Annotated in this window: 57 protein-coding genes, 3 pseudogenes and 1 riboswitch (1 of these 61 only partly in view); of the genes and pseudogenes, 49 read left to right on the top strand and 11 right to left on the bottom strand. The window is 40.1% G+C overall.

Annotated features, from left to right (window positions below):
- Positions 1-2,919: the 3' portion of a serum opacification factor gene (locus tag ODU45_RS04925; protein WP_398580867.1), read on the top strand. Its footprint begins 180 nt before the window's first position; 2,919 of the gene's 3,099 nt are visible here — the last part of the coding sequence; the start codon falls outside the window, past its left edge; its stop codon occupies positions 2,917-2,919.
- 465 nt (positions 2,920-3,384) lie between these two features.
- Here the strand turns inward: ODU45_RS04925 and ODU45_RS04920 are convergent, their stop codons facing one another.
- On the bottom strand, positions 3,385-4,086 hold the full coding sequence (locus ODU45_RS04920; protein WP_105139539.1) for a CPBP family intramembrane glutamic endopeptidase: 702 nt from the start codon (positions 4,084-4,086) through the stop codon (positions 3,385-3,387).
- 231 nt (positions 4,087-4,317) lie between these two features.
- Between ODU45_RS04920 and ODU45_RS04915 the strand changes: the two genes are divergently transcribed.
- From ODU45_RS04915 to ODU45_RS04905, 3 genes are all read left to right on the top strand, one after another.
- Positions 4,318-4,968 carry a response regulator transcription factor gene (locus tag ODU45_RS04915; protein WP_044679156.1) on the top strand — a complete coding sequence of 217 codons (651 nt, stop codon included), beginning with the start codon at positions 4,318-4,320 and terminating at the stop codon, positions 4,966-4,968.
- A gap of 1 nt (position 4,969) precedes the next feature.
- Entirely contained in the window at positions 4,970-6,358 is a 1,389-nt protein-coding gene (locus ODU45_RS04910) for a HAMP domain-containing sensor histidine kinase (RefSeq protein ID WP_044679157.1), read from the top strand.
- Positions 6,359-6,529: 171 nt separating this feature from the next.
- The gene (locus ODU45_RS04905) at positions 6,530-7,081 is read left to right on the top strand and encodes an isoprenylcysteine carboxyl methyltransferase family protein (RefSeq protein WP_024400287.1); all 552 of its coding nucleotides are present in this window, start codon (positions 6,530-6,532) and stop codon (positions 7,079-7,081) included.
- Between the two features lie 208 nt (positions 7,082-7,289).
- Here the strand turns inward: ODU45_RS04905 and ODU45_RS04900 are convergent, their stop codons facing one another.
- Complete coding sequence (locus tag ODU45_RS04900; RefSeq protein WP_398580866.1) at positions 7,290-8,198, bottom strand: neutral zinc metallopeptidase; 909 nt, start codon at positions 8,196-8,198, stop codon at positions 7,290-7,292.
- Positions 8,199-8,422: 224 nt separating this feature from the next.
- Between ODU45_RS04900 and xseA the strand changes: the two genes are divergently transcribed.
- The 11 genes from xseA to ODU45_RS04845 all read left to right on the top strand — a co-directional run bounded on the left by xseA (position 8,423) and on the right by ODU45_RS04845 (position 17,382).
- Positions 8,423-9,766, top strand: coding sequence for an exodeoxyribonuclease VII large subunit (gene xseA / locus ODU45_RS04895; protein WP_398580865.1), 1,344 nt, complete (start codon positions 8,423-8,425; stop codon positions 9,764-9,766).
- Complete coding sequence (locus ODU45_RS04890) at positions 9,741-9,956, top strand: exodeoxyribonuclease VII small subunit (protein ID WP_002936269.1); 216 nt, start codon at positions 9,741-9,743, stop codon at positions 9,954-9,956. Before xseA ends, ODU45_RS04890 begins: the two co-directional genes overlap by 26 nt.
- Positions 9,956-10,825, top strand: a complete 870-nt coding sequence (locus ODU45_RS04885; protein WP_398580864.1) for a polyprenyl synthetase family protein — start codon at positions 9,956-9,958, stop codon at positions 10,823-10,825. The genes ODU45_RS04890 and ODU45_RS04885 overlap by 1 nt, the downstream gene beginning before the upstream one ends.
- Positions 10,818-11,639, top strand: a complete 822-nt coding sequence (locus ODU45_RS04880) for a TlyA family RNA methyltransferase (RefSeq protein ID WP_044758511.1) — start codon at positions 10,818-10,820, stop codon at positions 11,637-11,639. Before ODU45_RS04885 ends, ODU45_RS04880 begins: the two co-directional genes overlap by 8 nt.
- Entirely contained in the window at positions 11,632-12,057 is a 426-nt protein-coding gene (locus ODU45_RS04875) for an arginine repressor (RefSeq protein ID WP_002936261.1), read from the top strand. The genes ODU45_RS04880 and ODU45_RS04875 overlap by 8 nt, the downstream gene beginning before the upstream one ends.
- A gap of 2 nt (positions 12,058-12,059) precedes the next feature.
- Positions 12,060-13,721, top strand: coding sequence for a DNA repair protein RecN (gene recN, locus ODU45_RS04870; protein WP_398580863.1), 1,662 nt, complete (start codon positions 12,060-12,062; stop codon positions 13,719-13,721).
- Between the two features lie 93 nt (positions 13,722-13,814).
- Positions 13,815-14,648, top strand: coding sequence for a DegV family protein (locus ODU45_RS04865; RefSeq protein WP_398580862.1), 834 nt, complete (start codon positions 13,815-13,817; stop codon positions 14,646-14,648).
- Positions 14,641-15,474, top strand: coding sequence for an SGNH/GDSL hydrolase family protein (locus ODU45_RS04860; RefSeq protein WP_398580861.1), 834 nt, complete (start codon positions 14,641-14,643; stop codon positions 15,472-15,474). The genes ODU45_RS04865 and ODU45_RS04860 overlap by 8 nt, the downstream gene beginning before the upstream one ends.
- Positions 15,446-16,042 (top strand): YpmS family protein, encoded by a 597-nt coding sequence (locus ODU45_RS04855; protein WP_398580860.1) that lies wholly within the window; start codon positions 15,446-15,448, stop codon positions 16,040-16,042. The genes ODU45_RS04860 and ODU45_RS04855 overlap by 29 nt, the downstream gene beginning before the upstream one ends.
- A gap of 89 nt (positions 16,043-16,131) precedes the next feature.
- On the top strand, positions 16,132-16,407 hold the full coding sequence (locus ODU45_RS04850) for an HU family DNA-binding protein (RefSeq protein WP_002936247.1): 276 nt from the start codon (positions 16,132-16,134) through the stop codon (positions 16,405-16,407).
- Between the two features lie 507 nt (positions 16,408-16,914).
- Positions 16,915-17,382 carry a GNAT family N-acetyltransferase gene (locus ODU45_RS04845; protein WP_398580859.1) on the top strand — a complete coding sequence of 156 codons (468 nt, stop codon included), beginning with the start codon at positions 16,915-16,917 and terminating at the stop codon, positions 17,380-17,382.
- A gap of 20 nt (positions 17,383-17,402) precedes the next feature.
- On the opposite strand, the gene ODU45_RS04840 is transcribed toward ODU45_RS04845, so the two are convergent.
- From ODU45_RS04840 to ODU45_RS04830, 3 genes are all read right to left on the bottom strand, one after another.
- Positions 17,403-18,662, bottom strand: coding sequence for a hydroxymethylglutaryl-CoA reductase, degradative (locus ODU45_RS04840; protein WP_398580858.1), 1,260 nt, complete (start codon positions 18,660-18,662; stop codon positions 17,403-17,405).
- Between the two features lie 61 nt (positions 18,663-18,723).
- Positions 18,724-19,878, bottom strand: a complete 1,155-nt coding sequence (locus tag ODU45_RS04835) for a hydroxymethylglutaryl-CoA synthase (RefSeq protein ID WP_398580857.1) — start codon at positions 19,876-19,878, stop codon at positions 18,724-18,726.
- A gap of 28 nt (positions 19,879-19,906) precedes the next feature.
- Positions 19,907-21,091: an acetyl-CoA C-acetyltransferase gene (locus tag ODU45_RS04830; protein WP_174853425.1), complete on the bottom strand. Its 1,185-nt coding sequence runs from the start codon at positions 21,089-21,091 to the stop codon at positions 19,907-19,909.
- A gap of 225 nt (positions 21,092-21,316) precedes the next feature.
- Between ODU45_RS04830 and ODU45_RS04825 the strand changes: the two genes are divergently transcribed.
- From ODU45_RS04825 to ODU45_RS04815, 3 genes are all read left to right on the top strand, one after another.
- A complete protein-coding gene (locus ODU45_RS04825; RefSeq protein ID WP_002936226.1) occupies positions 21,317-22,009 on the top strand; it encodes a phosphoglycerate mutase in 693 nt (230 codons plus the stop codon).
- Positions 22,010-22,114: 105 nt separating this feature from the next.
- Complete coding sequence (locus tag ODU45_RS04820) at positions 22,115-22,498, top strand: VOC family protein (protein ID WP_398580856.1); 384 nt, start codon at positions 22,115-22,117, stop codon at positions 22,496-22,498.
- A gap of 292 nt (positions 22,499-22,790) precedes the next feature.
- Positions 22,791-24,188, top strand: coding sequence for a polysaccharide deacetylase family protein (locus ODU45_RS04815; protein ID WP_398580855.1), 1,398 nt, complete (start codon positions 22,791-22,793; stop codon positions 24,186-24,188).
- A gap of 66 nt (positions 24,189-24,254) precedes the next feature.
- Here ODU45_RS04815 and ODU45_RS04810 read toward each other — a convergent pair whose 3' ends face one another.
- The gene (locus ODU45_RS04810; RefSeq protein ID WP_205014932.1) at positions 24,255-25,337 is read right to left on the bottom strand and encodes a DEAD/DEAH box helicase; all 1,083 of its coding nucleotides are present in this window, start codon (positions 25,335-25,337) and stop codon (positions 24,255-24,257) included.
- On the bottom strand, positions 25,327-26,313 hold the full coding sequence (locus ODU45_RS04805) for a Gfo/Idh/MocA family protein (RefSeq protein ID WP_398580854.1): 987 nt from the start codon (positions 26,311-26,313) through the stop codon (positions 25,327-25,329). The genes ODU45_RS04810 and ODU45_RS04805 overlap by 11 nt, the downstream gene beginning before the upstream one ends.
- Positions 26,314-26,395: 82 nt before the next feature.
- Here ODU45_RS04805 and udk point away from each other — a divergent pair, with 82 nt between their 5' ends.
- The 6 genes from udk (at position 26,396) to ODU45_RS04775 (ending at position 30,537) form a co-directional block, all read left to right on the top strand.
- Complete coding sequence (gene udk / locus ODU45_RS04800; protein WP_002936217.1) at positions 26,396-27,025, top strand: uridine kinase; 630 nt, start codon at positions 26,396-26,398, stop codon at positions 27,023-27,025.
- A gap of 1 nt (position 27,026) precedes the next feature.
- Entirely contained in the window at positions 27,027-27,566 is a 540-nt protein-coding gene (locus ODU45_RS04795) for a PadR family transcriptional regulator (protein WP_024400271.1), read from the top strand.
- Positions 27,567-27,653: 87 nt separating this feature from the next.
- Positions 27,654-27,923, top strand: coding sequence for a DUF1294 domain-containing protein (locus ODU45_RS04790; protein WP_002940218.1), 270 nt, complete (start codon positions 27,654-27,656; stop codon positions 27,921-27,923).
- A 63-nt stretch (positions 27,924-27,986) separates the two neighbouring features.
- Complete coding sequence (locus tag ODU45_RS04785) at positions 27,987-28,484, top strand: GAF domain-containing protein (RefSeq protein WP_044667986.1); 498 nt, start codon at positions 27,987-27,989, stop codon at positions 28,482-28,484.
- Positions 28,484-30,151 (top strand): DNA polymerase III subunit gamma/tau, encoded by a 1,668-nt coding sequence (dnaX, locus tag ODU45_RS04780; RefSeq protein ID WP_398580853.1) that lies wholly within the window; start codon positions 28,484-28,486, stop codon positions 30,149-30,151. The genes ODU45_RS04785 and dnaX overlap by 1 nt, the downstream gene beginning before the upstream one ends.
- 197 nt (positions 30,152-30,348) lie before the next feature.
- Positions 30,349-30,537 (top strand): DUF3272 domain-containing protein, encoded by a 189-nt coding sequence (locus ODU45_RS04775; protein WP_002936839.1) that lies wholly within the window; start codon positions 30,349-30,351, stop codon positions 30,535-30,537.
- Here ODU45_RS04775 and birA read toward each other — a convergent pair.
- A complete protein-coding gene (gene birA / locus ODU45_RS04770) occupies positions 30,503-31,459 on the bottom strand; it encodes a bifunctional biotin--[acetyl-CoA-carboxylase] ligase/biotin operon repressor BirA (RefSeq protein WP_398580852.1) in 957 nt (318 codons plus the stop codon). The two genes, ODU45_RS04775 and birA, sit on opposite strands and share 35 nt — an antisense overlap.
- A gap of 64 nt (positions 31,460-31,523) precedes the next feature.
- On the opposite strand from birA, the gene ODU45_RS04765 reads away from it, so the two are divergent.
- The 11 genes and pseudogenes from ODU45_RS04765 to ODU45_RS04715 all read left to right on the top strand — a co-directional run bounded on the left by ODU45_RS04765 (position 31,524) and on the right by ODU45_RS04715 (position 43,420).
- Entirely contained in the window at positions 31,524-32,558 is a 1,035-nt protein-coding gene (locus ODU45_RS04765; protein ID WP_172030387.1) for a M20/M25/M40 family metallo-hydrolase, read from the top strand.
- A 1-nt stretch (position 32,559) separates the two neighbouring features.
- Positions 32,560-33,297, top strand: a complete 738-nt coding sequence (locus tag ODU45_RS04760; RefSeq protein ID WP_161943512.1) for a hypothetical protein — start codon at positions 32,560-32,562, stop codon at positions 33,295-33,297.
- Between the two features lie 199 nt (positions 33,298-33,496).
- Positions 33,497-34,309 (top strand): hypothetical protein, encoded by an 813-nt coding sequence (locus ODU45_RS04755; RefSeq protein ID WP_228475725.1) that lies wholly within the window; start codon positions 33,497-33,499, stop codon positions 34,307-34,309.
- Positions 34,302-36,842 (top strand): DEAD/DEAH box helicase, encoded by a 2,541-nt coding sequence (locus ODU45_RS04750; protein ID WP_398580851.1) that lies wholly within the window; start codon positions 34,302-34,304, stop codon positions 36,840-36,842. The genes ODU45_RS04755 and ODU45_RS04750 overlap by 8 nt, the downstream gene beginning before the upstream one ends.
- 92 nt (positions 36,843-36,934) lie before the next feature.
- Entirely contained in the window at positions 36,935-37,402 is a 468-nt protein-coding gene (locus tag ODU45_RS04745; RefSeq protein WP_044754313.1) for a cytidine/deoxycytidylate deaminase family protein, read from the top strand.
- A 668-nt stretch (positions 37,403-38,070) separates the two neighbouring features.
- On the top strand, positions 38,071-39,261 hold the full coding sequence (gene metK, locus ODU45_RS04740; RefSeq protein ID WP_044672032.1) for a methionine adenosyltransferase: 1,191 nt from the start codon (positions 38,071-38,073) through the stop codon (positions 39,259-39,261).
- Positions 39,262-39,340: 79 nt separating this feature from the next.
- Positions 39,341-39,511: pseudogene (locus ODU45_RS04735) on the top strand (flavodoxin family protein); the annotation flags it as partial.
- A 147-nt stretch (positions 39,512-39,658) separates the two neighbouring features.
- A complete protein-coding gene (locus ODU45_RS04730) occupies positions 39,659-40,918 on the top strand; it encodes a UDP-N-acetylglucosamine 1-carboxyvinyltransferase (RefSeq protein ID WP_398580850.1) in 1,260 nt (419 codons plus the stop codon).
- 95 nt (positions 40,919-41,013) lie between these two features.
- Positions 41,014-41,586 (top strand): GNAT family N-acetyltransferase, encoded by a 573-nt coding sequence (locus tag ODU45_RS04725; RefSeq protein ID WP_136628117.1) that lies wholly within the window; start codon positions 41,014-41,016, stop codon positions 41,584-41,586.
- Positions 41,583-42,443, top strand: a complete 861-nt coding sequence (locus tag ODU45_RS04720; protein WP_024384998.1) for a methionyl aminopeptidase — start codon at positions 41,583-41,585, stop codon at positions 42,441-42,443. Before ODU45_RS04725 ends, ODU45_RS04720 begins: the two co-directional genes overlap by 4 nt.
- 47 nt (positions 42,444-42,490) lie before the next feature.
- A complete protein-coding gene (locus tag ODU45_RS04715; RefSeq protein WP_398578339.1) occupies positions 42,491-43,420 on the top strand; it encodes a YihY/virulence factor BrkB family protein in 930 nt (309 codons plus the stop codon).
- A 158-nt stretch (positions 43,421-43,578) separates the two neighbouring features.
- Here the strand turns inward: ODU45_RS04715 and ODU45_RS04710 are convergent, their stop codons facing one another.
- Positions 43,579-44,016 carry a GtrA family protein gene (locus ODU45_RS04710; RefSeq protein ID WP_024384996.1) on the bottom strand — a complete coding sequence of 146 codons (438 nt, stop codon included), beginning with the start codon at positions 44,014-44,016 and terminating at the stop codon, positions 43,579-43,581.
- Positions 44,017-44,044: 28 nt separating this feature from the next.
- Positions 44,045-44,147, top strand: a riboswitch (PreQ1 riboswitch).
- Here ODU45_RS04710 and ODU45_RS04705 point away from each other — a divergent pair.
- The 4 genes from ODU45_RS04705 to ODU45_RS04690 all read left to right on the top strand — a co-directional run bounded on the left by ODU45_RS04705 (position 44,145) and on the right by ODU45_RS04690 (position 48,276).
- Entirely contained in the window at positions 44,145-44,660 is a 516-nt protein-coding gene (locus ODU45_RS04705; RefSeq protein WP_012027540.1) for a QueT transporter family protein, read from the top strand. It overlaps the preceding riboswitch by 3 nt.
- A 115-nt stretch (positions 44,661-44,775) precedes the next feature.
- The gene (locus ODU45_RS04700) at positions 44,776-45,618 is read left to right on the top strand and encodes an aldo/keto reductase (RefSeq protein WP_105257036.1); all 843 of its coding nucleotides are present in this window, start codon (positions 44,776-44,778) and stop codon (positions 45,616-45,618) included.
- 80 nt (positions 45,619-45,698) lie between these two features.
- Positions 45,699-47,855 (top strand): Tex family protein, encoded by a 2,157-nt coding sequence (locus ODU45_RS04695; protein ID WP_105257035.1) that lies wholly within the window; start codon positions 45,699-45,701, stop codon positions 47,853-47,855.
- Entirely contained in the window at positions 47,842-48,276 is a 435-nt protein-coding gene (locus tag ODU45_RS04690) for a SprT family protein (protein WP_105159228.1), read from the top strand. Before ODU45_RS04695 ends, ODU45_RS04690 begins: the two co-directional genes overlap by 14 nt.
- 258 nt (positions 48,277-48,534) lie before the next feature.
- Here the strand turns inward: ODU45_RS04690 and ODU45_RS04685 are convergent, their stop codons facing one another.
- Complete coding sequence (locus tag ODU45_RS04685; protein WP_105257034.1) at positions 48,535-49,353, bottom strand: DUF6261 family protein; 819 nt, start codon at positions 49,351-49,353, stop codon at positions 48,535-48,537.
- A 488-nt stretch (positions 49,354-49,841) separates the two neighbouring features.
- Here ODU45_RS04685 and ODU45_RS04680 point away from each other — a divergent pair, with 488 nt between their 5' ends.
- The 6 genes and pseudogenes from ODU45_RS04680 (at position 49,842) to ODU45_RS04655 (ending at position 53,285) form a co-directional block, all read left to right on the top strand.
- Complete coding sequence (locus tag ODU45_RS04680; protein WP_105257033.1) at positions 49,842-50,636, top strand: N-6 DNA methylase; 795 nt, start codon at positions 49,842-49,844, stop codon at positions 50,634-50,636.
- A 73-nt stretch (positions 50,637-50,709) separates the two neighbouring features.
- Positions 50,710-50,983, top strand: a pseudogene (locus tag ODU45_RS04675) (CD1845 family protein).
- Between the two features lie 33 nt (positions 50,984-51,016).
- Positions 51,017-51,634 carry a DNA alkylation repair protein gene (locus ODU45_RS04670; RefSeq protein ID WP_105257032.1) on the top strand — a complete coding sequence of 206 codons (618 nt, stop codon included), beginning with the start codon at positions 51,017-51,019 and terminating at the stop codon, positions 51,632-51,634.
- A gap of 26 nt (positions 51,635-51,660) precedes the next feature.
- A pseudogene (locus ODU45_RS04665) lies at positions 51,661-51,966 on the top strand (VOC family protein); the annotation flags it as partial.
- A 295-nt stretch (positions 51,967-52,261) separates the two neighbouring features.
- On the top strand, positions 52,262-53,023 hold the full coding sequence (locus ODU45_RS04660) for a hypothetical protein (protein WP_024384992.1): 762 nt from the start codon (positions 52,262-52,264) through the stop codon (positions 53,021-53,023).
- A complete protein-coding gene (locus tag ODU45_RS04655; RefSeq protein WP_256767587.1) occupies positions 53,013-53,285 on the top strand; it encodes a PspC domain-containing protein in 273 nt (90 codons plus the stop codon). The genes ODU45_RS04660 and ODU45_RS04655 overlap by 11 nt, the downstream gene beginning before the upstream one ends.
- Positions 53,286-53,326: 41 nt before the next feature.
- On the opposite strand, the gene manA is transcribed toward ODU45_RS04655, so the two are convergent.
- Complete coding sequence (gene manA, locus ODU45_RS04650; RefSeq protein ID WP_398578338.1) at positions 53,327-54,268, bottom strand: mannose-6-phosphate isomerase, class I; 942 nt, start codon at positions 54,266-54,268, stop codon at positions 53,327-53,329.
- Between the two features lie 217 nt (positions 54,269-54,485).
- On the opposite strand from manA, the gene hprK reads away from it, so the two are divergent.
- From hprK to ODU45_RS04630, 4 genes are read left to right on the top strand one after another with little or no spacing between them, the layout of a single operon-like run.
- Positions 54,486-55,418, top strand: a complete 933-nt coding sequence (gene hprK / locus ODU45_RS04645) for an HPr(Ser) kinase/phosphatase (RefSeq protein ID WP_002936769.1) — start codon at positions 54,486-54,488, stop codon at positions 55,416-55,418.
- Between the two features lies 1 nt (position 55,419).
- The gene (gene lgt / locus ODU45_RS04640; RefSeq protein WP_398580849.1) at positions 55,420-56,196 is read left to right on the top strand and encodes a prolipoprotein diacylglyceryl transferase; all 777 of its coding nucleotides are present in this window, start codon (positions 55,420-55,422) and stop codon (positions 56,194-56,196) included.
- A gap of 10 nt (positions 56,197-56,206) precedes the next feature.
- Positions 56,207-56,620: a DUF948 domain-containing protein gene (locus ODU45_RS04635; protein ID WP_074389146.1), complete on the top strand. Its 414-nt coding sequence runs from the start codon at positions 56,207-56,209 to the stop codon at positions 56,618-56,620.
- Positions 56,604-57,137, top strand: a complete 534-nt coding sequence (locus tag ODU45_RS04630) for a YtxH domain-containing protein (RefSeq protein WP_053867182.1) — start codon at positions 56,604-56,606, stop codon at positions 57,135-57,137. The genes ODU45_RS04635 and ODU45_RS04630 overlap by 17 nt, the downstream gene beginning before the upstream one ends.
- The last annotated feature ends 148 nt before the right edge of the window (positions 57,138-57,285 follow it).

The following is a 57,285-nucleotide window of genomic DNA, read 5'->3' as shown; positions in this document are numbered from 1 at the left end:
GTTGAAGACCCTAAATTTGCCCAAGCTAATGAAAACAAGGAAGTAGAGGTGGCTGACTCCTCTTCTACTTCGGACTTACCAAAATCGAATGAAGAAACTACTTCTCCTGAGACATTAACGAATAAAAACGCTTCAGAATCAGAAGTGAAAGTTGCTGAAAACACTAGTTCTTCTGAAGAAAAAGCAACAGAAAAAGAAGAACCAGCCGTTCGGTATGAGGAGAAGGAAGTAGATGACTATTCTACTAATGTTGAAAAACCAACTGAAACAGTATCTAGTACAGTGGACAAAACTCCCAAAGAGCTTTTTACAGTTTCTCGAACAGCAGAAGTGAATCAAGATGGAGTTGTCACAGTAACAACTCAAATTGTGCCGAAAGAAATTGATAAGGGTGCAGAAATAGTTGTCTTGGTGGATACATCTAAAAAAATGGATGAAGAGGCTAAAAAAACAGCTAAAGATAACATTGTGAAGCTTGTCAAAGAAATGACTGCCCCAACCAATGATTATAATTCTCGTAACTCTGTGCGTGTAATCGGTTTCAATCGCAAGTTATCTGAAGCTCAAGAGGTTAACAGTACTAATGTAGAAACTACGGTTGAGAAACTTTTCACTGATGCTGAACAAAATTACAATTGGGGCGTAGATATGCAGGGAGCAATCCATGAAGCACGTCGTATTTTAGAAAGCGAGAAATCAGGGAAACGCAAACATATTGTACTTCTGTCACAAGGGGAGTCTACATTTAGTTACGATCTATCGGACGATGTGAAGTCAAAGCCTACATATAAAAATATAAAGGAAGATAAAGTGGTGCACACCAATCCACTCTTGCCTTGGCCATTTACATTTGATGTGACAGTCCGCAGAGCAAATTTGTTGGATGATGCACAGAGTTTAATAAAATTCTTGGATAAGATTGGTATTACCCGGTTTAATAAGGCCTTAGAGGGAGTATCCACTGTAGCAGGATTAACTAAAATTCTTGGAGCATTTGTAAAAAATCCGTTAGACTATATTGACTTAGCTGATATTGATAGTTCCAAATTAGAAGAACAAAAATTCAATTATGAGAAACAAATTGGTGAGGGATACCATTTCCGTAGCTTTTATGAACGTAAACTTGATCCATTGCCATTTAAAGACGCTATTGTAAAGAAAATAAAGGATAATTTAAAAACAGAATTAGATAAGGCTGCATTGCCTACAAATACTCTCAGTTATATCGGTAAAAAGCTTGGTTTGACAAATACCTCTGAAAAAGCAATTGACTTGTTTGCAAATTCCCTCGTTGATTACATTTTCTACGGTCGAAAAAATGTCTTTTACAATCATAACCTCTCTGCTCAGGCAGAAGCAAAGATTGCTACTGAGAAAGGGATTCATTTCTACGCTGTTGATGTAACAAAGAATGATGAACAAAAGAATAAATTTGATGACTACTTGAAAAAAATGTCTGGGGATAAGGGCGAGTTTTTAAGTGTTGATGAGAATGTTGCAGAAAAATTTAAAGATGTATTGACTAAAGTGACATTGGTAGATACTCTTGAAGATGATGTTGAAATTGTTAAAGAACCTCAAGACCCTAAAGTAAATATTAAAAAGAATTCTTCACCGTCCTGGCTATCATGGTTCTCTAGCTCGAAAACAACTATTACCTTGGATCTTAATAAAGCTGATTTAATCAAGGCTTATCAAACTAACGAACCAATTTCTTTAACTTATCAGTTACAATATAAAGGTAAGAAAAACAGAAATTCTCAAAAACTTGTAAGTACAGAAATTAGTCATACCATTAATGATAAAAACAAAGAGAAAAAGTATTCTTCCAAAATAACTCTTAACCATGAAACTAAGAAAGTTTCGGTTCCTGTTCCTATTGAGCCGAAAGCCACAGATAAGGTAGTAGACAAGTCAACAGTATCAAAAGTAGAAAATGTGACGCCTATGGTGACACCTGAAATACCTAGACAGACAGAACCAAATGTTCCAGAAGCAACTCAACCGATGAAACCAATTGAAAATGATGGTATAGACAAACCAGAGTTGGTTATTCCAAAAGCAACGGACAATATTATTACTCCAGACTCAGCTCTTCCAATGCAACCAGAATCACCTAAAGAGACCGGAAAACCAGGCAATAATGTTGAGCTAGAATCACCTAAGCCTATCGAAGACTCAACCGATGATTCAGCAAATAAACCAGACTCAACAACTCCGAAAACAACGGACAATATTATTATTCCAAATCCCACTCTTCCAATGAAGCCAGAAACAGCTGAAGAGACCGAAAAAACGGAAATTAATGTTGAGCCAGAATCACCTAAGCCTATCGAAAAACCAACCGATGATTCAGCAAATAAACCAGAATTGGCAACTCCGAAAACAACTGATAATATTATTATTCCAAATTCCACTTTTCCAATGAAGCCAGAGTCAACTGAAGAAATTGGTGAAACAGAAAACAATGTTAAACCAGAATTGTCTAAGCCTATCGAAGATACAGACAGTTCAGCAGGTACACAAAAATTGGATATTCCAAAAGTAATGGATACCCCAGATTTGTCTCGCCCAATGAAACCAGAGTCAACTGAAGAGATTGGTAAAGCAGAAAATAGTGATATTCCAGATTCTTCTAAGACTATTAAAGATTCAGATAACTCTGCTCCAATTTCTACTATCAAGGATAAAGTGAATGCCGAAACGGTGGCAAATCAGGTAGAGCTTGCTATGAATCAGAAATCACGTCCTTCTGAAAATATGGAGAAAGTATCTAGTGTGAATCGTTCAAACGAGAAGTCAAACTCGCTTCCATCTACTGGACAAGCTGATTCTCCAATCTATACGTTAACTGCCCTCTCTCTTCTTGTAGGAGCTCAGGTACTTTATCGTACAAAACGTAAGCAAGAATCGAAGTAAATGTTGGTCGTGTAATTTCTACTTGTATATACATATGGTTAATAGAGTAGAGATTATGCCTATAATAGTGATTGAATTGTTTTACCCTCCGTACAGATCCAAGTTTTAGGAAATCTTTGGAGATTGAATATAAAACGAGCCATTCGCAATAGCTGCAGAGGCTGAACTGGGAATGTAGAATAAATCTGTCAATCTATACTAGGCTGAGATGAGATATGGTTATTGATTCTGAGAAGTATAGTTGGGTATAAACATAAATTTCAATAAAAATATTGAGATAAGTCATATAATAAAACGCATAAAATCAACGTTCTTAGCAACACGATTTTATGCGTTTTTTGGCACTCTTTTCTCTAAATTACACAAAATAAACCACCCGTTTTCACGGGTGGTCATGACTAGTAGGGATCCACTCAGTCTTTGGTGATATGAGGATAGCTTGTGTTCAAATTATCTGTTAGATAACTAGTATAGAATATATGATAGAATAGTTAAACCGATAACATCAGCCACAGCATGTGCTAGGAAAAATGGTAATAAATTTTTAGGTTTTATTTTTTGATAAAGTAGATAGAAAATAGTTCCTAGAATTAAGCCTAAACCGAGTGCACTAATTAAACCTTGATAGGTATGGAAACTGCATCGAATAATTAACGAATATAAAAATGCCCATTTTGCATATTTAGGGTTAACCAGTAAGCACAGGTTAAGGAAGAAAATTTCTTCATAAAATCCGTTCAACAATGAGTACAAAATCAGTGATAAATCAATGTTAGGAAATAGTTGAAACATGGATGGAGTATTGGAAGCTAGAAACTGATAGGATACTAGATGATAGATATCCAAGCATAATGCAGAGAAAATAAATAAAGCAACAGCTTGTAATGGAACCCAAGGAGTAATAAAAATATGTTTTTTCCAAATTGAGAAATCAAAATTTCGGAGTAATAGATAGAAGATGGCTATTGTGAGCCAAACTAACTGTAGAGCCAAAGCCTTATAATTGTCCATTGGTGAAAATGTCAAATTTTCTTGAAGAGTTGTAGTTTGATTTTGTAAGGCTATGTATTGGAGAGTAGAGTTGATGATCCCATCTCCAAATAAAATAATTGTTAGAATGAGAATATCAAACCATTTTAATACGGTTAATTTTTTTGAACTCCACATAATGGGATAGCTCCTTTCATTTTTGTTTAGTTCAGTTTATCAAACTAACCTATATATGTCCTTGGTTTTATCTGTTTTTTATCTGTTTTAAACAAAAGAAGTCCAAAGAAAGCTGAAATAGCAGAACATGGTGCTCTATTTATCTATGATAGAGTTGCACCATTGTACGAATCGGTATATAATTGAAGTATAATAATATTTTATAATAGAACTTTACGAGGAGGTATAAAAATGTCAAGGATCTTGGTTGTCGAGGATGACATAGTTATTAGTCAAGTTGTTTGCGAGTTTTTAAAAGAACATGGTTATCAGGTAGAATCTGTTTTTGATGGAAAGGTTGCTTTAGAAAGGTTTCAAGAAGAACAATTCGATTTAATTGTTTTAGATATCATGATTCCGTCTATGACAGGTTTGGAAGTACTGAAGGAAATTCGCAAAACTTCTCAGGTTCCAATTTTGATGCTGACAGCCATGGGTGACGAATATACACAGCTTATCAGTTTCAATCAGATTATAAGTGATTATGTTGTTAAGCCTTTTTCACCAACTATATTGGTAAAACGGATTGAGAATATTTTAAGAGGAAAAGGAGATACAGATACCATCGAAATAGGAACAATTCTTATTCAACCAACTAGCGGAGCAGTTTATATGGAAGAAGAAGAAGTTCAATTGACGAAAAAAGAATATGAAGTTTTACTATATTTAGCTAAGCGACGTGGGAAAATTGTTAGTCGTGATAACTTGATGATGGGGATATGGGGATATACGGAATTGGATAGCCGTGTCTTAGATAATCATATCAAAAATATACGTAAGAAATTGCCGTCACTTCCTTTGAAGACAGTAGTTGGTCGTGGTTATCAAATAGAGGATACTTGATATGGGGATTGCTAGAAAAAATTTCCTAGTTGTTGCTGTGATGATTTCTTTCATCTCTGTAACATTGTTAGGGTTATTGTATTATGCCATGCCTATATATTATAATCAGGTTAAGAAACAGGAATTGAGACGCGATTATATGACTGTGGCTAAACAATTGGATGGGATGCCAGAAGCTAAGATTATATCTGAGATTGATGATTTCGACAGAAAAACTCCGAATATTATTATTAGTCTTTTTTCGAGTGATAGAGAAATTATTTATCCAGATCCCAATGATGAAATGGCTAAAAAGCATGAGAACGAGTATTTAGAAAATGGGGATTTTGATGAAATTGGTTCTTGGGGAGCCGAGATAACATCTGCAGAAGGAGTTACATATTATCTGTTATTTAATTATGGATTCCACTCATTATCTGATGTCAGTCAAACATTGGTAACTTTTTATCCATTCATATTGCTGTTGATTATTGTTCTGGCAGTTTCGGTAGCTTTTGTTTACAGTAGGTTATCCACTCGTAGAATAGCAAGAATTTCAGAAACAACAAGACGAATGCAATCGTTAGAGTCTGGAATCAGTTGTGCTGTTGTAGGAACTGATGAAATAACAACATTGGCTCAGGATATTAACAGCCTGTATAGCAAGTTATTGTCAAGTATCGATGAATTAAGAACGGAAAATGAACGTGCTATGGCACGTGAGAAGGAGAAGTCTGATTTCCTTCGTATCACATCACACGAATTAAAAACTCCAATAGCTAGTATGTTGGGGTTAGTTGAAGGCATGATTTATAATGTGGGGCCATTTAAGGACCATGATACATATTTAAAAAAATGCAAGGAAATCTTGCAGGAACAATCTGAGTTAGTTCATTCTATTTTAGAAGCGACAAATCTTGATATGGCTTTAAAGGAAAGCAGAGAACAAATCCGATTAGATCAGTTGATTGATTCCTCTTTAACAAGTTATCAGAGTTTGGCAGAGGTTAAGGGCTATCAATTTGAAGTAGAGCTATCACCGGTTCTTATTGAAGGAAATCCTGTTTATTTCTTAAAGGCTATTAAGAATATTTTAGATAATGCCTTTCGGTACTCATGTAAAGAGGCTATTATTCGTGTAGTACTACGCCAAAATCAATTAATAATCGAAAATCAGGTTGAACGTGTTTTAAGTGACGAGGAATTGGATCAAGTTTTTCGTCCATTCTATCGTCCAGACTACAGCCGTGATAAGAAAGATGGTGGCACAGGGATTGGTTTGTTTATTGTGCAGAAAATATTAGAAAAACACGGCTTTCCGTACACTTTTTATGCTTCTGATACACAAACTATGCGTTTTATGATTCATTTGCAATCACAAATTACAGCGAATAGCAATGAATTGATATAGGTAAAATTACAATAAAAGAGACATGATTTCATGCATTTTTGAAAACAGGTCTCTTTTATTGTGGTCTCAAATGGAAAATAGGAAAAAAACAGGAGAGGAATAGAATGGCGACAGTCTAACTTTGTATAATAAATGTGTTTGATAAAATCTGTTAAAATACAGGAGGGATTTATGATTGTTTTTTTGGTTATTTGTATTTTTTTAGTGAGAATCTATTTTTTGAAGATTTCAATTAAAAACGAAAAACGGATTTTGAAAAACGGCGGTTCAGAATTTGGTGTTCAAAATACTAAATTATTAACAGTTGTACATATTCTATTTTATTTATCATGTTTGATTGAAGCAGTAGTGCGACACACCAAGTTTGATACGCTTAGTAGCTTAGGTTTGATATTCTTGCTGTTTTCAATGGGAATGTTATTTTGGGTAACACGATTGTTAGGTGATATTTGGACAGTTAAGCTCATGTTGGTAAAGGATCATCGTTTTGTTGATCATTGGTTGTTTCGTGTTGTAAAGCATCCTAACTATTTCCTAAATATTATACCAGAATTAATCGGTTTAGCTTTATTGTGTCATGCAACATATAGTTTTCTCATCTTATTCCCAGTCTACATGGTTATCTTATACAGACGTATTCACGAGGAAAATAACTTGTTGAAAACAGTGATTATTCCAAACGGAACTGTGCAGTCTGCATCAGAGATAACTGGAAGTAATTAAAGTTTGCTAAATAATAATAGTGATATTGTTTGAAACTAGGATACCGCTCTAATTAGAGTTGATGAGTAAGTTTACATGATTCAGTTTTCATATTTAAAAGTGGTACCATATGTATAAATTGGCTTCTGTCAGTTGTATATTATAAAGAAACTCTTGCAAAAGTGTATGTTGCAAGAGTTTCTTTATTGCTACGAGAGGCTATGGATGTTTACGGTTTCTCTACGGAGAATGTATCGGCGTGAGCAAGGTCACCATAGGTATAACCGAGATTAAACCATTTTTTCCTTTGCTCAGAAGTACCGTGGGTAAAACTGTCTGGAACAGTACGGCCGTAGGCTTCCTGTTGAAGAGTATCGTCACCAACTGCATGGGCAGCATTCATAGCTTCGTCAATATCACCAGCATCCAGGATGCCTTGTCCATCAACATATTTGGCCCAGGCTCCTGCATAATAGTCAGCTTGCAATTCTAGGCGAACATTTAGCGCATTGCCTTCCTTATCGGATAGTTGAGCCCGTTTTTGATGGTAAGTCCCAAGAACTTCTAATTCATTTTGAACATGGTGACCAACTTCATGAGCGATGACATAAGCCATGGCAAAGTCACCAGCAGCCTTATATTTGCTAGATAATTCTTGATAGAAAGAAGTATCAATATAAATCTTGCGGTCAGCAGAGCAATAGAATGGACCGGCTTGGGCGGAACCAACTCCACATCCGGTTTGGGTCTGGTTAGTATAGAAAACCATAGTCGGTGCATTGTAGGTTAAACCATTGGCTTTAAATTCTTGGGCCCAAAAATCTTCTGTCGATCCTAAAACCTTACTCATGAATTCAGCATCTGCATCAGACACGTCTGTACCAGTCGTTGTGACTTGACTCGATTGGTAAGGATTAGTCCCTGTTGATGGGGAAAGCAGCCCACCAAGGTTTGACATGCCTCCGAAGGCTAATAAAAGGACAAGAACAAGTAGTTTTCCTTTCCAACCAAGTCGTGAAAAGAGTAGTTCCAATAGGACATTTCCGCCAGATGAACCAGATGAAAAAGATGAGTTAGAACTGGATTGTCCCCTGCGGTCCTCAATATTAGAACTTTTTCGTAAATCATCAATTTTCATATAAATCTCCTGAGAATCTGCATAATGATTCTTAGAACCCGTATTCACAAGTAAAGTGTTTTTACGCATTAGACTGTGAATCCAGGTTCTTATATTCTTACAAACTATTATATAGCAAATTGTTGAAAAAAACACAGGAAAGCTATCGGAAATAGTAGGCCTAGTTCTGTATAAAAGTGCAAAATTTGGTATAATAGTAGGGATACAATATAGAAGGAGTGGACATGGTTGAATATTTATCGGTTAGTCATCTAACTAAGTATTTAAAATTAAAGTTTGACCGCGATCCGTATTTGGAGAAGGTGTATTTGACAGGTCAAGTGTCCAACTTCCGTAAACGCCCTAGCCATCAATATTTTTCGCTTAAGGATGACAAGGCTGTCATCCAAGCGACCATGTGGGCAGGCGTCTATAAGAATCTGGGCTTTGAACTTGAAGAGGGAATGAAAATCAATGTCATCGGGCGCATTCAGCTCTATGAACCAAATGGTTCTTATTCCATTGTCATTGAAAAAGCTGAGCCAGATGGTATTGGAGCCTTGGCTATCAAGTTTGAACAGCTCAAACAAGCTCTGACACAGGAAGGTTTATTTAAAGAAGAATTCAAACAGACCCTCCCTCGGTTTACCAAGAAAATCGGTGTCATTACCAGTCCGAGTGGAGCTGTTATTCAGGATATTATTACAACCGTTAGCCGACGTTTTCCAGGCGTAGAGATTGTTCTCTATCCGACCAAGGTGCAAGGAGATGGTGCTGCTCAGGAGGTTGTTGCCAATATAAAAAGAGCCAATGAACGGGATGATTTGGATGTTCTGATTGTTGGTCGTGGTGGTGGTTCTATCGAAGACCTTTGGGCATTCAATGAGGAAATTGTGGTTCGGGCAATTTTTGAATCCCGTATTCCTATCATTTCCAGCGTAGGCCATGAAACCGATACAACTCTGGCTGACTTTGTGGCAGATAAACGAGCTGCTACCCCAACAGCTGCCGCAGAATTAGCAACACCTGTGACCAAGGCAGACTTACTGGGCTACCTCAATCAGCAGGAAAATAGAGCCTATCAGGCCATGACCAATCGTTTGAAATTCCTGAGAGGTCAGCTTGAAAAAATTAGCCAGTCAGTCATGTTCCGCCAGCCTGAACGCTTGTATGATGGTTATTTACAAAAATTAGACCGCTTGACCAATCAGTTGCAGATACGGATAAAAGAAATTTATGGTCAGCAGAAACAGGCTAGTCTCTTACTTGAACAACGCCTACATGGCTTACAACTAGTCCGTAGGGTAGAGAGTTTCCAAGAGAGAATTATCCAGCAGAAACGACTCTTGAAGAGCAATATGGCCAATATCTATGATAATAAGATGGCCAAGGCGGATAAGCTGATTGAGGCCTTGACTATGCTGGATACCAGTCGCATCGTGGCCCGTGGCTACGCCATGATTCGTCAAGATGGTCGGGTGATTGATAGTGTAGAAAATGTACAGATGGGTGAAAACCTAACCATCCAGATGAAGGATGGTCAACTTGATGTGGAGGTAAAACATGTCCAAACAGACGAAAACATTTGAAGAAAACTTAGCTGAATTAGAAGGAATCGTAACCAAATTGGAGCGAGGCGATGTGGCCCTGGAAGAAGCACTTGCTGAGTTTCAAAAAGGAATGGTCCTATCGAAAGACCTACAAAAGACACTAGCAGAAGCTGAAAAGACCTTGGTCAAGGTCATGCAGGCGGATGGCAGTGAAGCGGAGATGGACTAATGGTTGCCAGTAAATTGCAGCGACTTGAGGAAGCCATGGCAGACTTTTACCAACCTCAGGTAGCAGAACGCCTCAACCAATCGGTTCTTTATTCGCTACAGGCTGGCGGGAAACGAATCCGTCCCTTGCTTTTATTGACCATCTTAGAGTCCTTTGGAATGGAATTAAAACAAGCTCATTACCAAGTGGCAGCATGTGTCGAGTTGATCCATACGGGAAGTTTGATTCACGATGACCTGCCTGCTATGGATAATGATGATTACCGTCGTGGTCGCTTGACCAACCACAAGGTTTACGATGAAGCAACAGCTATTTTAGCAGGGGACAGTCTCTTTCTAGATCCATTTGGTTTCCTAGCCCAAGTTGATTTACCAGCTGAGACCATCCTTGCTCTCGTGAGAGAGCTTTCCCAGGCATCAGGGACCTTTGGAATGGTTGCTGGTCAAGTATTGGATATGGCAGGCGAAGGGAAGGATTTGACCTTAGAGCAATTACAAGCCATTCATGCTAATAAGACAGGGAAATTATTGACCTTTCCCTTTGTAGCAGCAGGTTTGATTGCAGGACAATCGAATGCGGTAATCAACCATTTGCGACAAGCAGGTCAATTAGTTGGTCTAGCCTTTCAAGTTCGGGATGATATTTTGGATGTGACAGCCACTTTTGAGGAAATCGGAAAAACTCCCCAAAAAGATGTAGTGGCTGAGAAGTCTACCTACCCTGCCCTAATGGGCTTGGAAGCCTCAAAAGTATTTCTAGAAGATAGCTTGAATCAAGCAATCAGCGAGCTAGATCAAGTGGCTAAACAAGTCCCATTTTCAACAGAAAAAATCAAAGAAATCATAGAAAGTTTACGAATCAATGGCTAAGGAAAGAGTAGATGTACTAGCTTTTAAACAGGGGCTTTTCGAGACGCGGGAGCAGGCCAAGCGCGGTGTTATGGCGGGACTGGTTGTGTCGGTCATCAATGGCGAACGCTATGATAAACCCGGCGAGAAGATTGATGAGGGAATTGAACTCAAACTCAAGGGGGAAAAACTCAAGTATGTCAGCCGTGGTGGTCTCAAATTGGAGAAAGCCTTGCAGGTTTTCCAATTATCAGTTGAGGGTCAAACGACGATTGATATTGGGGCTTCGACAGGCGGATTTACGGATGTTATGTTGCAGGCTGGTGCCAAGCAGGTCTATGCTGTGGATGTAGGGACCAATCAACTCGCTTGGAAATTACGTCAGGATGAGCGTGTGATCAGCATGGAACAGTACAATTTCCGCTATGCTGAGTTGGGAGATTTCGAACTTGGTCAACCAAGTTTTGCATCCATTGACGTCAGCTTTATCTCATTGAGTCTGATATTACCAGCACTCCATCGTATTTTAGCGGAGGGCGGCCAGGTTGTTGCCCTTGTCAAACCCCAATTCGAGGCTGGACGTGAACAGATTGGGAAAAATGGCATTGTCAAAGATAAATCCGTTCACTTGAAAGTATTGGAAGAAGTGACAAAAATGGCCGTGGAAACAGGCTTCTCAGTCAAAGCCCTTAGCTTTTCCCCTGTTCAAGGCGGTCATGGCAATATCGAATTTTTAGCGCACTTAGAAAAATCAACACAACCAAACCAGATTGATAAAGAGGTCATAACAACTACAGTCTATCAAGCACATGAGGAATTTAAAAAGGATGAATAAACGAGAAAGATTAGAAGTCATTAAAGATTTGGTAGTCCGATTTCCTATTGATACACAGGAAGAAATTGTTGAACGTCTAGAAGCAATGGGTGTCAATGCGACACAAGCAACGGTTTCACGTGACATCAAGGAACTTGGCATTATTAAGGTTCCATCAGCAGATAAGGGATATATTTACGGTTTACCAAAGGCAGGTCTTGTTAAGGTAAAATCGCAGAATGTTTTTGAAGTCTCAGTGATGGATAAAATGATTAATCTCCGTCTGGTACCCGGAAGTTCTGCTGTGGTCAAACGCCAGATTTTGGAACAATTTCAAGAACATGTTTTTTCAGTGATTGCTGATGATGACAGTATTCTGCTCATTGTTACAAACGAAGGTATTATTTCGCAAATCGAACAGACGGTTAGAGGGTGGTAGCCATGTTACTAGAAGTGTCCATTAAAAACTTCGCCATTATTGAGCAGGTATCACTGAATTTTGAAAACGGGATGACCATCCTATCTGGTGAAACAGGTGCAGGTAAATCCATTATCATTGATGCCATGAACCTGATGCTAGGGGCGCGTGCGACGACAGATGTTATCAGACATGGGGCCGCCAAGGCTGAGATTGAAGGGCTTTTTTCCTTTGAAAATAGCAGAGCTCTCGAGCAGATTTTGCTTGAACAGGGGATTGAAGTAGCTGACGAACTCATTATCCGTCGTGAAATCCTACAAAATGGCCGTTCGGTTAGCCGTGTCAATGGACAAATGGTCAATTTATCTGTCTTGAAACAGATTGGGCAATATTTAGTAGATATTCATGGTCAACATGACCAGGAAGAATTGATGAAGTCCCAACACCATATCCGTCTTTTGGACAGTTTCGGAGAAGATGAATTTTGGAGTCTTAAAGACCGTTATCAGACAACCTTTGATGCCTATCGTAGTCTTCGCAAACGAGTTCTTGAAAAGCAAAAAAATGAGCAAGAACACAAGGCGCGGATTGAGATGTTGGAATACCAAATTGCTGAAATCGAAGCAGCAGATTTGAAGTCTGGCGAAGATATTCAACTCAATCAGCAACGCGATAAACTGCTCAACCACAAACAAATTGCAGATACACTGACCAATGCCTATGCACTGTTAGACAATGAAGATTTTTCAAGCTTGAACAACTTGCGGTCAGCTATGAGTGACCTGCAAAGTCTGGAAGAATTTGATCCAGACTACAAACAGCTCTCTTCTAGCCTGACAGAAGCTTATTATGTCGTTGAAGATGTGACCAAGCGTCTCAGTGATGTGGTGGACAATCTAGACTTTGATGGCAATCGTCTCTTGCAATTGGAAAGTCGCCTGGATTTGCTCAATACCATTACGAAGAAATATGGTGGAACTGTTGATGATGTCTTGGACTATTTTAGTAAAATCAGCGAAGAATACAATCTATTGACAGGCAATGATTTATCTGGTGATGATTTGGAAGTTCAGCTTAAGAACTTAGAGAAAGAATTGGTTGAACGAGCAGGTCAGCTCAGCCAATCACGCCATGAATTGGCAGCTGTTTTAGAAGATATTATCCGTCAAGAATTGCAAGACTTGTATATGGAGAAAGCTCGTTTCCAAGTTCGATTTACCAAAGGAAAATTTAATCGAGAAGGAAATGAAACGGTAGAATTTTACATCTCCACCAACCCAGGTGAAGACTTCAAGCCTCTGGTTAAGGTGGCTTCTGGAGGAGAACTGTCTCGTTTGATGTTGGCCATTAAGTCAGCCTTTGCCCGTAAAGAAGGTAAAACATCTATTGTCTTTGATGAGGTGGATACAGGGGTATCTGGACGTGTGGCCCAGGCAATTGCCCAGAAAATTTACAAAATCGGACAATATGGGCAAGTATTGGCGATTTCTCATCTACCACAAGTCATTGCTATTGCAGATTATCAGTTCTTTATTGAGAAAATATCCGACGAACATTCGACCGTTTCTCGTGTCCGTCTCTTGACCAAAGAAGAGCGTATTGAGGAAATTGCCAAGATGTTAGCCGGTGACAAAATCACAGATGCAGCCCGTAATCAAGCAAAAGAATTAGTAGAAAAAGGTTAGGTGACTAGCCTTTTTGCTTATGTCCAAAGTTTATTTTTTAGTCAAAATTTGTTATAATAGATGGCAAAATTGAAGAGAATTGTAGGATGAAATATGTCAAAGATTAAGATTGTTACGGATTCAAGTACGACTATCGAACCCAGTTTGGTCGAAGAATTGAATATAACAGTTGTTCCATTATCTGTAATGGTTGACGGAGTCGTATACTCTGACAACGATTTAAAAGAGGGAGAATTCTTGGAGCTCATGCGTGGGTCAAAAAACTTGCCAAAAACAAGTCAGCCCCCAGTAGGACTCTTTGCGGAAACTTTTGCTGAATTGGCTAAAGACGGCAGTCAGATTATTGCCATTCTCTTGTCGCATGCCTTGTCAGGGACAGTAGAAGCTGCTAGACAAGGTGCAACCCTTTCTGGCGCTGATGTGACAATACTCGATTCAAGCTTTACAGATCAGGCTGAAAAATTCCAAGTTGTAGAAGCAGCACGCATGGCACAAGCTGGTGCCAGCAAAGAAGAAATCCTTGCAGCTATTGAAGCAGTCAAAGAAAAAACGGAATTATACATTGGTGTATCAACCCTAGAAAATCTAGTCAAGGGTGGTCGTATTGGACGTGTTCAAGGGATGTTGAGTAGCCTACTCAATATCCGTGTCATCATGGAAATGAAAGACCATCAGCTGACTCCGATTGTCAAAGGACGAGGCAATAAGACCTTTAAAAAATGGCTGGAAGAGTTCACGGCAACCCTAGCAGATAAAAAAGTAGCCGAGATTGGCATTTCCTATTCAGGAACGGCAGATTTTGCAAATGAAATGAAGAGTCAATTACAAGAGTACGTCTCAAAAGAAATTTCTGTCTTAGAGACAGGCTCCATTATTCAAACTCATACCGGTGAGGATGCCTGGGCTATTTTGATTTGTTATGAATAACAGGAAGTTGATTCAAGGCTTTGTTTTCTTTTTTCTGGCAATTCTAGGGTCGATTTTTCTATTTCATCAACTCATTCCTGTTGCTTCATCTCGTATCTCCAGACAAGAGCTTACCGTATCAGAAAAAATCGGTTTTCGATATGTGGCACTTGGTGATTCTTTGACAGAAGGTGTTGGAGATACAACTGGACAGGGGGGCTTTGTTCCCTTGTTGGCTCAATCTCTAACTAACGATTATGGTTATGAAGTAGATTATAAAAATTTCGGAGTTTCTGGGAATACCAGTAATCAGATTCTTAAGCGAATGAAGGAAGATGGAGAGCTGATAAGCTACTTAAAAACAGCAGATCTGTTAACTCTGACAGTTGGTGGCAACGATTTGCGCAAGGCTATTATTAAAAACATTGCCAATCTCAAAGTTTCAACTTTTGATAAGCCCGCAAAAGATTACGGAAAACGATTGGATACGATTATTAAGACAGCGCGTAAGAATAATTCAAATCTTCCCATCTATGTTGTCGGGATTTACAATCCACTCTACCTCAATTTTCCTGAATTGACAGAGATGCAGACAATTGTTGATAATTGGAATACTATGACAGAACAGATAACTGAAAAATATCAACATGTCTATTTTGTTCCGATCAATGATTTGCTCTATAAAGGATTGGAAGGGGAGGCTGGTATTAGTCAAAATGGTAGCCAAGTTACCAATAATTTACTGTATGAGGAAGACAGTTTCCATCCCAATAATACTGGATATGAGATTATGAAAAAAGCGATATTGGAGAGAATGAATGAGACCACGGAAAGCTGGGAACCTTAATATTTGGAAATGGCTATTTTTAGCCCAGATGGCTTTATTGATTGGTTGCGGAATAGTCCTCTATACACGGATTCAAACAGATAGAGAGGATTTAACAAAGCTTGTTCAGACTAGTACAGAAGATACCAAGGTTGGGACCTTCTCCACTAATAGGGAACAGCTCAACCAAACCCTCACTAACTATCTAAAAGATTATCAGACGGAAGAGTTTTCTTATCAATTATTCGTAACGAATCAGCAAGTTGTTTTTGAAGGCAGCTATCAGATTTTTGGTGTGACTATCCCACTCTATATTTATTTTCAACCTAGCAAAATGGAAGATGGCAGTATTTTGTTACGGATAATAGAAATATCAGCTGGAAGTTTATCCTTGCCGAAAGCAGAGGTATTAGCCTATTTACAAAAAAATTATAAACTACCTGCCTTTGTAAAAATAGACTCAGAACAAGCGCAAGTACAGGTTCAACTGACAGAACTGAATAACAAATTTGGTCTGTATGGAAAGGCGAATACGATTGATTTGTACAACGACCAATTCATTGTTGATATCTACAGAAAAAGACAGTAAAATAGCATTAAAAACTTGACCAAACGCCTAAAATTCGGTACTATATAGAAGTGAGTAATAACTCAGAAAATTATTGGAGGACTTAGCAAATGGCTAATAAACAAGATTTGATTGCAAAAGTTGCAGAAGCAACTTCATTGACTAAAAAAGACTCAGCAGCAGCTGTTGATGCAGTATTCGGAGCAGTAGCAGACTACCTTGCAGCTGGTGAAAAAGTACAATTGATCGGTTTCGGTAACTTTGAAGTTCGTGAGCGTTCAGCACGTACAGGCCGCAACCCTCAAACAGGTGCAGAAATCAAAATCGCAGCATCAAAAGTTCCAGCATTCAAAGCTGGTAAAGCTCTTAAAGACGCGGTAAAATAATTTAACGTGAAAAAGCCTATTGTATCAACGTTTCTGCGTTGTGCAGTAGGCTTTTTTCTGTGTTTTGGGGCTCCCAGAGTCAGGGAAGTGACTCTGGGAGGTTGGAAATGAAGCAAAAACATTTTGCGTCAAAGAGGGAGAAGCTTTATACTCAATGAAAATCAAAAGTAGCCTAGGAAACGAAGCCGAAGATAGAACTCTGTTACTTTCTTATTTCAAGGTAACAGGCTGAAAACCTCCACTGGAGCTTTTCACTCATCAAGGCTCTTGACAACGGATAATTTTGATTTTCGAAGAGTATTAGTAGTTTTCTACAGTACACATTCTCGTTTTAAGACAACAAAAAAACCAGCCTTGGCCAGCTGATTTTTTAGGAGATTTATGAAAAATTTTAGGATACACCTATAGTATACTCGAATTTTCAGATTCTTCATCGGTCTGTAGACCTATTTTGTTAAAAAATAAACATGTGTTATAATAGAAAAAATAAAAAAGGGAAGATTTTTTATGACAATCCGTAAAGCTAGACAATCTGATATTCCAGTTTTAAATGAATTGCTTCAAGATATTTTACAGGTGCATCACCAGGCACGACCAGATATTTTTAAAAGTGCAGGTCAAAAATTTTCTGAGGCTGAATTAGTAGCACTTTTAGAAAATCCAGATAAGCCTATTTTTGTCTTTGAGCTAGAGGGACAAGTGGTTGGGCATCTTTTTTGTGAATTATCTATCGCAACAGGCGATGTTTTAGAACCAGTTAAAACCTTGTTTATTGATGATTTGTGTGTAGCCAATTCGGCGCGTGGTCAAAAAATTGGCGAGCAACTTTATGAATTTGCTCTTTCCTATGCTAAGGAGCAGGGTTGCCACAATCTTACCTTGGATGTATGGGCTGACAATGCAGGAGCTGTCCGTTTTTATGAACGCCAAGGAATGAAACCGCAAAAGTTCCGTATGGAGCAAATAATAAATTAAAAAAGAGGGAGTCCCTCTTTTTAATGTTCTCTCATTTTTGCTAATAAGTTTTGAGCAGTTTCTAGGTTGCTGTGCTTTTCTTTCCGCAGGAGTTGGGCTAGTTGGTCTACTTCATGCTCCTCGGCACCAGCAAGTAGCGCTAGGGATTTTGCGTGAAGCTTCATGTGACCAGCCTGAATCCCTGAAGTAACAAGAGCGCGCAGGGCAGCAAAGTTCTGACAGAGACCGACAGAAGCGATGATAGAAGCTAATTGGCGTGCCTTTGGTTGTTGGAGAAGGTCAAAAGCGACTGCTACCTTTGGATTGAGCCCGATAGAGCCACCGACGGAGGCAATCGGAAGAGGTAGGGTGATGGAGCCGACCAAGTACTCGCCATCAATGGACCAAGTAGAAAGCCCCTTGTATTGCCCATCACAGCTGGCATAAGCATGGGCCCCGGCTTCGACTGCCCGCCAGTCATTTCCTGTAGCGATAACGACAGCATCTATACCATTAAAAATTCCTTTGTTATGTGTCGCAGCACGATAAGGGTCCACTTGCGCCAGTTTGCTTGCCAGGGCTATTTTTTGAGCAGTTTCTTGAGCAATGGCAGAGCTGGTAGCCAGACTAGAGATGGCAATATGGCATTGGGCGGTGACCAGTGACTCCGTTGCATAGTTGGAGAGGATTCCCATCAAAGCCTGTCCCTTGCTGAGCTCTTCTAAGTCATCCTTAACAGCTTCTAACATGTTATTGAGGATATTGGCTCCCATGGCTTCTTGTACATCAACTTGAAGATAGACAATCAAAAACTCATCCTTACTCTCAACAGTCAATTCTCTTGCACCGCCCCCTCGTTTAACAATAGAAGGGTGTGCTTGATTGGCAGTTTCTAAAATACTCTCCTTCTGGTCAAGAATCGCCTGTGTCGCTCTGCTATGGTCCGAAATATCGTAGAGAGCAACTTGTCCAATCATGATACGGTTGTGAATAGTCGTTGTAAAACCGCCAGATTTAGCGATGATTTTGGCTCCGGAAGACGCAGCTGCAACCACAGAAGGTTCTTCAGTAACCATCGGTACAGAATAAGTTTGTCCATCCACTAGAAGTTCTGGAAGTACAGAAAAAGGTAAGGAAAACGTTCCTAGATGATTTTCTGCCATCTTTCCCGCAATTGCTTCTGGCAGGTTTTCGTCTTTGTATAGAACGTCTAAGCTATCTTCGGATAGGGAACGATTCTGACGGAGAATATCAATGCGCTCTTGGCGTGATTTTTTATAAAATCCGGAAAAAGTTGACATAGGTTCCTCTTTCTATAGGAAAGCGCCCCTTGGTGAGAGCCAAAGGGCGCCGTTTTGGCTTCTATTTACGATAGATACGTTTGTGATTGTCCACTTTGATAAGGGCAAAGGGAGTTTGGTCTTCTGGTAGGTCAAGGGATGAACCAGTTTCATCAAGGGTAATTTCTTCAAAGAAGACTTGTTCGTATTCCTTAACGCTGAGTTTTGTACGCTGATTGAGTTGTTCTAAACGATTTTCTTGTAAGTGGTCGCGATAACCTTCAACGAGTTGACCGCTGAAAATTTCACAGACGGCGCCGCTACCATAGCTATAAAAGAGGATTTGATCCCCTGTCTCTAAAGCTCTGCTATTTTCCAAAAGGGAAAGGAGGGAGAGGAAGATAGAGCCAGTGTAGATGTTGCCGACAACCTTATTATAGACGATTGCTTCTTGGAAACGCTCTGTCAAACGTTCCAATGTTTCTTCGTCCTGAGTGATAGCCTGCAATCCTTTAAGACCTTGTTTGGAGAAAGGAATGTGTAAACACATGGCAGCAAAATCGTTGAGGGTTTTGCCTGTTTTTTGTTGATAGTAGTCGAAAGTTGTCGTCAAGCAATCGGTGTACTGTTCAGTTGAAAATTTACCATCAACACGTGGATATTTGTCGTAGTTAGGACGCCAGAAGTCGTAGATGTCACGTGTCTGGCAGACATTATCATTGTTGAGGACCAAAATTCGTGGGTTTGCGGTTACCAACATGGCAACTGCACCAGCACCTTGAGTAGGTTCACCGCCAGAAGCGACTCCATACTTTGCAATATCACTAGCAATGACTAGGACTTTTGATTCTGGGAATTGAGCGATATGGCTTTTGGCAAGACTTAGTCCAGCCGTTGCACCGTAACAGGCCTCCTTCATCTCGATGGAGCGAGCGAAGGGCTGAATACCGAGTAATCCATGAATGGTGACGGCAGCAGCCTTACTTTGATCTACGCTAGATTCTGTGCCGACAATAACCATGTCAATGGTGTGTTTATCTTCTTCTGTCAGAATGGCTTCGGCAGCCTTTGCCCCAAGACTGATAATATCTTGAGTGAGAGGAGCTACAGCCATTTCAGACTGAAGAAGACCAATCTTAAATTTATTTGGGTCCACATTGCGGGCTTGGGCTAAATCAGCCAAATCTAAAACATAATCGGGTGCCGCAAATCCGATTTTATCAATACCGATGTTCATAATATATCCTTTGTGTACAAATGATAGGTTAACTTGTTTGCGCATTGGAAACGATTAGGGAGATACCTTGACCGCCTCCGATACAAAGTGAGCAAAGACCAAGCTCTTTTTCTTGCTTGATTAATTCGTGAATCAGAGTGACTAGGATTCGACTACCACTAGCTCCGATTGGATGTCCAAGGGCGATAGCACCACCATTGACATTGACTTTTGCAGGATTAATGCTGAGTTGTTTGACAACTGGAATTGATTGGGCTGCGAAAGCTTCGTTGAGTTCAAATAAGTCAATATCTTCGACGGATTTGCCGATTTTTTCAAGGGCTTTTTGACTAGCTGTTATAGGACCTAACCCCATATAGGCAGGATCTAAACCGCTTGTTGCATAGGCCTCAATATAGGCGAGTGGCTGGATATTTAGCTCACTGGCTTTTTCATCAGACATGAGTACCAAGACAGCACAGCCGTCGTTGATGCCAGAAGCATTGGCTGCGGTGACGGTTCCATCTTTTTTGAAAGCTGGACGGAGTGTTGCCAATTTTTCAATTGGCGTCAGACGAGGATACTCATCTGTGGCAAAAATAGTTTCGCCTTTCCGATTTTTTAGTCTAATAGGAACAATTTCGTCAACAAATCTTCCCTCAGCAATAGCTTTTGCAGCCTTCTCTTGGCTACTGTATGCAAAAGCATCTTGCTCTGCGCGACTGACTTGATAGCGTTCAGCAACATTTTCTGCAGTAATGCCCATGTGATAGTCGTTGAAGGCATCTGTCAAACCATCTGTTAACATGGAATCTTCCAGACTAATATGCCCTAATTTACTACCAAACCGGCTAGTTTTGGATAGATAAGGTGCCTGGCTCATGATTTCAATGCCTCCAGCCACAACTACATCATTGTCACCGAGAAGGATTGATTGTGTGGCAAGAAGGACTGATTTGAGACCAGAACCACAGACTTTATTGACTGCATAGGCAGAGGCTGTCTGAGGAATGCCTGCACGAATAGCAATTTGACGTGCAATATTTTGTCCTTGTCCTGCTGATAGAACATTTCCGAAGATAACTTCATCAACGCTGTCTGCAGGGATGTTTTTATTAGCTAAGGCTGTTTCGAGGACTTGCGCCCCTAAATCAGCGATTTCAATATCTTTCAGACTACCTCCGAAACTGCCGATGGCAGAACGATAGGCAGACACGATAGCTACTTTTTTCATGATAACTCCTATAGTGGTATCGTTTTGAACTGTCGTGTTCAGCCTTACCATTATACCATTATTTTGTCTTTTTTCTAAGAAGAAAGATAGGTCTAGAGACTGAATTTACATGAAAGAGTAATGAAAGCGTACACAGATTGTGGAAAGGCTGGCATTTTTTTACCTTTTCGTGTAAAATAGAGAAGTATAAGAGGGGAACCTCAAAATTTAAAGGAGAATCCATAAATGGTAAAATTGGTTTTTGCTCGCCATGGTGAGTCTGAATGGAACAAAGCTAACCTTTTCACTGGTTGGGCTGATGTTGATTTGTCTGAAAAAGGTACACAACAAGCAATCGATGCAGGTAAATTGATCAAAGAAGCAGGTATCGAATTTGACCTTGCTTTCACATCTGTATTGAAACGTGCTATCAAGACTACAAACTTGGCTCTTGAAGCTGCAGATCAATTGTGGGTACCAGTTGAAAAATCATGGCGTTTGAACGAACGTCACTACGGTGGTTTGACTGGCTTGAACAAAGCTGAAGCAGCTGCTGAATTTGGTGATGAGCAAGTTCACATCTGGCGTCGTTCTTATGATACTTTACCACCAGAAATGGCTAAAGATCATGAGCATTCAGCACACACTGACCGTCGCTATGCACACCTTGATGATTCAGTTATTCCAGATGCAGAAAACTTGAAAGTAACGCTTGAGCGTGCCCTTCCATTCTGGGAAGATAAAATTGCTCCAGCATTGAAAGACGGTAAAAACGTATTCGTAGGTGCACACGGTAACTCAATCCGTGCCCTTGTAAAACACATCAAACAATTGTCTGATGACGAAATCATGGATGTGGAAATTCCAAACTTCCCACCACTTGTATTCGAATTGGATGAAAACTTGAACATTGTGAAAGAGTACTACTTGGAAGCATAATTCATTTAAGGCCTGAGTTCGCTCAGGCTTTTTTAGTTTTGAATATCGGATTTTTCATAGAGAGTATGGTATACTGGTGGTATTAAAAGGTAGGAGGAGTTTATTATGGCAAGTAAAAAAATGCTACATGCATGTTTGCGTGTTGAGAACTTAGAAGCATCTCAAAAATTTTATGAAGAAGCATTTGGATTTAAGGAAACCCGTCGCAAGGACTATCCAGAGCACAAGTTTACCTTGGTTTACTTAGCACTTGAAGGGGATGACTTTGAGATTGCATTGACCTACAATTATGATCATGGTCCCTATATCGTAGGGGATGGCTTCTCGCATCTAGCTCTTTCTTCGGATGACTTAGAAGGGGACAATGCGAAACATAAAGAATTGGGCTATCCAACGACAGACATCAAGGGCTTGCCAGGAAGTCCAGGTCGTTATTATTTTGTGACAGATCCAGATGGCTACCGTGTAGAGGTTATTCGAGCAGATTAATTTAGAAAAGATTGCCTAGGCAGTCTTTTTCTTTTCAGAAAAAAATCAGAAAATGGCAGAAGGGAGGGCATTAGGAAGTAAATCAATTATTTATACTCAATGAAAATCAAAAGTAGCCTAGGAAACGAAGCCGAAGATAGAACTGGAGTTCATCAAGGCAAGTTGACAACGGATAATTTTGATTTTCGAAGAGTATTGCCTAATCTTTTTATGAGTTTTTATAGAACTGTCTTGACAAGAGCTTTTAAATGATTTAGCATAGTTTATATATGTTTTGAATGGGAGGTTGGAGATGAAAAAAGTTAGTTTTTGGTTGGGAATCAACATCGCCTTGCTCGGAATGATGGTAAGTTTGGCTTTATGGTTATTTGCAGGACTTCAAGAAAGACAAGTTAGTCAGTTTATCGAGGAGAAACAACAAACCATCCTCGCTAAAGGCAAGGGCAAAATTCAAGAGGGGAATATTGATACGACCCATGTTGTGGCTGCCTTACCTACAGATGATGCAGGTCAAGTCTTAGGACCTGTAGAAAGTCGAATGATTTCGTATGTTCAAAGACGCTTTGGTCATAAAAAACCAGCAGGAAAAATTCAAAAATTGGTCTTTGTTTCGTCAATAGAGGGAAAAACTAATTTTAAAAATGTAACAGCTCGTGAAATTCAAGCGGAGCATTATAAAGTAGACAACTTGCAAATTAAAAAGCAGGATAAACTCCCGTCTGAGCGTGTGTTGTTGACGCAAGACAATGAATTGTTTACCCTAGAAGATTTATTACCTAATTTATCCTCTGCAGCAAGTATTATTGTTGATCATCTAAGAGAAGCCTTACTTGCTCAAGGAATGGAAAAGATTGATGTAGAAGCGATTGTCAAAAAGTTTGAAACGCTAGACTTAAATGCTATTTCCTTTAGTTATGGAGATAGCCAATTAACCTTACAATTACCAGATGGTTACGGCATCAACCAGTTGGTTCTACCAATTTCAGATTTGTACCCAGTAGTGAAGAGTGATTACCTAGTAGATGCTGATAAGGTTGGCTATGATGAGTATATGGCTGCACAAGTTGTGGATAAGAAACATTTGAGACAGGTAGCTCTAACCTTTGATGATGGACCAAATCCGAACACAACACCGGTAGTTTTAGATTTACTGAAAAAATATAATGCCAAAGCAACTTTCTTTGTTGTTGGTAAGGCTGTAGCTGGGAATGAAGCTATTCTCCGTAGAATGGTAGCGGAAGGGCACGTCATCGCCAACCATACGTGGAATCATCCTAATCTAGTCACTATTTCTGGGGAGCAAGTACAGAGAGAAATTCAAGATACACAGGCAGCTATTACTGAAGCTACAGGTATTGTACCAACAATGGTTCGCCCTCCGTATGGTTCGGTTAACCAGGCTGTTGTCAATCAGATGGGACTTCCATCGATTTATTGGTCGGTCGATTCTAAAGATTGGAAGAGTCGCAATCCCCAAGCCATTTTGAAAGAAATAAAAGAACAGACTTGTCCAGGAAGTATTATCCTAATGCATGATATTCATCAGTCAACAGTTGATAGCCTCGAGTCTGTATTGCAATACTTAACAGGTGAGGGCTACAATATGGTTACTGTAACAGACTTACTCGCCAGTCCTCTCAATCCTCAATTAATCTATTATTCACAAGAATTATCTGGTCCAGCCCGGTAAGAATGATAAAAGGCTTAGAATCACGTTAGTAGAAACACTGGTTCTAAGCCTTTTGTATATTGTTCATTATATTTTGTAGAGCTCTTGATTCTTGAGAATGACTTCTTGGACGGAGGCATACTTTTTTAATTGTTTTAATTCGCTAGGACTAGATACTAGGGTAATGACAAGTCCCTCCTTGCCCATGCGTCCAGTACGTCCAGAACGATGAGTGTAGGCTTCTTGGTCAAAAGGAACTTCAAAGTTGAGGACACATTCTAAGTTGTCAATATCGATACCACGTGCGACCATATCTGTAGCAAGTAGAAGATTGAGTTCGTGATTTTTGAAACGTTCGATGATGACCTTGCGGAATTTTACGTTGACATCAGAAGCCAATGAAACTGCATTCACTCCATTATAGAGTAGTTTATCTTCGCTTGCACCAAGGTCTGATAGGCTGTTAAAAAATGCAAGAGCACGAAAATCAGGGATATTGGCAAACTTACGTAGAGTTTCCAAACGTTCACGCTTATCTACCATCATATAGCAATGCTGGATATTATCCAATTTCTGCTCAGATAAATCAATGCTTTCAATGTCTTGAGCAATTTTTTGACGGTCAAATTTAGCTGTTGCACTCATGTAGATCAACTGGTGGTCACGAGGTACATAGTTAATAATCTTTTCGACAAACTGATATTGAGAATCGGAGAATAGCTGATCAAATTCATCTAGGATGATGGTGTTAATATTCATCATCTTGATTTTTTTCAATTTAATCAACTCGAAAATACGACCAGGTGTTCCAATCAGGATTTCTGGTCCTTTTTTTAGTCGCTCAATCTGGCGTTTTTGACTGGAACCAGATAAGAATAGTTGAGCAGTCAACCCAATTGTCTCCGACCAAGTCTTACAAACATCAAATATTTGGCCAGCCAGCTCTGTATTTGGTGCGAGAATGAGCAATTGTTGGGCTTTTTTAGGAGTTAGGGCTAATAGGCTAGGCCAGAGGTAGGCAAGGGTTTTTCCTGTGCCTGTTGGGCTGATAGCTAGAAGGGACTTGCCGTTTGCAATAGGCTCAAAGGCCTGGACTTGGATAGGAGTAAAGTCCTCAAAGCCAAGTAGGGTAAGCTGGTCCGTCCAGCTGGAGGGAAATTTAGATTTCATTGTTATCCGCCTTAAAGAGTATTCCTGCGTCTTGACGCATGGTGTAAAGTGTTTGATGGACGCTTTCTGCCACAGCCAACCACTGGTCCACAAGCTCGCGGTTTTGTTGCTTGATTGCCTGTGCAATTTCTAGCGCTTCTTCGAGCATAGGGTGCTGGGCCGCTTGGATTGGTAAAACAATTTGCTCTCCGTCATGTTTTGTGAAAATAGCAGAGCTGATATGCTGGCATGCGTTGAGTGTTAGTGTTCCATCATTTGTATAGATTTCGCTTGCTAGATTGCTCGTAATATTTTTTCCTGCCTGAATGTGGACGATATAGTTGTCATAAATGAGTTGTCCCGAACCATTTAAGTCAATACTAGAAGGTAGCTGTTGTGCTACATAGCGGGCCGTTCTGGGAGTTCCCAAAATACCGATAGCGGCGTAGAGCGTATAGACACCTAGATCCATGAGAGCACCACCGGAAAAATCAGTTGAAAAGATATTTGGTATTTGCCCAGCCAACAATTCAGGCATCTTAGAAGAATACTTGGCATACCCAAATGAACCACCCAAAATCGTTTTATCCATCAAAAATTCACGGATAATGGTTTGAGCCTGTTCGTGATAGTTTCGAGCAGCCTCAAAGAGGAAAACATTATTTTCTTGGGCAACGCGACGCAATTGTCCTAATTCCTGAGGTGTAGAAACCATGGGTTTCTCAACAATAGCATGTTTACCAGCAGCTAGAACCGCTTTTGCCTGTTCAAAGTGCAAGGCATTTGGACTGGCAATATAGACAACATCAATGGGAGCAGAAAGAAATTTTACCCATTCTGTGTATAAATCGACTCCTTCATACTGCTCTGAAAAGGCAGCAGCAGTTTCTAGTTTACGGGAGAAAACAGCCTGTAGCTGATAATGTCCACTTAAATGGGCCGCCTCTATAAAACGATGAGAGATGTCTGAGGTGCCAACAATACCAAAATTAAGCATAAATTCTCATTTCTTTTGTGTTATCCTTTTCATTATACCATGTTTCATGGTAAAATAGTATTGAAAATAGAAGGAGATGATGATGACTCAGAAACCCATTATTATTGGCGTAACCGGCGGATCTGGGGGTGGCAAGACAAGTGTGTCACGTGCCATTCTGGATAATTTCCCAAATGCTCGTATATCTATGATTGAACACGATTCTTATTATAAGAATCAGTCCCACCTGACCTTTGAAGAACGGATACTGACCAATTATGACCATCCACTGGCTTTTGATACGGATTTGATGATTTACCATATCAGTGAGCTATTAGCAGGACGTTCAGTGGATATTCCGATTTATGATTACACTCAGCACACACGTTCAGAGAAGACCTATCGTCAGGAACCACAAGATGTATTTATTGTGGAAGGTATTTTAGTATTGGAAGACAAACGGTTGCGGGATTTAATGGATATTAAGATATTCGTCGATACTGATGACGATATTCGTATCATTCGCCGCATTAAGAGAGACATGGAAGAGCGTGGCCGTAGCTTAGATAGTATCATTGAGCAGTACACCTCGGTGGTGAAACCAATGTATCACCAGTTTATCGAGCCAACCAAGCGCTATGCAGATATCGTCATTCCTGAAGGCGTCAGCAACGTTGTAGCCATCGACTTGATTAACACCAAGGTGGAGAGTATATTAAGAGAGCGTGGTTAAGATGCCCAAGCAAAGAATATTACCTCATATCATATTAGGGATTATGGGTGCTAGCGGTCAGATGGTAACTGGCAAACAGATTACCGACTATGTTCAACGTGATTTAGGCGAATTTTGGCAGGTTGCCCATAGCCAAGTCTATCCAGAATTAAAGCGTATGACCAAGGAAGAATTGATTACTTGTCATGCAGTACCTGGAAATGAAAAGGAAAAGCAGTATGCGATGACGGCTACTGGTCGTCAGATTTTAGACGAATGGCTATCCATTCCAAATGAAGAAACGCCTCAGCAAAAAGACTTGTTTTCAATCAAGATGTTTTTTATCCGTGAAAAGGATGACCCACGGATTCCTGGTTTGTTGCAGAGTCAAATTGAACTAGTCACCAAGCACTTAAAACACCTAGACAGTCGTAAAGTTGAGCTGTTCTCAACCAAGGAAAGTATCCAAGACAATTATGGACACTATTTGATTTTGACACGGGCTATTGAACGCAACCGTGCCCAGCTCAAATGGTTAGAGGATACACTGGCAGAAATGTAACGATTCGGATTTCCGAATCGTTTTTCCTTGTGTCCTGTTTTGGATTATGTTAGAGTAAGAAGAAATGTGACTTAATTGGAGGAATGTATGTCAATCAAACAGATGGTTAGTATGGCGCTAGTAGTTTGGAATTTAGTTGTCTTCATTACCTATGGTATGGATAAAGGAAAGGCAAGAAAGAACGCCTATCGGATTTCAGAAAAGACCTTATTACTCATGTCCTATTTTGGTGGCGGGCTGGGTGCCTGGGCAGGTGGAACCCATTTTCGGCATAAGACACAGAAAAAGTATTTTCAACTAGCCTGGGCTATAGGGGTATTGATTGATGCAGTGATTATGTACTGGATGTGGAAATAGGCGCAAGCCTTTTCTTTATCGCTCGGACTATAAAAGTCGGCTTAACTATGCTATAATGTTCCTATGACAAAACAAGAAAAAATTTCAAATTATCAACTATTATTGGCTCAATTGGAAGCTCTTCTTGATGGTGAAACCAATGCTTTAGCCAATCTATCAAATGCTTCTGCTTTGCTCAATCAAGCTCTACCAAACTCTGTCTTTACAGGATTTTACTTATATGATGGTAGTGAATTGATTTTGGGGCCTTTTCAGGGTGGCGTTTCCTGTGTTCACATTGCACTTGGAAAGGGTGTCTGCGGTGAGGCTGCAGCTAAGCGCCAGACTATTCTCGTAGACGATGTTCGTCTACATGATAACTATATTTCCTGCGATGCGACAGCCCTATCAGAAATCGTTGTGCCAATGGTGAAAAACGACCAGTTGCTGGGCGTTTTGGATTTGGATTCGAGGTTGGTCGCTGATTACGATACCATTGACCAGGAATACCTTGAGCAGTTCGTCGCACTCTTAGTGGAGAAGACGGACTGGAATTTTGCTATGTTTGGAGAAAAACGCTAATGTACCAAGCTTTATATAGGAAGTACCGAAGCCAGACCTTTGGGGAGATGGTGGGGCAGGAGGTGGTTGCAACCACGCTCAAGCAAGCTATTGAGCAGGGGAAAATTAGCCATGCCTACCTCTTTTCAGGTCCTCGTGGTACGGGTAAGACATCGGCAGCTAAGATTTTTGCCAAGGCCATGAATTGCCCCAATCAGGTTGATGGTGAACCTTGTAACGACTGTTATATTTGTCAAGCGATTACGGAAGGTAGTTTGGAAGATGTGATTGAGATTGATGCTGCTTCCAACAATGGTGTGGATGAAATTCGTGATATTCGTGATAAATCGACCTATGCACCTAGTCTTGCGACCTATAAGGTCTATATCATCGACGAGGTCCACATGCTGTCTACTGGTGCCTTCAATGCTCTCTTGAAGACCTTGGAAGAGCCGACGGAAAATGTGGTCTTTATTCTAGCAACGACGGAATTGCACAAGATTCCTGCTACCATTCTGTCAAGGGTGCAACGATTTGAATTTAAGTCCATCAAGGTGACGGACATTCAGGAGCACTTGGCTGCAATTTTGACCAAGGAAGGGCTAATTTTTGACGAGCAGGCTCTGACAATCATTGCGCGTCGGGCAGAAGGGGGGATGCGGGATGCCCTATCCATTTTGGATCAGGCTCTCAGCCTTAGTCAGGACCAGCAAGTGACCTTGGAAATTGCTGAGGAAATTACGGGTTCTATCAGCTTGCGTGCCTTGGATGACTATGTGGCAAGTCTGCGTCAAGGGGATAGTGTCACAGCTCTCCAGCATCTACAAACCTTGTTTGACCAAGGAAAGAGTATGAGCCGTTTTGCGACAGATCTTTTGCACTATTTGAGAGATGTCCTTATCGTGCAGACGGGTGGTGAGGATACGCATTTAACAGCAGGTTTTTCAGAAAATCTAGCTCTTGAGCAGGCACGGATTTTTACCATGATTGAGATGGTGACCAGGGGTTTGGCGGACATCAAGTCCAGTCCTCAACCGAAGATTTACGCTGAAATGATGACCATTCGTTTGGCTGAAGATAGTTCTCCTTCGGGGGCAATGGCGGAGCTGCCAGCTGATTTACTGGGGCAACTAGCCAGTCTGCAACAACAAGTTGCGGATTTACAGAAACAACTAGGTCAATTATCTAGTCAACCAAGTGCTGTTAAGCCAGTTTCACGCAAGCCGCAGGCTCCGAAGAAGTACCGATTGGATACCAGCAAGGTTCATGCTATTTTGCAGGAAGCTATGGAAAATCCAACCTTGGCGCGTGAAAATTTGACTCGCTTGCAGAATGCTTGGGGAGAAATTATTGAGAGTTTATCAGGAGCAGATCGTGCCTTGCTTGTTGGTTCTCAACCAGTCGCTGCAAATGAAAATCATGCGATTTTGGCCTTTGAGTCTCCACTCAATGCTGAACAGACTATGAAACGGGACAATCTCAATACCATGTTTGGTAATATTCTCAGCAAGGCTGCAGGCTTCTCGCCACAGATTTTGGCCATTGCTCAGGAAGATTGGGTAAGTATTCGTGCTGAATTTTCGGCTAAGGCAAAAGGGCAAAAGACACAAGAAACCGAAAAAGAAGCCAGTCCAGTTCCAGAAGAATTTGGCTTTCTAGCGGACTCAGTAGAGATTTTGAATGATTAAAAAATATCAGCCCTAAGACTGATGAATAGTTTTGATAGATATTTTATACTATATTCAATCCTAAATATTTTTCATATCTCCTTAAGAAACACTGACTGATTTAGTTGGTGTTTTCTTGTTTAGAAAAGAATCGAAACCTATCAAGAAAGCATATAAAAATTCAGCCAGTTGACTGAATTTTTGGTATAATCTATTTTATGAAACTTCCACAATTTCTTTTTTTAGCCATTACAACTATTTTAGCTGTTTATTTTATGAATGCATCGATTTTGACAGGAGATTTCTTGATTGCAGGTATCTACGCCTTTATCGCCTATCGGAATCTTCATTTTGCTTACAAGGTGACTAAATTTATTCGTTTGGTGGAGAAGCAGACCAAGAAGTAAGGCTGATTTCTCCGCTGGAGATAATTTTTGCTTTGCCGTTATCTAACTGGATAACCAGGTTTCCTGTATCAGTAACAGCGATGGCAGTACCCTTAAATTCAACTTGATTTTCTACAAAGCTCACTTGTTGGCCAACGACAAGTGATTTTTCTTTGTAAAGGGCAATTAGTTCCTTCTCATCGGTTTCTAAGAAGGCTTTCCAGATGGCAGTAATGAGTTGGTTGCGGGTAAATGGTGGTTGTTCCTCGAAAAGATTTCCTGCTGATTGTTGTAATTCCTTAGGGAAATCGTCTATGCGGACATTGATGCCGATACCGATAATGACATCGGTTACCCGTTGGTTTTCCATAGAAGAGATAGCCTCAGTGAGGATGCCAGCGACCTTTTTGTGTCCGAGATAGATGTCATTGACCCACTTGATTTGGACGTCCAAGTCGCAAAGAGATTGAATGGCCTTCACAACAGCGGCTGCAGCTAAAATGGTGTAGGGCTTGAATTCTAGAAATGGAACATTGGGAGAGAGACGAAGCGACATATAAATGCCACCTGACTTGGAGGCATAAAAGGGTCTCCCAAATCGTCCCTTGGCTTTATTCTGATAGGGAGCTAGATATAGGGCAGGACTAGTATGACCTGATTCAATACCTTGTTTGGCATCTAGCTGGGTGGAGTCGCTATCCGTATTCAGATGGACAGGTAGTTGAAGCTCCTGAGAGATTAATTCGGGTAGGAGTAAATCGCCTTCGGCTAATCTATAGCCACGATTACGGGCAGCCTCAATAGTTAAACCATGTGTTTCTAACTGGCGAATGGCCTTCCAAATGGATGTCCGTGAAATGCCCAATTCCTGTGCCAAATCTTCTCCGCTGACATAATCCTCTCTCTCTTTTAAAAGGAGATATATTTTCTGATAGGTTTTCATACCTTCATTATAGCAAAAAATTTACCTAAAACGTGATATAATAGTTTCAAATAAGGAGGTTTTCATGAAGACACTTGATTACATTGTTAAATTGACCAACACTCCGTCGCCAACTGGTTTTACGACGGATATTATGAATTACATCAAGGCAGAGGTTGAAAGTTTCGGCTATGCTGCTAGTAAGACCGCTAAAGGTGGTGTTTTGGTGACAGTTCCGGGGGAAAATGACCAGGAACACCGCATGGTGACTGCTCACCTGGACACACTGGGGGCCATGGTGCGTGCAGTGAAGCCAGATGGCCGACTCAAAATGGATTTGGTAGGAGGATTTGGATACCCTTCTATTGAGGGAGAAAACTGCTTGATTCATTGTGCCAAGAATGGTAAGACCTTCACAGGTACCATTCTTATGCACCAGACCTCTGTCCATGTCTACCGAGATGCCAGTACCGCTGAGCGCAATCAGACCAATATGGAAATTCGTTTGGACGAAAAAGTGACCAATGCGGACGAGACGCGGGCCTTGGGTGTTGAAGTCGGAGATTTTATATCATTTGATCCTCGGACTGTTGTGACTGAAACTGGCTTTATCAAGAGTCGTCACTTGGATGATAAGGTATCCGCAGCTATCTTGCTTCATCTTTTGAAAGTCTATAAGGAAGAGGGAGCGATCTTGCCTTATACGACACATTTCTATTTTTCAAACAATGAGGAAATCGGCTACGGTGCTAACTCCAGCATTCCTGCTCAGGTGGTTGAATATTTGGCAGTCGATATGGGGGCAATGGGAGATGACCAGCAGACGGATGAGTACACGGTTTCTATCTGTGTCAAGGACGGCTCAGGTCCCTACCATTATGAACTCCGTCAGCACTTGATAGCCTCGGCTGAAAGAGATGGAATTCCTTACAAGCTGGATATTTATCCTTACTATGGTTCCGATGCTTCGGCAGCTATGCGAGCTGGTGCAGATGTCAAGCATGCCCTACTGGGTGCTGGCATTGAATCTAGCCATTCCTACGAGCGGACCCATTTGGATTCTGTAGTTGCGACTGAGCGGATGGTAGATGCCTATTTGAAATCAGCAATGGTAGATTAAGATGAATGAAACCCGTTTTTTAGAGTTATTCAATGACTTGGATAAGGTCTTGCGCAAGGTGTGCGGTGTTGCGGATGGGGAATATGCAGATGTAGGCTCTATGTTGACCAAGGCAAAGGAATTGACGCGACATAATCCCGTTGAGGCGAACTGGGATAAACTCTATGTAGCTCGTCAGTTGCGTAATCTCATGGTTCATGAGAAACGAACAGGTTTGAAGGAAGTAGCCCAACCTTCGCAGGAATTGATCACTGTTTTGGAAAAAGTGATAGCCCAGTACCAAGAACCGGTTACCATTGCCGACTATTTACAAAAGACCCAGAAAATTAAGCCGGTTATTTTTGAAGCCAAGGACAAATTGATAAAGGCTTTAGAAATTGTGGAGCAAGAGCATTTTTCTAAGTTTCCGATTTTTTCTGACAAGGTTTATCAAGGCCTGGTTTCTGACAAGGGATTGACAAATTGGTTGGCCAAGGCAAGTAAGGAAACGGGCTCTATACGTGAAAAATTGGTGGAAGCTAGTCTAGAAGACGTACTAGCTTGTGAGGAAGATAGTATTCAGGTAATTGTTCTGCCAATAACAGCCCATCTTTATCAGGTAATTAATCATTTTGAGGGGCGTAAGCGCACAACCGTCCTAGTCAGTCGTCAGGCGAGCGGGAAGCTTCATTCGCCAGAGGATCTTGTTGGTATTGTCACAGCCCAGGACTTGGCAGAGATTTATGGCATGGTGGATTGAGTGGAGAAAGTTGGAAACCCAGCTTGTTGCACACCTCACGATGCAAAAAATTAGTGAACTGAGGATAAACATATTCAATTGAATATTTATTGAAGCTACTATCGTTTTCTTTAACTGTATCGCAGATGTTAAATAAGTGAGATAAAATTTGACAGAAAGTAGGATGAGCTAGCTGGCAATGAATGAAAAGGAGCTTTAAATGCCATTACTTAATAACCGCTTTGAACCAATTTCACAAGTCACAATTTCTAGCAATCCTGTACTGAGCCTCAGTAAAAATGAAGTTGAGGTTCTTAATGCAGCTATTCCAGACTTAACACAATCAGAGAAAGAATTTATAAAAGAAGCATTGGTTGAAATTGCAAAAGGAAAGAACAGCACTTACCCAGTAGAGATTATAGCAAGAAAGATTTACTTGAATCTTCTTAAAAAAGACAGAGTTGCTTCTACTGTAACTGGCTTTAAGGACCCACGGATAAACTCAGGATTTGCTGCTGAATTCTTTTTGATTTGCATACTGCGAGATAATGGTTTTGAACAGCAATTTTGTTATAAAAATTTGGAAGAAAACTCTCCTAAAAAGGGATTTGACGGTGTTTACACTAGAGGTAGTGAAGTTTGGTTGGTAGAAAGTAAGTCTACACACACTGGGACACACAAAGATACTATTGATAGAGCTTATAAGGGGATTTCTGATCAACTTGAGGGAAGAACATCAAATGATCCATGGGAAAATGCAGCATCTCATGTAAGAGTTGCAACTGCTAATAAATCATTAGTTGCCAAACTAGAGAAGCTTAGTGTGGATTATATGAATCAAAATAATAAAAAATTGTCAGAATGTAATTTAATTATTGGTTCAACTGTTGTAGCTCCCTTACCTTCAAATAATGTATCTAATATTCATAACTACATTGGTGGCCATCAGACTTGGAATGAAAAAATTGTAGTCGTTGATCTGAGTAGTCAGCAAATTTTTATTGATATCATGGAGGAAATTGCTAATGGTTAGTCAATCAGATGGAGGAAAAAGTTTATTAACCAGAATAAAAAATAGCAAGGACTTATCGAAGAATATTATTAATTTACTATATAAGAAAAAGGAAATTTCAAGCAGGGAGGCAGAATTTTTATTTTCAATAGCATTAGTAATAATGGAAGAATATCAAAAAGATATAGATAGGCAGAAAAAGAAAAAGGATTATTTAATAAATGATAAGTACCTTTTGATAGAGTTTGCTTATAAGATTATTGCAATAACATGTTTTAAAATAGAAAATTTTAGAGCTTTATATGATTTTTCGGTTAATTATGGTTATTACCCTATTGCTAGAAAGATATTAGATGATAATTTAATTTCAACACCGACTATGCATCATATAATCTCTAATCTTGATATTGAAGATTTTGTTGATGATGGGAAAGTTAAAACCTTAGAACAAAATAAGGTCTTTAAACAAGTGTTGTCATCTGTTTATTCAGAAATTTCATTTCTTGCTCCCACCTCTTATGGAAAAAGTGAGTTAATTTTTGAACATTTGAAAGCTAATAGTCATTTTCATATTGTAGCAATAATTGTTCCTACAAAAGCCCTAATTGATCAAACTTTTCGAGAAGCAAAGAAAAAAATAATGGATAGAAAAATAATTATCCATGATCAAAACTACAATTTGGAAAAAGATACAAGAGTTTTAGCTATTGTCACTCAAGAACGAGCGTTGAGGTTGATAGAAGAAGGTATGGTTTTTGATGTACTTTATATTGATGAAGCTCATGAGTTACTGAATTTCAATTTTAGAGATGTTTTATCAAATCGTAGTTTACTTCTCGCCAGATTAATAAGAATATCGAAAATTGAAAATCCAAATATAAAATTGATTTATCTATCTCCGACAATTCAAGATATTGCCAACCTAGTTTTAGTTGGTGGAAATCCTATACAATCATATGAGATCACAAATAATTTAAAAATTTTAGATATAAAATACGTCAACAAAGATAAGGTGGAATTTGTTTATGACTTATTTTTAGATTGTTTTATCGAAATTGGAAAAATAGAAAATCAAATGGACCACATATCAAATACTTCTCAAAAGTTTAGTAAAAATTTACATTTTCTATATCGTCCAAAATGGATAGAAAGTTACACAGAACAACTATATAGTTCATTACCTTTAAAGGTGATACCGAAAGATATAAAAAGACTACAAGAGGAATTACAAAAAATTGTTCATCCGAAGTTTAAGCTAATTAAATACCTTTCAAGAGGGATTGTTTATCTACATGGGCGGTTACCTTTGATAATAAGGAATTATTTATTAAAGTATGTGAGAGAGTCACATTTTTTACAAAATTTTGTTGCGAACTCGGTCGTTCTTGCAGGTATGAATCTTCCCATAGATAACTTAATTTATATCACAGGTTTTAAAAGTCCTAGTGATTTAAATAATTTAATCGGAAGGGTGAATCGCTTAAATGATATTTTTAAATCAGGGGAGCGACTATCCAAAATATTAATTCCGGTACACTTTATAGATATGGAAACCTATCCGCAAAACCAAGGTGGAAATTTAGAGAAGAAGATTAAAAGTTTAAGAGGGAGGTCTGTTGACAATGTAAGAAATCCAATGCTTGAACAATTTACTGATACAAAGCAAAAAAATAAAGTAGAGGAGATTAGAAATGTTGAAAATAGAATCATTGAAAAGTATACCACTCCAGATTTTTTCACTCAATTAAACAAGGCGGGAGCCCAACAAGTATTAAATTATACTGATGCTGGAATGCAGAAATTAGAGGATGTGATTAAAAGAACATCAGTGGTTTCTAATGAAGGTGATATTCATCAAAACATACTTAATAAGATGAAGGAAGTTTTTTTTGATACCTTTGTAACTGGTGATAAACAGATTGACCCTATGTTTTTTTCTCCTTCAAATAATGTTAAACGTCTTAGATATGAGGCTACTATTGATTATTATAAAAATTTTGTGGAATTTTCGTTTAATAATCTGCACGATAGGATTGAAAATCTGGTGGGATATTGGAAAAAAGTAATTTCAGGGGAGGAAATATCCAAAAATAAAAACAAAGATATCAATTACTTCGTTTATGTTGGTCCTCAGTTTGGTGAGGTTCCTTACGAAACAGATTCTTATAAAGGTGAAGCAAATGTGTATATTGATTTGCGCAGTCATTCAGAAGACGAAGATTATTTGTATAATATGGCAGTAATCAAGATTCAAATTGATGAGGATTTTATTGGACATGAAATTACCTTACTTCTAAATACTTTAAAAGAATTTAAAATCATTACCGGAGAACAATTCGACTATTTCTTATACAAAACTTTTGATAAAAGGGAAATAGAAGTACTAAGATTAGGCATTAGCAGAAATATATATCAGTTAATGAAGAATGATAATCAAATTCAAAATATTGTTTTCGATAGATTTGGAAATGCAAGAGCCAACGACCAGTTACGACAGTATATAGAAACTAAAAAAGGGATTGAAAAGTTTGAATTAGAACAGTATTTTACATAAAATTTCGGATTGAAGAAAAAGTCTGTTTAGAACACAATTTTTTCAATCTTTTTTCTCGTAAGAAATAGTATAATAAGAAAAAGAGGTGTGCTATGTCAACAAATCGTTTAGCTTGGGATGAGTATTTTGCGGCTCAGGCGCTTTTGATTGCCAATCGGGCAACCTGTAAGAGAGCCAAGGTCGGTGCGGTTTTGGTTAAGGACAATAAGGTTATCGCAACAGGCTACAATGGTTCTGTTTCAGGAACCGAACATTGTTTGGATCAGGAATGCCTTATGATTGATGGTCATTGCGCTAGAACCTTGCATGCGGAAGTCAATGCTATTTTACAAGGAGCGGAACGGGGAATTCCAAAAGGTTTTACTGCCTATGTGACCCATTTCCCATGTCTCAACTGCTCCAAGCAATTGTTACAGGTTGGTTGTAAGCGGGTTGTCTATATCAATCAATACCGCATGGATGACTATGCTCAGTACTTGTATAAAGAAAAGGGCTGTGAGTTGGTTCATTTGCCTCTAGAGGTGGTTAAACAGGCAATTGCAGATGCCGAATTTATCTAATGATTCTGTAGAAGAGTGGTTGTATAGAACAACCCTCTTTATTTTTAAGAAAATGCTAGGATAGTCGGTCAATCTATGCTATACTAGAAACGTTATTAAGTCCCGAAAAGGTAGTTTATAGACTAGTTAATATTTGCAGAAACACTTGAAACACAATTAAAGAAGCTGGTAACATCGAATAGTAAGCGTAAAAACTTTACTACACTTCAGTCACCATTTTCTTTAAATAAGGCTGATTTCATACAGTCTGGTATTGTCTTTCTCGTTATGTATCTGGAAATTTTCCCTTGCTCAAGACAGAAGTCTTTCGCAAATAGGATTTCCCTTTGCTCAAGGCAGGAGTCTTTCGCAAATAGGATTTCCTTTGCTCAAGGCAGGAGTCTTTCGCAAATAGGGTTTCCCTTTGCTCAAGGCAGGAGTCTTTCGCAAATAGGATTTCCCTTTGCTCAAGACAGGAGTCTTTCGCAAATAGGATTTCCCTTTGTTCAAGACAGAAGTCTTTCGCAAATAGGATTTCCCTTGCTCAAGACAGAAGTCTTTCGCAAATAGGATTTTCCTTTGCTCAAGACAGGTGTCTTTCGCAAAGAACTAGTCTTCGACTAGTTCTTTGTAACCTTAGTAACCCGCTAGGTTTCTAGCATATATTCTATTTTAAGGGGGACATGTTTATGTCAGAACGTAAGTTGTTTACGTCTGAATCTGTTTCGGAGGGTCATCCGGATAAGATTGCAGACCAGATTTCAGATGCTATTTTGGACGCTATTTTAGCAGAGGATCCAGATGCGCACGTAGCGGCAGAGACGGCTGTTTATACAGGTAGTGTTCATGTGTTTGGAGAGATTTCAACCACTGCCTATGTAGATATTAACCGTGTGGTACGTGATACGATTGCGGAGATTGGCTATACAAAAGGTGAGTATGGTTTTTCAGCTGAGTCGGTTGGGGTCCATCCGTCACTTGTAGAGCAATCGCCAGATATTGCCCAAGGCGTCAATGAAGCTTTGGAAACTCGTCAAGATGCTAGTCAAGATCCATTGGATTTGATTGGTGCAGGTGACCAGGGGCTCATGTTTGGTTTTGCAGTAGATGAAACGCCTGAACTTATGCCGTTGCCAATTTCACTTAGTCACAAATTGGTGCGTCGTTTGGCCGAGTTGAGAAAATCTGGTGAAATTGCTTATCTCCGTCCAGATGCTAAGTCACAGGTAACGGTTGAATACGATGAAGACAATCAACCTGTTCGTGTGGATACAGTCGTTATTTCGACCCAGCATGATCCAGAAGTTAGCCAGGAGCAAATTCGTCAGGATGTCATTGAACGTGTGATCAAGGAAATCATTCCAGCTCATTATCTGGATGACCAAACCAACTATTTTATCAACCCAACTGGTCGTTTTGTTATTGGTGGACCTCAAGGGGACTCTGGTTTGACAGGTCGTAAGATTATCGTTGATACCTATGGTGGTTATTCTCGTCATGGTGGCGGTGCCTTCTCTGGTAAGGATGCGACCAAAGTGGACCGTTCTGCCTCTTATGCGGCGCGTTATATCGCAAAAAATATCGTAGCAGCTGGTTTGGCTAAAAAGGCTGAAGTTCAATTGGCTTACGCTATCGGTGTTGCTCAACCAGTTTCAGTTCGCATCGATACATTTGGTACAAGTACAGTGGCTGAGAGTAAATTAGAAGCAGCTGTTCGTCAGATTTTCGATTTGCGCCCAGCGGGAATTATTCAAATGTTAGATCTCAAACGTCCGATTTACAAGCAAACTGCAGCCTATGGACACATGGGACGTACCGATATTGATCTCCCATGGGAGAAATTGGACAAGGTGGAAGCCTTGAAAACTGCGGTTTTGTAATGAAATAGTTGTCCATTTAGTGAGAAGTTTATGAAAGCGTTAATTGTCTTTGCACATCCTAGAAAAGAAAGTTTTACACGTTGATCAAGCGATGAAAAGCTTGACTTCAGAATGGCTTTTCAACAGCAACGGTGCTCAAGTCATTGACCATATCTTCTATGGGCGAGTACCTTATTTAACGAGGGAAGAGCTGGAGCTGTATCTCGTGGATGCAAGGGAGCAAATTCAGAGAATTTTTCATAAATGGTGAAGAGAGATTCACTAATAGTATATAAATATGAAGGACTGAGTTCATTGGCTCGGTCCTTTTGCTTGCTATATAACTAGCTTTTTCCAAGACTTTATGATAGAATGAAACGTATGCCTTTTTGGGCAAATTAAGAAAGTGAATGTTAGTATGAGAAAAATTGTAATTAATGGTGGAAAAACACTGAAAGGGTCGGTTACCGTTAGTGGTGCAAAAAACTCAGTTGTTGCTCTTATTCCGGCCATTATTCTTGCAGACGGGATTGTTACTCTGGACGGAGTACCTGCAATCTCGGATGTAGATAGCTTAGTTGATATTATGAAAACAATGGGCGCGACGGTCAAGCGTGATGGTGAGACGCTTGAGATTGACCCTCGTGGTGTAAAAGACATGCCTATGCCGTTTGGCAAAATTAATAGCTTGCGTGCATCCTACTATTTTTACGGATCCCTCCTTGGTCGCTTTGGTCAAGCTGTCGTTGGTTTGCCAGGTGGTTGTGATTTGGGACCGCGTCCGATTGATTTGCACTTGAAAGCATTCGCGGCAATGGGGGCTGAGACAACCTATGAAGGTGACTATATGCGCTTGGCAACTAATGGTCAGCGTATTCAAGGGGCACATATCTTCATGGATGTTGTCAGCGTCGGTGCGACAATTAATACTATCTTAGCAGCTGTCAAAGCAGAAGGCCGTACAGTTATTGAAAACGCGGCGCGTGAACCTGAAATTATTGATGTGGCAACTTTGCTTAACAATATGGGGGCACGTATCCGTGGTGCGGGTACAGATATTATCACCATTGATGGTGTAGACAGTCTAAAAGGAACACGTCATCAAGTTATTCCAGACCGTATTGAAGCAGGGACTTATATTGCCCTTGCTGCTGCTGTTGGTGAAGGTATTCGCATTGATAATGTCCTTTATGAACACTTAGAGAGTTATATCGCTAAGTTGGAAGAAATGGGTGTTCGCATGACCATTTCTGAAGATAGTATTTTTGTTGAAAAGCAAGAGAAATTGAAGGCGGTAAGTGTGAAAACTTCACCTTATCCAGGTTTTGCGACAGACTTGCAGCAACCCATTACGCCTTTACTGCTTAAGGCAGAAGGTACTGGTACGATTGTTGATACGATTTATGAAAAACGTGTTGGTCATGTGCAGGAGCTTGCAAATCTTGGAGCAAAAATCTCTACTCGTAACAACCATATTGCCTTTGAAGGTCCAAATCAACTGATTGGGACATCTGTTAAAGCTACTGATTTGCGTGCGGGAGCCGCAATGGTTATCGCTGGTTTAATGGCTCAAGGGCGTACAGAAATTACAAACATTGAGTTTATTCTACGTGGTTACTCAAATATTATTGATAAGCTGACAGAATTAGGTGCAGATATTCAATTGATTGAGGATTAGAGAGTCTAATTGAGAGCTATTTTCTCAAAACGTAATCGATTAAAAAAACGAAACAATCTGGGGCTGGGAGTAATTCTCAGCCCCTTGGGTACACTATGACACTTTGGACAAGACTAGCGAAGTTTGCTTGCTTTGAAACGGACCGTTTGTATTTACGACCATTTTCTTTTGAAGATGGGGAAAGTTTCTATGAAATTGTATCAAATCCTGAAAATCTTCCTTTTATCTTTCCAGCTTTGGAGGACAGAAATATTGCTTTTTCGACAATGGTTGAAAAATTTATGCGTTCACCATTGGGAAACTGGGCTTTAGTTGATAAGCATTCGGAGAGGATGATTGGTGCGCTTTGCTTTGAAAAGGTAGACGAACGTCAACTTTCTGCGGAGCTCAGCTATTTCCTAAAAAAAGACTACTGGAGAAGAGGTTTGATGACGGAAGCAGTGCGGACTTTAGTCTATCTAGCTTTTTATGAGTTTGGTCTGAGGGAGCTGGTTATTGTCACTCATGAGGAAAATGTGGCCAGTCAGATGGTGGCGAAAAAAGCTGGTTTGGTACAGGTTGCGCAGTATCGTGGAAGTGACCGCTATAGCCATAAAACAAGAAATTATCTAAAATTTAGCTTGAAGAGGGCTGAATTTAGTTTAGAAATGTATGAGGAGAATGAATGATTACCATTAAATCACAACGAGAAATTGATGCAATGAACCGTGCTGGAGATGTTCTGGCTGGTATTCATATTGGTTTGCGAGAGATTATCAAGCCAGGCGTTGACATGTGGGAAGTAGAGGAATATGTCCGTAAAACGTGTAAGGAAAAGAATGTTTTGCCACTCCAAATTGGTGTTGATGGAGAATTGATGGATTATCCTTATGCAACTTGTTGTGGATTAAATGACGAGGTCGCTCATGCCTTTCCGCGTCATTACAAACTTAAAGAAGGTGATTTGCTGAAGGTCGATATGGTTTTGAGTGAGCCCTTAGACAAAGCGGTAATTGATGTTTCTAAGCTCAACTTTAATGATGTCAAGGCTATGAAGAAAATCACCCAGACCTATCGTGGTGGTTGTGCGGATTCCTGCTGGGCTTATGCGGTTGGTCAGGTCTCTGAAGAAGTTCAAAACTTGATGGATGTGACCAAGGAATGTTTGTATCGTGGTATCGAGCAAGCCGTTGTTGGCAATCGTATCGGTGATATTGGTGCAGCCATTCAAGAATATGCAGAAGGTTTGGGCTACGGTGTTGTTCGTGACTTGGTGGGGCACGGCGTTGGACCAACCTTCCACGAAGAGCCGATGGTTCCTCACTATGGAACTAAAGGGCGTGGACTCCGTTTGCGTGAGGGCATGGTTTTGACTATCGAGCCTATGATTAATACAGGGACTTGGGAAATCGATACGGATATGAAGACTGGTTGGGCTCACAAAACACTTGATGGTGGCTTATCTTGCCAATATGAGCATCAGTTTGTTATTACTAAGGATGGTCCAGTCATTTTGACGAGTCAAGGTGAAGAAGGGACCTATTAATTCTCGGAGAGGTCGTGAATAATAGGTGAATGAGGAAGGAGGAGAGAATGAAGAAAACCAAAATAGTTGAAGGTTTGAAAACATTCTGCTCAACCTTCTTTTCTTTTTATCGTTCTGCTGATAGCGATGTAACAAGTGTTGCAGTAGCTTACTATTTGTTAATTTCTATTTTTCCTATTCTTCTAACTCTTGCGAATTTACTACCCTATTATCCATTTGATGTGGATATGATTTTATCGGTTATAGCTGAATTTGTGCCAGACAAGCTCTATCCTTCGGTTTCATCTTTTATCACTTCTGTATTAACAAAGCCGTCGTCATCATGGTTAGGGATTTCAATTCTGACCACTCTTTGGACCCTGTCACGTAGTATGACCATTTTGCAGAAGGCCTTTAATAAGGCTTATGGCATCAATGAACACCGTGATTTTATTATTGGGCATTTGATTGGCATATTTTTAGGAATTGGTCTGCAGGTAATTATCCTCTTAAGTATTACGCTTTTGACTTTCGGGCAGGCAGTTTTTTCTTATATTAATAAGCTGGTTCCTATTGAAGATGCCTGGCTGAAGGGACTTCTTAGTCAAACACAGTTAGTAGGTTTAATGGCTCTGTTTGCCGCCTTGGTTATGCTTTATTTCTTTTTGCCAAATGTTCGGATAAAAAAAGTTCGATATGTTTTTCCAGGAACGTTGTTTGTTCTGTTGACGATGACTTCTATTGGAAAGTTATTTTCGATTTATGTTGATAATTATGCCAATCAATTGCTAGATTTTAGAATGGTTACAGCCGTTATTTTCCTTGTGTTTATGCTTTGGTTCATTTTTATGGCTCAGGTACTCATCATTGGTGCAATGATTAATGCTACGGTTCAAAGTATGCAGGTAGAAGAGTTTCATGCCAGAGATGGGGATATTGTTTCTATCTTGAATAGGCTCAAGGCAAGATTTACAGCGATAGATAAAGAATGGGAGTGAGAAAGAACTCATCTAATTGAAAAAAGAGTTCGTCTTCTCACCCCCGCACAGTTGATTAGGTCAGATTTGGAGTGTGAAACGCGAACAAATCTGCCAATCAACCACTGCGCTGAGATGTTGACACGAACTCTGAGAAATGAGGTAGGAGAATTCCCACCTCATTTCTTATCTTTAAATACAAATAATTTACTTAAAACGTAGTTTAGGACAATAACTAAGACTTGCGAGAAAAGTGTCGCAATGGCATTGACCAGGTTGATGTTGTTATGTACAAATTGTCCAATCAATTGTGGATAGGCAGCTACGAGTATATAGGCTAAAGCCATATCCAAAACAAGAGTGACAATTCGAGCGGTAGTGAATTTGATGAGGCGTTGGAACCAGCCTTCCCTTACTTGCTTAAATACAAAGCGATCATTTGTCCAAAAGGCAAAGAGGATAGCTACTGCATTGGCTAAAAGAGTTACTAGCAGAATGGATGGGATGAACAGAAAGAGTCCCATACGGGTAATCATATAAACAAGGGTTGCTGCCACACCTGCAATCAAATAGAGAATAACTTCGTTATTGATGAGTTGATAAAATAGTTTTTTCATAGGACTAGTCTAGCATTTTTAGGAAAAATATGCTATACTAATCAACGTTGTTGACAAATTCAATGACCCTTGGGGCTTGCTCACTTTACCCAAGCATATTTTAAGCTTTTTCGCTAAAGGAGAATTTTATGAATACATCTAAATGGACTGCCAGAGATATGGCAGAAATTGCTCTTGTTGCGGCGATTTATGTCGCTCTTACCTTGACGCCGCCATTGAATGCTATTTCCTTCGGGGCTGTTCAGTTCCGTTTGTCTGAAATGCTCAATTTCTTGGCTTTTTATAATCGTAAGTATATTATCGCTGTGACCATTGGCTGCATGATTTCCAACTTGATTGGTTTTGGTGTGATTGACCTCTTTGTGGGGGGATTCTCGACATTAATCTTCGTTACCTTGGGAGTTATTCTGTTTGAAAAATACAAGAAGGACTATCTATTCGGTGGATTATTTAACAAGGCTTTCTTTTATTTCTCATTCTTTTTTGCGGCAACTATGTTTACCATTGCTTTAGAATTAAAAGTCTTATACGATTTACCATTCTTTCTAACTTGGTTGACAACAGCAGCAGGAGAATTGCTTTCTCTATTAGTTGGAGCTGTTGTTATCGATAAACTATCCAAGAAAATAAATTTTGAAAAGTAAGCATACAATAAATGTGAGCAGACACTTTCGAGTGTCTTTTATTTTTAGGTCGCATTATTTTGTATTGATTGACAATTTAGTTTATACTGGGGATAGAAGAAATAGGAGGTCTTTTATGACAAGGTATACGTTTTCAAATGGTGTAACTGTTCCTAAAATTGGTTTTGGAACTTGGCAGATACCTGATGGTGAAGTGGCGTACGGTGCGGTTTCTTATGCATTGGAAGCTGGTTATCGCCATATTGATACTGCTCAAATTTATGGCAATGAAGCTAGTGTGGGTCGGGCTATAGCTGATAGTGGCCTAGCTCGTGAGGACATTTTTTTAACAACTAAGGTTTGGAATGATAAGATTGGCTATGAAGATACCCTTGCTTCAGTAGAAGAATCCATGCAGAAATTGCAGGTGGATTATCTGGATTTGTTACTGATCCATTGGCCAAATCCAAAGGCTAGTCGTGAGACAATTGGATGGAAAAAACGGAATGCCCAGGTTTGGAAGGCATTAGAAGAGCTCTATCGTGTTGGAAAAGTGAAAGTAATTGGAGTTTCTAACTTTATGGAACACCATCTAGAAGCTTTGCTGGAAACGGCTGAGATTATCCCGATGGCTAATCAGATTATGTTAGCTCCAGGAACTCCTCAGTCAGAATTAGTTGCTTACTGCAAAGCCAAAGGAATTCTTTTGGAGGCCTATAGCCCATTTGGTACAGGGACACTTTTCCAAAGCCAAGAAGCAGCCGATTTGGCTAAAGAAGCTGGTTGTAGTGTTGCTCAGTTAGCATTGGCTTGGTCTTTAGATAAGGGCTTTCTACCATTACCAAAATCAACCAGCCCAGAAAATATCAAGGCCAATTTGGATATTGATGACCTAGTCATTAGTCCAGAGGCCGTAGCCCAGTTGGACAAGCTTGCAGGTGTCAAAGGGTGGCTAGACCCAGATTTGGCAGAGTTTTAAGAAGAAAAGTGAAAGTATGTGTAGCTCACATGCTTTTTCTATTGAGTCACTTGTACCGCTTTCATGCTATAATAGTAGCTATGGAAGAAAAATATTTGAAAATTGCTCAGGAATTGGGCGTTAGTTTAAAACAGATTGATACGGTTTTGGCTTTGACAGCTGAAGGCAACACTATTCCCTTTATCGCTCGTTATCGGAAGGATGTGACAGGGAACTTGGACGAGGTGGTCATCAAATCCATCATCGATCGGGATAAGGCCTTGACTGCTCTTGCTGACCGTAAGGCAACAGTTCTTGCCAAGATTGAAGAGCAGGGCAAATTAACAGACCAGCTCCGTCAGGCTATCGAGGAAGCGGAAAAGCTGGCAGATGTGGAAGAGCTCTACCTGCCTTATAAGGAAAAACGTCGGACCAAGGCAACGGTGGCGCGTGAGGCTGGACTGTTCCCGCTGGCTCGCTTGATTTTGCAGAATGTGGCTGACTTGGAAGAGCAGGCTGCTGCTTTTATCTGTGAAGGCTTTGATACGGCTCAGGCTTGTTTGGCTGGGGCTGTGGATATTTTGGTCGAAGCGATCTCAGAAGACAATAAACTTCGGGCCTGGGTCTACCATGAAGTACAGACCAATTCAAGCCTTACTTCAGAGCTAAAAGATCAAGAAGCAGACGAGAAAGAAGTCTTTCAGATTTACTATGATTTTTCTGAGAAAGTGGCAAAAATGCAGGGTTATAAGACCCTGGCCATCAATCGTGGGGAGAAATTAGGCATTCTCAAGGTTTCTTTTGAACACAATGTGGATAAAATGATCCGCTTCTTTGAGCTTCGGTTTCCACAGTCCAATAGCTACATCAAGGATGTCATTCAGCAGGCCATCAAGAAGAAAATTCTGCCTGCTATGGAGCGTCGGATTCGGACAGAATTGACGGAAGAAGCAGAAGAAGGAGCTATCCAACTCTTCTCTAAAAACCTACGAAATCTGCTCCTTGTATCTCCCCTCAAAGGCAAGGTTGTTCTTGGTTTTGACCCTGCCTTCCGGACAGGGGCTAAGCTGGCGGTTGTAGACCAGACAGGCAAACTCTTGACAACCCAGGTCATCTATCCAGTTGAGCCGGCTGGTCAGCGTCAAATTGCCCAGGCCAAGAAAGACTTGGCAGACTTGATTGGGCAATACCAAGTGGAAATCATTGCTATCGGAAATGGAACGGCCAGCCGTGAGTCTGAAGCTTTCGTTGCTGATTTGCTCAAGGACTTTCCAGAAGTTTCTTACGTTATTGTCAATGAAAGCGGAGCCTCTGTCTACTCAGCTTCTGAACTGGCACGATACGAGTTCCCAGACCTCCCCGTCGAGAAACGCTCTGCCATTTCCATTGCCCGCCGTCTGCAAGACCCGCTGGCTGAGCTGGTCAAAATCGATCCCAAGTCGATCGGTGTTGGTCAGTACCAGCACGATGTCAACCAGAAAGCTCTGTCTGAAAGTCTGGATTTTGTGGTCGATACGGTGGTCAACCAGGTCGGGGTCAATGTCAATACGGCCAGTCCTGCCCTTCTAGCTCACGTGGCTGGTCTCAACAAGACCATTTCGGAGAATATCGTCAAGTACCGCGAGGAAAATGGAGCCTTGACCTCTCGTCAGCAGCTTAAAAAGGTGCCTCGTCTGGGTGACAAGGCCTTTGAGCAGGCAGCTGGTTTCTTGCGGATTCCAGATGCGACTAACTTTTTGGACAATACTGGCGTGCACCCAGAGTCTTACAAGGCTGTGGAAAACCTGTTAGAACTTCTGGCTATTGACCACTTAGATGAGGCTGCGCAGGAAAAATTAAAGCAGGTGGCAATCGCAGATACAGCAGAAAAAATCGGTGTCGGTCAGGAAACCTTGAAGGACATCATCGCAGACTTGCTCAAGCCAGGTCGTGATTTACGGGATGACTTTGAAGCACCAGTCCTCCGTCAAGATGTCTTGGATGTTAAGGACTTGGTGGTAGGTCAGGAATTGCAGGGGACAGTCCGCAATATTGTGGACTTTGGAGCCTTTGTGGACATCGGTGTCCATGAAGATGGCTTGATTCACATTTCACGCATGGTCAAACGCAAACGGGATAAGAATGGACGCCAACAAGCCTTACCTCATCCTAGCGAAGTCCTCGCTGTTGGGGAAATCGTTACTGTCTGGCTGGTTGAAGTGGACATCAAACGCAACCGTATCGGCCTTAGCCTTTTGAAACCAAATGGATCTGAATAAGTATGTGCAAGAAGTTTCCTTGCAAGACTTCGGTAAGGAATTTCGACATCAGGCTGTCTGGAACAGGCGACTGCGGTCAACAGGTGGTCGCTTTTTTCCAAGAGATGGGCATTTGGATTTCAATCCCAAGCACTTGGAGGAGCAAGGCTTAGAAGTCTTTCGGAAGATTGTCCGTCACGAGCTCTGCCATTACCATCTCTACTTTGAGAAGAAAGGCTATCGGCACGGAGATAGGGACTTCAAAGAACTGCTGGCTGCGGTGGACGGCCTGCGCTATGCTCCCAAACTGGAACAAACTGCCAAGCCTAGCCTGCTGTATACCTGTCAGTCCTGTGGACAAGTTTACCAGCGCAAGCGCCGCATTGACCTAAAAAAATACCGATGTGGGAAGTGTAGGGGGCTTTTAGTGAAAATGTTTTAAAATGAGAAAATCAGTCCTAAGAGATTCACTTAGGGCTGGATTTCTGTGATAAGGTATTGGGATTTTTTTGAAACTGGCAGAACAAAAAAATGTGTTATGATATAACTAGGGAAAACGCCGAGGGCGGAACAGGCAGCCGCCACACCTTTTGGGTCTGAAAGAGATGTAGGAGTGTCACCCTACCGATGTTTTTTCAAATTTTGGGAGACGTTTCGTTTCCTTTTTTTTGTTCTAAAGGATTAGGAATAAGTAAAAGGATTAGGGTTGAAGGATCGGTTCTGGGAGTTGTAAAATGATATTTTTATCATTTTTCACAACTTTGCTTGAATGGTGTGAGAGTTGTTCGATGTAATATTGTCTACTAGTATTGAAAAGTGTAATGAGTTCGGAGTATAGAGACTGACCATGGAGTTCCATCAAGATTTCACAGAGTTTTAAAACACGGAGATAAGCAGACTGGAGATCTTTACGGATTTGATAGGTATCATAGCGATTAGCTTTGCTACGAATATCTGTGGTATGGGAGAAAACTGTTTCAAATTCCTGCTGACTTTCTTTTAGGTTCTCAAAAAATCTTTTTAAACCAAGGATTTCGATATATTCAATTGTTTCTGGACTGGATAAGCGATTAAATAGTTTGTCCAGTTCTAGACTTTCTTTTTCATAATCAAGTCGATGTATGTCTCGGAAAGGTTTTACAATTTCTGTTAACTCACTATAAGCAGTTTTTTCAGATTGTCGTTTACTCGTTTCGAAGGCGGCTAGACTACGTTTAAAAATAGAAAAGTCACTATTACGGAGTTGATTGGCATCCTGAATCTTTTTTGTTAATGCTTTTCCTTTATCTTGATTGATGGCTTTTTGGTATTGGTTGAAGGCTGTTTGCCATGTATCTATTGCTAGGGTCAAATGCTTATCTTGATTGAAAGGAATTTGACTTTGTTGTAATGATTTGAGACTGCGAGAATTAAGTTGGTAAAAGTTGCTGTTGTCCAACTTTTGCAGTGGTAATGGTTTCACTTTACTTGTTCGTATGCTTGTGTTTGATGCAGAGTGATTTTCTTTTTTTGCTGTCATCAGCTATCCTCATTTCTTATGTGATGGTACTATGATAGCAATTATACAAGCTATTCAACAGGACATTTTTGTCCCGAAAATGAACATGGAAGTAATGAAGTGCTGATTTTACTGCCTGATAACAAGAAATGAACTGATAGGTCGGTATATTGTTCCTTTGTGGGAGTCTATCCTACAGATTAGTTGATAGTTTTAATTCTTGTCACATAAAAATTGTGAAAATAGATCGTATTTTTTGTATTTTATTGTAATCAAAAGATAATAAGTCTAAAGAAGTTTTGCTTGTGAGCTTTCAGTCGATGGATTAGTCGACTGATTTTCAGTTTGTTAGCTGATTGAAAGATTTTTTTGAAGCATGAAAAAATTGAACTTCAATAATCAGTATATTATTCATAATAAATAAGGCATTTTTATCTGTCTCGTGGTATAATTTTATAGAACCTATTACGCTATTTCTGGGCGTAAGTTATAAAGAATAAGGAGAAATCATGATTACTTCTGAAGAGATTAAATTACGTCTATGGAATGGTGCCAATGAACTCCGTGGCTCTATGGATGCTAGTCGGTACAAAGATTATATGCTTGGGCTCATGTTCTACAAGTTTTTAAGTGACCAGACCTTAAAGGCTTTTGCCAACACATCGGGCTTGACCAAGGAAGAAAATTGGTATAAGGAGTATGTGCTGGCTCATCAAGAGTATGGGACAGAGTTAGAAAAGATGATCCAAGACGTTTTGGGCTATTTTGTCCGTCCTGAACATCTCTACCAAACTTGGATTAAGGATATGAACGAGGGGCGGTTTGAAGTTCAGAAGGTGACGGATAGCCTGAGCCAATTTGAGCGAAGTATTGCCGTAGCCAATGGTTCAGATGATTTTCAAGGTCTTTTTGCCAGCTCTACTCTTGATCTGACGGATACAGCACTGGGAAGCAACCTCAATGAACGGAGTAAAAACATACAGGCTCTTATCCGTTTGTTTGAGGACTTGGACATGGTTGCCCTACAAAGTGGAGATGTTTTGGGGGATGCCTATGAGTATCTGATTGGACAATTTGCCATGGAATCTGGTAAGAAGGCTGGCGAGTTCTACACGCCCCACCAAGTCAGTGAAGTGCTGGCTCAGATTGTTGCGACCAATTCTTCTATTTCATCCATCTATGACCCAACCGTTGGGTCTCGTGTCATAATAATGACAGAGGCAAATAGTTCAGTAAAATCAAAGGTTTTGAAGCTTCTACCAAAGTTAAAAACTGAAGAAACTGATAGTTTATGTGTTGCTTAGAGTCATTATCCATTAAAATAATGGTTGTAAGCAGCACATAAGCCGAAGAGAAAAGAGGTAGTGGAGGTAGTGTATGCGATGGATATTAAAAATTCCCGATTAGTCTTGTCTTATCAATTCTGACTGCTTTTCTGACATTCTTACTTGGTATAGGAACGGCGTTACTTTATATCGTTATGATGTTCTGCATATTTGGGGCGTTAGCTTCTTTCATTCAAGGAGAAGTCGGAATAGGCATATCGGGTTTGATTATCGGTTTCCTATTTAGTCCTTATGGGCTCCCGATGATAGGAGCGACTGTGATAGCGTTTATTGAATTGATAAATGAGAAGATTAAAGAGGTGTAGGTAAATAGATATTTTGTGAGGAGGCGAGGCAACTTGAAAGAATATATTGCGAGTTTAGAAAAAGAGTTTTCTTTGATAGAAAATGGTTTCAAAGAGGAAGAGAAAAGAGCCTTAACTGATTATAAAGCTAATGATAATGAATATGCTAAGAGTTTGGCATTTTTAGCATATAAATCTGATACCTATCAAGTAAGAATGTACGGTGTATTTCTTTTTGGATATTTATCAGAACAAGATGATATTTTAGCATTTATGAGAGATGAAGTTTCCAAAGATGATAATTGGAGAGTTCAGGAAGTATTGGCAAAGGCATTTGATGAATTCTGCAAGAAAAAAGGATATAAAAAAGCACTTCCAATAATTGATGAATGGTTAAAAAACAATAATCCTAATACAAGGAGAGCTGTTACGGAGGGACTAAGAATATGGACAAGTAGACCATATTTCAAGGAAAATCCGAATGAAGCTATTGAAAGGATTGCCAACTTAAAAGAAGATGCAAGCGAATATGTGAGAAAATCCGTTGGAAATGCTTTAAGGGATATTAGTAAGAAATTCCCGGAGTTGATTAAAATTGAGCTTGATAGCTGGAAATTAGAAAGTAAAGAGATAAAACAAGTTTACAAGTTGGCAAGTAAATTGATTGTATGACAAATAAGAATTCATAGGAGGTAACGATGAACAAGATTACTTGTATTTGTTTAGGTGTTAAAGATATGGAAAGGTCAATCAAGTTTTATAGAGATGGCTTAGGCTATAAGACTGATTGCAGAGAAAATAATCCGCCGGTATGCTTTTTTGATACTCCGGGAACAAAGTTTGAACTATTTCCTTTGGAACAATTAGCAAAAGATATTGATGGAAATAATCCACCAAAAGGAAACGGATTTTCAGGAATTACATTAGCTTACAATGTTGAACATAAAGAAGATGTGGATAGTGTAATTGAATTAGTACGAAGCGCTGGCGGAAGAATTGTAAGGATGTATTCTCGGCAAAGGAAATTGAAAAGCTTTCGGGCGATTTAATTCACAGCCTTGTAGAAAAGATAAGTATTTCCAAATTCTCCAAGTGGACGCAGTTCCCAAGCGTGATGATTTTTATACGCTCAGAGTTGAGTAATAGAATTAAATTTTGGGGTTTCAAAGCAGAATTTTCATCCATTTTCAGAAAAAATCTATCAATTGCCTTGGTAAAACTTGATTTTCTAGAATCAGTCTTCGGGCTGATTTTTTTGTGGAGAAATGTGATATACTAGAGTAGAATTGAGGTGAGTCTATGACGCAAAAGAGAGAAGAACGCTTAATTGAGTTATATGAAAAAGGTGTCTTGACCAAGGAAGAGGCGCGTGCCTGTTTTAAGGAAATGAATCAAGAACCAGACTTTCTTTTTGTGGAAGAAAAAGTAAAATTGAATTTTACCTTGCCAAGTTTTAAGGTCTTTGCTTCCTCCAAATTGAAACAATCCTATAGTTTTGAAGGGATTGAATCACTCTTTTTAAAATTATCTGAGGGACGTCTAACTTTGGCTAAGTCTAAAAATAATCAGATTAGTGTGGAGATTTGCTACAATCAAGATGCACCAGAAGATAAGCTTCCTCGTCTTTATGTTGAAAAAAAGGGGCTTTATTTTCACAGTAGTTTGGCCTGTCGTTTGACAATCAACTTACCTCAGGAATGGATGTCAGTACTAGATGTAGAACTTGGTCAAGCAGATGCTCGCTTGGATTACTTACCATTTGAAGATATTTCTATCCGCAGTTCAAGGGATAAAAAACAACAGGATATTCGCTTGACGACTTGCGGTGGTTATCCCCAACACTTGTATGTGCAACTAGCTCAGGCTCCCTTGACTTTACAAACTGGCAAAGGCCAGGGAATTCGGGGGCAGATTGAGTCGCAATCAGGTCATGTCTTGGTTAACCGGAAAAAGAAAAATAGTCCCTATCAGTTTGAAAAATCTGGCAATGATTTACTTTTCTTGAAGGTACAAACAGGTCAAGGGGGCTTTTACGTGAAAGGAATAAAAGATGTCAATTGAATTGTATAAAGTAAGGCAGGGGAAGATAGTATCTGGGGTTCTTGCCGGCATAGCGCATAAATTGGGCTGGGAATCCTGGGTAACACGCGCGATATTTATTGCAGGTCTCCTCTTAGGCAAATCCTTCCTCCTTCTGATTGCTCTCTATATTGCAGCAGCTTATTTTTTACCCTATAAGGAAGATAGGGATGCGGAACGCTATGGAATAGGTCCACGTAAGATAAAAGAAGCGGAAAAGATAAATAAGTCTTGGTTTGAATAATGCAAAAAACTTGAGTTTAAATGCTCAAGTTTTTTGTATGCTTAGTTTGTGTGGCTGGCGATGATGTCCATTTGTCCTGTAAATGTCCAGTCTGTCACATCGGTTGGTAAGATAAAGTGGCTTCCTTTTTGAAGTGGGTAGCTGGTTTCACCGACTTGGATGGCACCTTCCCCTTCGATGACACTGACAAGCAGGTAAGGAGCTGTCTGTTCCATTTTGATTTCTTGTTGGATATTCCATTTATATACGGTAAAGAAGGGATTGGCAACCAGAAGTGTTGAGTCAAGATTGCCTGCTTTGAGGTGGGCAGGTGTTGAGTTAGCAACAGGTCCGATGGTCAGTACATCAATCGATTTTTCAATGTGTAGTTCACGGAGGTTGCCTGCATCGTCACGGCGGTCAAAGTCATAGACACGGTAGGTTGTATCGCTAGATTGTTGGGTTTCTAAAATCAGGATTCCCTTACCGATGGCGTGCATGGTGCCGCTTGGTACAAAGAAGAAATCACCCTTTTTGACAGGTACATGGGTCAACAGCTTGTCCCAATCTCCAGCTTCGATTTGCTGACGGAGTTCTTCTTTGGATTGGGCATTGTGGCCATAAATGATCTCAGCTCCGTCTTCGGCTTCCAAAATGTACCAACATTCTGTCTTGCCCAGTTCGCCTTCGTGAGCCAAGCCATAGCTATCATCGGGATGGACTTGAACGCTGAGCCAATCGTCTGCATCAAGGATTTTTGTTAATAATGGAAAGACATCATCTGTTGGATTGCCAAATAAATGTTTTTCATTCTGATAGAGGTCATCCAGTCCTCTTCCTTTATATTGACCGTTTGAGACAGTTGTTACGCCATTTGGATGGGCAGAGATGGCCCAACATTCACCAGTCTTTTCACTAGGAATATCGTAGTGGTAGTTGGTCCTTAGGCGATTGCCCCCCCAAATTTTTTCGTGCATAACAGGTGTGAGAAACAATGGTTCCATGATTTTCTCCTTAGTAGTAAGTATTGATCTATATAAAGTATAACAGATTTGTTAGAAATATGTAGCACTGGGAGGGAAGTGCATTTAATCTGTAGAAGTTTTGCTAATTTTGTGAGAAAAAGAAAGAAACTCATTCTTTTTACCAAATCAGCCACTTGTTTTTCCTCCAACCCCTAGCTTATGGTATAATATAATAAAACTGAAAGTGAGGGAAGAAATGACCGTTTATGTGAAAGATTTGGTCGATAATCTGCGGATTGAGTGTGCTTACAGTACGGAAGAGCTCTTGCAAAAGCAAATTACGACGGCAGATATTACCCGACCAGGATTGGAAATGACTGGCTATTTTGATTACTATGCTCCAGAGCGCATCCAGTTGATAGGGATGAAGGAATGGTCTTATTTGATGGCTATGACTGCCCATAACCGCTATCAGGTTCTTTCTCAGATGTTCCAGCCAGAAACCCCTGTTGTCATAGTGGCACGTGGTTTGGAAATCCCTGAGGAGATGTACAAGGCTGCAAAAGAAAAACAAATTGCTATCTGTCGAAGCAAGACAGCAACCAGTCGTCTATCGGGAGAATTGTCTTCTTACTTGGATAGTCGCCTGGCTCAGCGGACGAGTGTACACGGTGTCTTGATGGACATTTACGGTATGGGTGTGCTTATCCAGGGCGATTCTGGTATCGGTAAGAGTGAGACTGGTCTTGAGTTGGTTAAACGAGGACACCGATTGGTGGCTGATGACCGTGTTGATGTATATGCAAAAGACGATGTCACTCTCTGGGGTGAACCTGCGGAAATTCTGCGCCACTTATTAGAGATTCGAGGAGTCGGCATTATCGACATCATGAGTCTATACGGTGCTAGTGCCGTGAAAGATTCATCAGAAGTGCAATTAGCTGTCTACTTAGAAAATTTTGAAACAGGTAAGGTATTTGACCGTTTGGGAAATTCTGGCGATAGTATCGAAATAGCAGGAATTGCTATTCCACAAATACGTATTCCTGTAAAAACCGGTCGAAATATTTCTGTTGTAATTGAAGCAGCAGCCATGAACTACCGTGCCAAACAGATGGGGTTTGATGCAACGAAGATCTTCGAAGAACGCTTGTCTAATTTAATTGAGCACAATAGAGAAGAGGTTTAATATGGATCCTATTGCGATTAAATTAGGTCCCTTAGAAATTCGTTGGTATGCAATCTGCATTTTGCTTGGTCTGATTCTAGGTGTTTATCTGGCGACAAACGAGGGACCACGAAAGAAAATCCGTCAGGACGATATTTTAGATTTTATTCTAATCGCATTTCCGCTTTCTATCCTGGGGGCACGGATTTACTATGTAGCCTTTTCATGGAGCGAATACAAGGATAACATTTTATCTATCTTCGCTATCTGGAACGGTGGTATTGCCATCTATGGTGGTTTGATTACAGGTGCAATCGTCCTTTATTTCTTTACCCAGTATCGCTTTATTAATACCCTGGATTTTTTGGATATTGTAGCGCCATCGGTCATGATTGCTCAGGCAATCGGTCGTTGGGGGAATTTCTTTAACCAAGAGGCCTATGGCAAGGCAGTAGAAAGTTTGAACTACCTGCCAGCCTTTATCCGAGACCAGATGTATATTGATGGTGCCTACCGTCAACCAACCTTCTTGTTTGAGTCTCTCTGGAATTTGCTAGGCTTTGGCTTGGTTTGTGTGTTACGTAGACGGCCAAAATTCCTTAAACAGGGAGAAATTACAGCTTTCTACCTAGTCTGGTATGGTTGTGGTCGCCTTTTGATAGAAGGCTTGCGGACGGACAGCCTCATGTTCTTGGGAATACGTGTTTCACAATGGCTATCTGGGGTGTTAATCCTCGTTGGTATTATCATGGTTGTGTTGCGGAGAAGAAAGTCTTCTATTCCATTCTATCAACCCTAAAGGAGAAGATATGATTATTGAAATTTCTGTCTTGATTATTGCTTTGTCCATCGCGGCGGTGGCAGTATATATTGTTTTGTTGTTGAAAAAATTGGGTACGGTGACAGATGAAGCCCAGCAAACGCTTAAGGTCTTGACCAGCGATGTCAATGTGACTCTCTATCAGACCAACGAGCTTTTGGCTAAAACCAATGTCTTAGTCGAAGATGTAAATGGTAAGGTTTCGACCCTTGATCCTCTTTTTGTAGCGGTAGCTGACTTGTCAACTTCTGTATCAGATCTGAATGCTTCAGCGCGTGATTTGACAGTCAAAGCTAAGTCTGCTGGAGCAAGTACTGTAAAAGTCGGCGGAGCTCTTTCAGCTCTGTCAACTCTCTCATCTCTCTTAGGTAAGAAAGGAGAAAAAAATGGTAAAAAAATCTAATGTCTTAACCAGTCTCTTATTGGGTGTAGCAGGTGGTGCTGCCGCAGCAGCATTTTTAGCAAGTAAAACTGGTCAAGCGGTCAAGGAAAAAGTTGTAAACTTTGCTAATGACTATAAAGAAAACCATGAAGAAATCAATGCTGATTTTGTCAATAAGGCACAAGATTTAGGCAAACAAGCGACTGAACGATTTACCGAAGTAAAAACTCAACTTGAAACTGGTGAATTGACAGTAGAAGATTTGGTCAAGTCTGGTAAGGAAAAATCCTTGGAAACCTTTGAGCAAATCAAGGAAAAAATTGCGGAACAAAACTTGTCAACGGCAGACATTTTGGAAGCTATTAAGGCAAAAACTGCTAAAGCTCCGACAGTGGATTTGACAGAAGAAGATATTGAGGATGCTGTAGTTGTGTCTGAAGATATTGAGCTTACAATTGATGATGTCATCATCGAGCCTGTATCAGAAACAGTTTCAGAAGTAGCAAGCGAAACTGCCTCAGAAACAGTTGAAGGATAAAAAGAAACTAGCTTAGAATGTTGATATACTCCCCTTATAGTGGACAGTGAAAAAACAAAAATTTTCACTAGAAACTATAAAGGGAGTTTTATTATGTCCAAAAGAAGTCCAAAGTCTGTCTCTGAGAAACTAGAAATTGTTCTACTCT

The sequence above is a fragment of the Streptococcus sp. 2022WUSS135 genome (assembly GCF_044427045.1).
Taxonomy (GTDB): Bacteria; Bacillota; Bacilli; order Lactobacillales; family Streptococcaceae; genus Streptococcus; species Streptococcus hashimotonensis.
This window is presented reverse-complemented; position numbering and strand designations above follow the sequence as displayed.

Coding starts and splice junctions, on each gene's coding strand:
- ODU45_RS04835 (WP_398580857.1), bottom strand. CDS start 19,878: ATGAACATCGGTATTGATAAAATCGGATTTGCGGCACCCGATTATGTT.
- ODU45_RS04910 (WP_044679157.1), top strand. CDS start 4,970: ATGGGGATTGCTAGAAAAAATTTCCTAGTTGTTGCTGTGATGATTTCT.
- ODU45_RS04865 (WP_398580862.1), top strand. CDS start 13,815: ATGTCAAAGATTAAGATTGTTACGGATTCAAGTACGACTATCGAACCC.
- hprK (WP_002936769.1), top strand. CDS start 54,486: ATGACCGTTTATGTGAAAGATTTGGTCGATAATCTGCGGATTGAGTGT.
- ODU45_RS04680 (WP_105257033.1), top strand. CDS start 49,842: ATGATTACTTCTGAAGAGATTAAATTACGTCTATGGAATGGTGCCAAT.
- ODU45_RS04795 (WP_024400271.1), top strand. CDS start 27,027: ATGCCCAAGCAAAGAATATTACCTCATATCATATTAGGGATTATGGGT.
- ODU45_RS04905 (WP_024400287.1), top strand. CDS start 6,530: ATGATTGTTTTTTTGGTTATTTGTATTTTTTTAGTGAGAATCTATTTT.
- ODU45_RS04920 (WP_105139539.1), bottom strand. CDS start 4,086: ATGTGGAGTTCAAAAAAATTAACCGTATTAAAATGGTTTGATATTCTC.
- ODU45_RS04840 (WP_398580858.1), bottom strand. CDS start 18,662: ATGTCAACTTTTTCCGGATTTTATAAAAAATCACGCCAAGAGCGCATT.
- ODU45_RS04630 (WP_053867182.1), top strand. CDS start 56,604: ATGGTAAAAAAATCTAATGTCTTAACCAGTCTCTTATTGGGTGTAGCA.
- ODU45_RS04765 (WP_172030387.1), top strand. CDS start 31,524: ATGAAGACACTTGATTACATTGTTAAATTGACCAACACTCCGTCGCCA.
- ODU45_RS04915 (WP_044679156.1), top strand. CDS start 4,318: ATGTCAAGGATCTTGGTTGTCGAGGATGACATAGTTATTAGTCAAGTT.
- ODU45_RS04880 (WP_044758511.1), top strand. CDS start 10,818: ATGGCTAAGGAAAGAGTAGATGTACTAGCTTTTAAACAGGGGCTTTTC.
- ODU45_RS04690 (WP_105159228.1), top strand. CDS start 47,842: ATGGATCTGAATAAGTATGTGCAAGAAGTTTCCTTGCAAGACTTCGGT.
- ODU45_RS04900 (WP_398580866.1), bottom strand. CDS start 8,198: ATGAAAATTGATGATTTACGAAAAAGTTCTAATATTGAGGACCGCAGG.
- ODU45_RS04655 (WP_256767587.1), top strand. CDS start 53,013: ATGTCAATTGAATTGTATAAAGTAAGGCAGGGGAAGATAGTATCTGGG.
- ODU45_RS04750 (WP_398580851.1), top strand. CDS start 34,302: ATGGTTAGTCAATCAGATGGAGGAAAAAGTTTATTAACCAGAATAAAA.
- ODU45_RS04715 (WP_398578339.1), top strand. CDS start 42,491: ATGAAGAAAACCAAAATAGTTGAAGGTTTGAAAACATTCTGCTCAACC.
- ODU45_RS04725 (WP_136628117.1), top strand. CDS start 41,014: ATGACACTTTGGACAAGACTAGCGAAGTTTGCTTGCTTTGAAACGGAC.
- ODU45_RS04890 (WP_002936269.1), top strand. CDS start 9,741: ATGTCCAAACAGACGAAAACATTTGAAGAAAACTTAGCTGAATTAGAA.
- udk (WP_002936217.1), top strand. CDS start 26,396: ATGACTCAGAAACCCATTATTATTGGCGTAACCGGCGGATCTGGGGGT.
- ODU45_RS04775 (WP_002936839.1), top strand. CDS start 30,349: ATGAAACTTCCACAATTTCTTTTTTTAGCCATTACAACTATTTTAGCT.
- ODU45_RS04875 (WP_002936261.1), top strand. CDS start 11,632: ATGAATAAACGAGAAAGATTAGAAGTCATTAAAGATTTGGTAGTCCGA.
- birA (WP_398580852.1), bottom strand. CDS start 31,459: ATGAAAACCTATCAGAAAATATATCTCCTTTTAAAAGAGAGAGAGGAT.
- ODU45_RS04705 (WP_012027540.1), top strand. CDS start 44,145: ATGAATACATCTAAATGGACTGCCAGAGATATGGCAGAAATTGCTCTT.
- recN (WP_398580863.1), top strand. CDS start 12,060: ATGTTACTAGAAGTGTCCATTAAAAACTTCGCCATTATTGAGCAGGTA.
- ODU45_RS04820 (WP_398580856.1), top strand. CDS start 22,115: ATGGCAAGTAAAAAAATGCTACATGCATGTTTGCGTGTTGAGAACTTA.
- dnaX (WP_398580853.1), top strand. CDS start 28,484: ATGTACCAAGCTTTATATAGGAAGTACCGAAGCCAGACCTTTGGGGAG.
- ODU45_RS04805 (WP_398580854.1), bottom strand. CDS start 26,313: ATGCTTAATTTTGGTATTGTTGGCACCTCAGACATCTCTCATCGTTTT.
- ODU45_RS04755 (WP_228475725.1), top strand. CDS start 33,497: ATGCCATTACTTAATAACCGCTTTGAACCAATTTCACAAGTCACAATT.
- ODU45_RS04710 (WP_024384996.1), bottom strand. CDS start 44,016: ATGAAAAAACTATTTTATCAACTCATCAATAACGAAGTTATTCTCTAT.
- ODU45_RS04885 (WP_398580864.1), top strand. CDS start 9,956: ATGGTTGCCAGTAAATTGCAGCGACTTGAGGAAGCCATGGCAGACTTT.
- ODU45_RS04685 (WP_105257034.1), bottom strand. CDS start 49,353: ATGACAGCAAAAAAAGAAAATCACTCTGCATCAAACACAAGCATACGA.
- ODU45_RS04700 (WP_105257036.1), top strand. CDS start 44,776: ATGACAAGGTATACGTTTTCAAATGGTGTAACTGTTCCTAAAATTGGT.
- ODU45_RS04810 (WP_205014932.1), bottom strand. CDS start 25,337: ATGAAATCTAAATTTCCCTCCAGCTGGACGGACCAGCTTACCCTACTT.
- ODU45_RS04845 (WP_398580859.1), top strand. CDS start 16,915: ATGACAATCCGTAAAGCTAGACAATCTGATATTCCAGTTTTAAATGAA.
- xseA (WP_398580865.1), top strand. CDS start 8,423: ATGGTTGAATATTTATCGGTTAGTCATCTAACTAAGTATTTAAAATTA.
- ODU45_RS04785 (WP_044667986.1), top strand. CDS start 27,987: ATGACAAAACAAGAAAAAATTTCAAATTATCAACTATTATTGGCTCAA.
- metK (WP_044672032.1), top strand. CDS start 38,071: ATGTCAGAACGTAAGTTGTTTACGTCTGAATCTGTTTCGGAGGGTCAT.
- ODU45_RS04720 (WP_024384998.1), top strand. CDS start 41,583: ATGATTACCATTAAATCACAACGAGAAATTGATGCAATGAACCGTGCT.
- ODU45_RS04745 (WP_044754313.1), top strand. CDS start 36,935: ATGTCAACAAATCGTTTAGCTTGGGATGAGTATTTTGCGGCTCAGGCG.
- ODU45_RS04830 (WP_174853425.1), bottom strand. CDS start 21,091: ATGAAAAAAGTAGCTATCGTGTCTGCCTATCGTTCTGCCATCGGCAGT.
- manA (WP_398578338.1), bottom strand. CDS start 54,268: ATGGAACCATTGTTTCTCACACCTGTTATGCACGAAAAAATTTGGGGG.
- ODU45_RS04860 (WP_398580861.1), top strand. CDS start 14,641: ATGAATAACAGGAAGTTGATTCAAGGCTTTGTTTTCTTTTTTCTGGCA.
- lgt (WP_398580849.1), top strand. CDS start 55,420: ATGGATCCTATTGCGATTAAATTAGGTCCCTTAGAAATTCGTTGGTAT.
- ODU45_RS04825 (WP_002936226.1), top strand. CDS start 21,317: ATGGTAAAATTGGTTTTTGCTCGCCATGGTGAGTCTGAATGGAACAAA.
- ODU45_RS04760 (WP_161943512.1), top strand. CDS start 32,560: ATGAATGAAACCCGTTTTTTAGAGTTATTCAATGACTTGGATAAGGTC.
- ODU45_RS04660 (WP_024384992.1), top strand. CDS start 52,262: ATGACGCAAAAGAGAGAAGAACGCTTAATTGAGTTATATGAAAAAGGT.
- ODU45_RS04815 (WP_398580855.1), top strand. CDS start 22,791: ATGAAAAAAGTTAGTTTTTGGTTGGGAATCAACATCGCCTTGCTCGGA.
- ODU45_RS04850 (WP_002936247.1), top strand. CDS start 16,132: ATGGCTAATAAACAAGATTTGATTGCAAAAGTTGCAGAAGCAACTTCA.
- ODU45_RS04730 (WP_398580850.1), top strand. CDS start 39,659: ATGAGAAAAATTGTAATTAATGGTGGAAAAACACTGAAAGGGTCGGTT.
- ODU45_RS04695 (WP_105257035.1), top strand. CDS start 45,699: ATGGAAGAAAAATATTTGAAAATTGCTCAGGAATTGGGCGTTAGTTTA.
- ODU45_RS04790 (WP_002940218.1), top strand. CDS start 27,654: ATGTCAATCAAACAGATGGTTAGTATGGCGCTAGTAGTTTGGAATTTA.
- ODU45_RS04855 (WP_398580860.1), top strand. CDS start 15,446: ATGAGACCACGGAAAGCTGGGAACCTTAATATTTGGAAATGGCTATTT.
- ODU45_RS04635 (WP_074389146.1), top strand. CDS start 56,207: ATGATTATTGAAATTTCTGTCTTGATTATTGCTTTGTCCATCGCGGCG.